Below are 57671 nucleotides of genomic sequence, written 5' to 3' on the forward strand. Positions count from 1 at the left end.
ATGGCTCTGGTTATCTGGATGGACCGGCAGCAACTGCCCTGTTTGATACACCCACCGGGCTGGCCCTGAATAGCAAGGGGGAGATATTCATCGCGGACAGCAAGAACGACGCCATACGCAGGCTGAGCAAAGATGGCCAGGTCAGCACCATTACCCGCACTCTTGATGACGAAGACCACCCCCTGATGCGCCGCCCCCTGAGCATTGTTGCCACTTATGATGACCATCTGTACGTTGGCGAAGGTGGCAAGGGTCGCATCATACAGATTTCCTCCACAGGTGAGATGCGCGGGGTAACAGGTGTGGGCATCAATTTTGAACCCGGTGACGACACCACGCCACGCCTGCTCCAGCCCACCGGCATAGGCTTGAATGACAAGGGCGCTTTGTTTGTCAGCGATTCAGCGCGCTTGCAGGTGCTGAGAATACGTGCCCACGGCACTATGGATGCCGGGATAGCCAGGAAACCAGCAGCACCAGCGACTTTGCAGACGATCAGGAATACCCGCCTCGACGATGACATCAAATCTTACCCATGGCCCATCAAACCACAGAAATCGCCGCATGAAGTGGTAGGCACCATGGGCGAAGTACGTGGCAATTATGAGGGTGAAAGTCGCGACCACTTCCATGGCGGCCTGGATGTACAGGCAAACATGGGCACAACCGTGTATGCCATCGCCAACGAAAAAGTGCGCGGCACCAGCAGCAGTTGGGGCTTCAATGGGCTTAGCGAAGGCTTCAAGATAGACAGCATGGCTTACATCCACATGAAGGTGGGGCGCACGGCAAAAAATGCAGTGCTGGATGAAGAAAAATTCCAGCTACAGACGCTGGCAGATGGCAAACCCTTTGCCGTACGCATCCGGCGCGGTACTCGCTTCAAGACGGGGGAAGCACTGGGTAGTATCAACCGCATGTTCCATGTCCATCTGGAACACAATCATGCAGGCTTGAAAATCAATCCACTGAAATTGAATTTGCCTGGCCTGCTTGATACTGTCGCCCCGCAGATAGAAGAAATCACCATCGTCGATGGCAATGGTAATGAAGTCAAAGGAAAGAAAAAAGGCCCCCTGCTGCTATCGAGCCAGGTAAAAGAGTACGGCATCGTCGTCGATGCCTATGACCAGGTGGATGGCAATGCCAAACGTCGCCGCCTGGGTCTGTATCAACTGGGCTACCAAGTCCTGTACGCCAATGGCAGCCCCATACCTGGCTATGAAAGCCCGCGCATCACCATGGAATTCAATGCCTTGCCACCTGACCGTGAAATGGTCAAGCTACTGTATGCAGCAGAGAGTGGCATCACCGTGCATGGCGCCAAGAAAACCCGCTTCCTGTACATGGCCAGCAACACAGTGAAGGATGGCGTTGCCAGAAAAGGTAACTGGGATGTCAGCAAGCTCACTCCTGGTGACTATATCTTGCGCATCCATGCCAGCGATTTCGCCGGGAATGTTGCCACGCAAGATCGCGACCTGGCTTTCAGGCTGGAATAAATGCGGGTTTCTAACTAGGGCGTGTTGACCTATCTTTTAGGCAAGCAAATGGGTTTGAAACCTTGTCTGGCTAGGCGTGCGGAGCGCTGCTTGGTGATCCAAGTGAGCGACGCACAACAACGCCAGGCGAGGTTTCGGACCCATTCCCTCCGGGTTCCCCCCATAGCGCGCGCTGGACTGTGTTGCACGTCTTGTCAGGGGCACCCGCCCTGACTGCGCCGCGCGCCTTGCCAGCCCGCGCTATGGGGGAATGCTTTGCCTAAAAGATAGGTCAACACGCCCCGGCCACACCCAGTATCACGCTCGACGCCTTGAACATGCCAGTTGCAATGCCACCCGCAGACAATTCCAGGTGATTACTGCTGTCATTGGTGATGATGGCTGCCAGGGTTGCACCACCCGGCATTTCCAGTACGACTTCAGTATTCACTGCACCAGGTTGTATGCGCGAGATGGTGCCGGTCAGACGATTGCGCGCAGAAAACTTGGCACCGCTGTCATCCGTCATCAAGATAACGGATGACGACTTGATCAAAGCAAAAGCCTCGACACCTGGCTGTAAGCCCAGTTCCTGCGTACTCTCATGCGTGATGATAGCGACTATCTTTTGTCCACCGGCGATTTCCAGCTCTATCTCGTCATTGATGGCACCCAATTTGATGTACGTGACCTTGCCAAGAAATTGATTGCGTGCACTGGTTTTCATATTCATTTTTCTGATCAGTAAAAAATCATCGGCAATCCCTTCGGCCTGCCGGTCTAATTGTGCGATGAAATCACGGTGTTCTTTTTCTATGATCTTGAAATTGCTCACCAGTTGTTCACCCCGTGCTGTCAGCCGCGTGCCGCCACCGCCCTTGCCACCGGTCAGGCGTTCCACCAGGGGTTCACCAGCCAGGTTATTCATGGTGTCGATGGCATCCCAGGCCGCTTTATAACTCATCTTCACTGCCTTGGCAGCCTGGGTGATGGAACCGCTTTCGGCAAGCTGGGCCAGCAGGGTAATGCGGCTCTGACCACCAAGGTTTTCACCATCCACCGTCATCCATACTGAACCTTGCAGACTGATTGCTTTGTTTTTATTCGTCATGACTTATTCCGGATTTCAGTTTGGACTGGAACTGCCGCCATCTCGCCGGGAATAATGCATCCGTCCTGCAAGTGAATGATTTCTTCACCCAGGACTTTGGCATCTTCGGCATCATGGGTAATCAGTATCATGGGCACTTGCAGTTGCCGCTGCAGGCTGTCAAGTTCCTGGCGCATGCTGACGCGCAGTGACTGGTCCAGCGCAGCAAAGGGTTCGTCCAGTAACAAGGCCCGTGGTTCGGAAATCAGGGCCCGCGCAAGAGCGGTCCTTTGCTTTTGTCCACCTGACAATTCATGTGGCAACTGACGGGCCAGCGACTGCAATTGAAAGGCTTGCAGCCAGTAATCAATTTTTTCGTTCTGGATAGCCGCTGGCGGATTGCGCCAGCCCTTGTTGAGGCCAAACGCAATATTCTGCGCCACATTCAAATGCGGGAACAAGGCATAGTCCTGGAACAGGTAGGCAAGCTGACGCAATTGCGGCGCCAAATTGATGCGCGTCGCAGATTCAAACAAGGTCGTGCCACCCATGCGTATGTGGCCACTGTCTGGCGTCATCAAACCGGCAATGGCTTTCAGCAGCAGGCTTTTACCCGCACCAGACGCCCCCAGGATGACCAGACGCTGGCTGTCTGAACGGAAGGCAATATCGAGTTCAAAACGGCGCTTGCCGGATTCCAGTGTTTTTTGAATGTGCAGGTCAAATTGCATCTGGCCTACCCCTGCATCTGATGGCGAATGCGGCCAGGTGCCAGGCGGCCTGCCAGCAGCAAGACCACGATACACACTGCAGAGGTCAGCAAGACCAGGGTATTGGCGACATCATCCTGCCCCGCCTGCACCGCTTCATACACCGCAATCGACAGGGTCTGGGTCTTGCCGGGTATGCTGCCGGCCACCATCAGGGTAGCGCCAAATTCACCCAGGGCGCGGGCAAAGGCCAGCAAGACACCGGCCAGAATGCCACGCCATGCCAACGGCAAGGTGACCCGGAAAAAAATCGCCATTTCAGAGATACCCAGCACCCGGGCCGCCTGTTCCAGTTGCCCATCCACCGCTTCAAATGCGGCCCGTGCCGGCTTGAACACCAGTGGGAAAGCGACAATGGCTGCGGCAATCACTGCCCCTTGCCAGGTGAAGATCAGGCTGAAGCCAAAATTGTCTTGCAGCCATGCGCCAAGCCAGCTACGTCGCCCCATTAGCACCAGCAGGTAATAACCCAGCACGGTAGGTGGCATGACCATGGGCAGGGTCAGCAAGGTATCCAGCAAGTCACGACCAGGAAAACGCTTACGCGCCAGCAAATAGCCGACTGCGATGCCGCCGATCAGGTTCAGCAACGTGGCCCAGCCAGCTACCTTCAGCGACAACAGTAATGCAGTCCATGCCGGATTCATCAAATAGCCTTATGGTTTCTGAAAACCGTATTTATTCAATATGGCCTGGCTTTGAGGCAAAAATATATAGGCAATGAAACGCCTGGCTTCGTCGGCATTGGTACTTGCCTTGAGTTTGGCGATGGGGTAGCTGATCAGCATGTTCAGCGGCACTTCCATTGCGACCCTGACCTTGTCTTTCATGATGGCTGCATCAGTCGCATACACAAAGCCGCTATCGACTTCACCACGGGCGACATAGTCAAGCGACTGGCGCACGTTCTGGGTATGGATGGTTTTGCTTTCCAGCGCAGGCCAGAGTTTGGCTGCTTCCAGCGCATGCTGGGTATAACGACCTACCGGCACACTGGCCGGGTTGCCGATGGCAATGCGTTTTACAGCAGGCTGATTCAGATCATCCAGGCGTTTGATATTCAAAGTACTGTCGACAGGTACGATCAGCACCAGCGCATTTTTGACAAAATCACGCCTGTCTGCATTCGCCACCAGACCCTGTTTTTCTGCTGCATCCATGGTTTCCTGGTCGGCTGAGGCAAACACATCCACCGGTGCGCCTTTGGCAATCTGCTGCAACAGCGCGCCGGAAGCACCAAAATTCAGCGCGACCTTGGCCTCAGGATACTGCGTCTGATAATTCTGGGCGATTTCCTTGAAGGCATTGGTCAGGCTGGCAGCGGCAGACACGGTCACTTCGCCTGCATGGGCAGCCACCGTAAGTGTACTTATGGCGATGGCCAGACCTATCTGGCGGCAAATTCTGGTGGATATATTCAACGCTGGCATAGTGAGGCTAAAAATCATAGGAAGAAGCGTAATATACACTTATATACAGCGCTTTTCCAGGGAAGATTGCCATGCAACAAATATGTACCTGCGAGAGGCGAAAAAAAACGCAAGGGCTTGAGCCCTCGCGTTTCTTATGCGGTTGACTGAACTGCGTTATCGGATGGCGATCAGCGCCCGCGTGTATCCTCTTCTGCCAGCAACGCTCTCTTAAGACTCTTGTCTACCGGATATTCACCCAGCCAGATTCTCAGCAAGGCGTTATAGAAAGCCAGATCAGGATAGGGCTCGCCCATCTTCTTATTATTAAGCAACACCAACGTGCCTACACCGGGCACCCATTCAATGGCCATGACGTCGCCTTTTTTCAATTCCGGCACGGAAGCAAACAGCTCACCAAAACGGATGAACTGCGAAGTCATTTTGGATTTTTCAGCCTTGTCATTATTCTGGTGTATGCCGGCCATGAAAGCTCGACCAAATTCTTCATTGCTCAGGTCACGCATCATGACCAGGGTCACGCGACGTGGTCCCTGTGCCGCCAGTACATCTGGCACCGTGGTCTTTTTTTCTTTCAGATACAAGGCAGCAACATACACCTTGAAAATTGCCTTGTAGCGTATGCCTGCACCATTCAGCTTTAATTCTGTGCCGCCCACCTGCATGGTATCTTCCAGCTTGACGCCAGCGACATCCATGGCCCAGACCGGTGCTACCAGACCAGCCATCAGTAGCAGTCCTGCCAGTTTTTTTGCGTAGGTATTCAACTTCATTTATCTCCCCTTTTTTATGTATTCAAATCACTGTTAGCTATTTGGCGTGCTGTGGGTTGCGTTCGCCTTCCATCTAGCTTACATGAGATTTGAAATTCGGGCTGTCGGCTTTTTGTAGCTGTATCCTGGCGGCAAGTAATAGCTCAAACTGCTCTATGGGGACTGGTTTGCAAAACAGGTAGCCCTGATAGGCCTGGCAACCTGATTGCAATAAGAATTCACGCTGCTGTTCGGTTTCCACACCTTCTGCAATGACGTTCAGATCCAGGCTGGCACCCAGGCTGATAATGGTACGTACGATATTCGCATTGTTGACATCATCCGGTAAATTGTGGATGAAGGTGCGGTCAATTTTAAGTTGCGTCAAAGGCAGGCGTTGCAGGTAAGAAAGGGACGAATAGCCGGTTCCAAAATCATCCATGGAAAAACCTATGCCCAGCGCCTTGATTGCATGCATTTTTTCAATCACGACAGAAACATCTTCCAGCACCACGCTCTCGGTCAGTTCCAGCTTCAACAGCACAGGATTGATACCAGTTTCCTGCAGTACGCGCTTCACATCATCCACAAAACCATGATGGCGGAACTGCCTGGCACTGACGTTCACCGCCAATTGCAAGGCACAGGTGTTGCTGTCGCCTGCCCATTTGGCGATTTGCAGGCATGCTGTCTCCAATACCCACAAACCTATAGGCAGGATCAGGCCGGACTCTTCTGCCAGGGGAATAAATTCCAGCGGTGACACCAGGCCACGGGTAGGATGCTGCCAGCGCAACAATACCTCTGCACCGATAGCGTCACCCAGGGCGCTGACCTGCAATTGATAATGCAGCAGCAATTGCCGATTACTGAGCGAATACCTGAGGTCGTTTTCCATGGCGGTACGCGACTCCAGCGCTGCCTGCATGCTGGGGTCAAAAAAGCGCAGGCTATTTTTACCCAGTGCCTTGGCCTGGTACATGGCCATATCGGCACGTCGCAACAATTCGTCGATGCCTATGGTGTCGACACCAAACATGGTAATGCCTATACTGCCAGAACTGTCGTAATCGATATGACCAAGATTGATGGTCTGGCTCAGCACAAGGCGGATTTTTTCAGCGACGTTTTCTGCCAGACCAGCGGCATGCTGCTGATCTTCATGCAAGCCTTCCAGCAATACCACAAATTCATCCCCACCGGTACGCGAGACAGTATCGTCGGCGCGCACGCAACCATGGATACGCTTGCCTATCTGGGTCAGCAACATGTCGCCCATATTGTGGCCCTGGGTATCGTTGAGGGTTTTGAAATTATCGAGATCTATCATCAGGATGGCACCGTAGCGCTTATGCCTGCGGCCCGCCGCCAGGGCACGATTCAGCCGGTCGAGCAAAAGACGGCGGTTCGGCAAACCTGTCAGCGGATCAAAGAATGCCAACTGGTGTATTTTTTCTTCCGACGCCTTGTGTTCGGTAATATCGCTGAATGAACCGACATAATTGCTGACTTTGCCATCCGGACCCAGCACCGCAGAAATCACCAGGCGTTCCGAATAAACCTCACCGTTTTTGCGACGACTCCAGATCTCGCCCTGCCAGCGATGCGAGTGCAAAATATCTTCCCACATCTGCTGGTAGAAGGATTCGTCATGCCGGCCAGACTGCATGAGGCGCAGGGATTGTCCTACCGCCTCGCTGGCCTGATAGCCGGTAATACGGGTGAAGGCGCGATTGACGCGCAGGATATTCAATGCGGGGTCGGTGATGAAAATACCTTCTTCGGTTTCAAATGCCATGGCGGCAATTTCCAGCTCATTTTCTGCCAGTTTCTTTTCCGTGATATCTCTGAGCAAGACCACATATTGCTGGATCTTGCCATCCTGGTCATGTACCGGGGTCAGCAATAATTCCAGCCAAAACTGTTTGCCAGCATCGCTGTCGCGAAGAATTTCGCGCAGGACGGAAGCGCTGGTGGCTTGGCCCAGGTCAAATAGCGGGCCATTGGCATCGACGAACAGTTCATCCAGTTTTTTTGCATACAGCGCTTCCTGGCGATAGGCACTTAACTGACAGGCGGCCTGGTTGACGTAATTGACTTGTCCATCCGGGCCGGTAATCATGACCCCTTGCGATGTGGCGCTCAAGGCTTCGTTGCGCAAGCGCAGCAGTGCTTCACTTTCACGCAATTCCTGAGCATTGAGATCACGCTGTCGACGTCGCAAAATCGACTGGTAACTGATGAGCCAGGCCATGACGCACAAGACAAAACCAAAAAATTCAAAGAATTTTGACAGCCTGCTGGCCCCTTGCCAGCCGCCATGGGGTGCCGCTGCCAGTTCCCAGCTACCACCTGGCAGGACGATGGTCTGGGTCACTGCATCGCCGCTGAACAAGCTGCCATCCCCCAAAAAAACCTCGCCCTTGCTGCCCAGAGCATCGCGCCCGCGTATAGCCAGGTTGATTTCTTTTTGTACCTTGCTGAGGCCAGCCAGTTCCATCAAAGGTTCATAATTGACAACCATCGCAACCGAGCCTAAAAATGCGTCGCGGTTTTCATGCATGTACACGGGAATACGTACCACCAGCCCGACACCTCCCTGTACCAGATTCAGTGGTCCGGCGACCTGTATGGTACGGTCTTCCATCATGCGCTGATAGACTGGCCATTGCTTGGGCAGATTGCGATAATCCACACCCACCATTTTTTCATTGCCGAGATAGGGGTACACGTAGTTGGCGATGGTACCTTTGACCAGCACCAGATTGCGTATGCTGGAATTGCCACTGGCGACCTCGGTTGCCAGTACCTTGAATTCCTGTTCGCTTAAACTGGGTTTGGTGGCAAAGGTGATCGCCAGTACCCGTGCGGCAGAGATGTTGGATGTCATGCCTGCACTCAGTTTGGCGCGCAGCACAGACAGTTTTTCTATGACTTCGACTTTTTGCTTTTGTATCCCCAGCTCGCGCTCATTGTGATCAATCACCCACAAACCGAGAAATACAATCAGCGCCGCCACCAAGGCAAAGAGCTTCGGATATTTATATGGCAATCCAGAATGAGGTGTGTCCATTGGGGCGGTAAAAATCCTGGAAACAAGTGTCAGTTTGTAGGCGCATATCGTCATCTCATAGTAGCAGAACGCAAGCTTATACGTTTGTAAAATGCCTGCCTTGGCAACAGCAGCGTCAAAGTAACTGACGGACAGCAACAAAAAAGCCTGCCGAAAGTGGTTTCGGCAGGCTTTCAGGTGTTAAGAACCTGCTTACGATCTTACTGCGCGTGCGTGATCAGGGCTCATGTGCTGCTCAAAATGCTCATGTACTTGAGTACATTCCGCTTTTTGCGCTGCTCTTCACCCCGCTGACGCTCGCTCGCTACAGATCCTAAACAGGTTCTACGGAAATATTTTATTCAAAAAATTTCTTCACTTTGTCCATCCAGGTCTTGCTTTGCGGATTGTGTTTGGCACCACCTTCCACCGTCAATTTTTCAAAATCGCGCAGCAATTCTTTTTGCTTTTCTGTCAATTTGACTGGTGTTTCTATCACCACGTGGCAGAACAGATCGCCAGCATAGCCGGAACGTACGCCTTTCACACCCTTGCTGCGCAGACGGAAAGTTTTTCCTGACTGCGTACCTTCGGGTACGGTGAACGATGCCTTGCCACTCAGGGTAGGAACTTCAATGTCGCCACCCAGTGCAGCCTTGACAAAGGAAATAGGAATTTCACAATGCAGGTCGTCACCTTCGCGCTGGAATACCGGATGTTGCTTGATGTGGATTTCCACATACAAGTCGCCCGGAGGACCACCGTTGACGCCAGGCTCGCCGTTGCCGGAAGAGCGAATGCGCATGCCGTCATCGATACCCGCTGGTATCTTTACTTCCAGCGTCTTGTTGCGCTTGATACGGCCAACACCAGAACAGGTGGTGCATGGTTCGGGGATCATCTTGCCGGTGCCATGACATTTCGGGCAAGCCTGCTGGATGCTGAATAAACCCTGTTGCATACGCACCTGGCCATGCCCACCGCAAGTGGTACAGGTAACCGGTGAGGTACCAGGTTTGGCACCAGAACCATGACAGGTATCGCACTCATCCCAGCTTGGTACGCGGATAGTGGTATCGAAACCGTTGGCGGCCTGTTCCAGCGAGATTTCCAGGTTATAGCGTAAATCGGCACCACGATACACTTGCGGGCCGGCATTGCGGCGGCCACCACCAAAAATATCGCCGAAAATATCACCAAAGGCATCGGCAAAGCCGCCTGCGCCACCGCCACCGCCGCCACCCATATTCGGGTCTACGCCAGCGTGACCATAACGGTCGTAGGCATCGCGTTTCTGACTGTCGGAAAGCATCTCGTAAGCCTCTTTGGCTTCCTTGAATTTTTCTTCCGCGACCTTGCTATCAGGATTACGGTCCGGATGGTACTTCATCGCCATTTTGCGATAAGCCTTTTTGATTTCGTCTTCGGTGGCGTTTTTGCCTAACCCAAGAATCTCATAAAAATCACGCTTCGCCATCTCTTGTTAACCTCAGTATTGTTCTTGAACTTAAGCCACTAATTTAAGCATCTAACTTAAGCATCAAACTTAAGCGCAAACGCCGGGCAGGCACCGCAAAGCGAGCCACCCGGCGAGTCATGACGGGCAAGCCCGTCACAGTGTGTATTACTTGCTGTCTTTGACTTCTTTGAAGTCAGCGTCAACTACATCATCATCTTTAGGTTTGGCATCTGCACCGGCAGCGCCCGCACCACCGGCGGCACCTGCAGCGGCCTGTTGTGCCTGCATGTCGGCATAAACTTTTTCACCCAGCTTTTGTGATGCGGTGGACAATGCGCCCAGCTTGGTATCAATCTCGGCCTTGTCACCGGATTTCAATACATCTTCCAGTTCCTTGATGGCGGCTTCGATCTTATCTTTTTCGCCAGCTTCCAGTTTTTCGCCATGCTCAGCCAGCGCTTTTTTGGTGGAATGCACCAAAGCGTCGCCCTGATTGCGGGACTCGGCCAATTCCTTGACCTTTTTGTCTTCTTCCGCGTTCAGTTCAGCGTCTTTCACCATTTTCTGGATTTCTTCTTCCGTCAAGCCAGAGTTGGCCTTGATGGTGATCTTGTTTTCCTTGCCGGTGGCTTTGTCTTTCGCGCCTACGTGCAATATACCGTTGGCGTCGATGTCGAAAGTCACTTCAATCTGTGGTGTACCACGGGACGATGGTGGAATACCTTCCAGATTGAATTCGCCCAGGCCTTTATTGCCAGCGGCGATTTCACGTTCACCCTGATACACCTTGATGGTCACTGCAGGCTGATTGTCGTCAGCAGTCGAGAACACCTGACTGAACTTGGTCGGGATGGTCGTGTTTTTCTGGATCATCTTGGTCATGACGCCGCCCAGGGTTTCAATACCCAGGGACAAAGGTGTCACGTCCAGCAACAACAGATCTTTACGGTCACCCGACAGGACAGAACCTTGAATCGCAGCACCGACGGCCACGGCTTCATCAGGGTTCACGTCTTTACGTGGTTCCTTGCCAAAGAATTCCTTGACGATGTCCTGGACTTTAGGCATGCGTGTCATACCGCCGACCAGGATGATATCGTCGATGTCAGTCGTTTTCACGCCTGCATCCTTGATCGCCATACGGCATGGATCAATGGTTTTCTGGATCAGTTCTTCCACCAGGGCTTCCAGCTTGGCACGTGTGATTTTCAGGTTCAAATGCACAGGTGCGCCGTTTGCCATGGCGATGTAAGGCTCGTTGATTTCTGTCTGTTGCGCACTCGACAATTCGATTTTTGCGCGTTCGGCAGAAGCCTTGATACGTTGCAGGGCGATAGGATCTTTGGACAGGTCCAGACCATTGATCTTTTTGAATTCATCAATGATGTAGTCGATCACGCGTTGATCGAAATCTTCACCACCGAGGAAAGTATCGCCGTTTGTGGACAATACTTCGAATTGCATTTCGCCATCGACGTCAGCGATTTCAATGATGGACACGTCGAAAGTACCGCCGCCCAAGTCATACACGGCAATCTTGCGATCGCCTTTTTCTTTTTTGTCCAGACCAAAGGCCAGCGCAGCTGCTGTTGGCTCATTGATGATGCGTTTGACATCCAGACCGGCGATACGGCCAGCATCTTTGGTGGCCTGACGTTGTGCATCGTTAAAGTAAGCAGGAACGGTAATGACCGCTTCTGTCACTTCTTCGCCGAGGTAATCCTCAGCGGTTTTTTTCATTTTGCGCAGAACTTCAGCGGAAATTTGTGGTGGTGCCAAACGTTTGTCGCGCACGGATACCCAGGCGTCGCCATTGTCTGCCTTGGAAATGGTGTAAGGCATCAGGCCGATGTCTTTTTGCACTTCTTTTTCTTCAAATTTGCGACCGATCAGACGCTTTACAGCAAACAGCGTGTTTTTCGGATTGGTCACAGCCTGGCGTTTCGCAGATGCACCAACCAGAATTTCGCCGTCTTCCTGATACGCAATAATGGAAGGCGTAGTACGCGCGCCTTCTGCATTTTCGATCACTTTTGGCTGACCGCCTTCCATAATAGCAACGCAAGAATTGGTTGTACCCAAATCAATACCAATCATTTTTCCCATGATAGTTCCCTCAGAATGTCGATTTTTTTGTCAATGTTGGTGAGTCAGTCTGCTTTTTTGCTCAATCTGACTCGTCTGTTTCGGATATAAGGTAAAAAACGCGCTTTTCAAGGCTTTTCTAGCTATTTCCGCGTGTTTTTTTACGCTTTTCTTACTTTCCTTGCGCTACTGTCACTAAAGCCGGACGCAACAAACGGTCGGCAATGGTATAGCCTTTTTGCAATACAGTCACAACTGTATTGGCATCCTGCTCAGCTGGCACCATGGAAATCGCTTGGTGCTTCATAGGATCGAGCTTTTCACCCTGGACAGGGCTGATCTCGGTCAGACGATTTTTATCAAAAGCAGCGCTTAATTGCTTCAATGTCATTTCCACGCCTTCTTTCAACGCTTCAATCGAAGGAGTATCAATCTTCAGGGCCATTTCCAGGCTATCCTTGACTGGCACCATGGCTTCGGCAAAGCCTTCAATCGCGAACTTGTGTGCTTTGGAAATATCTTCCTGAGCGCGGCGACGGATGTTTTCACCTTCTGCCTTGGCGCGCATGAAAGAATCCTGTAATTCCTGCACTTTTGCTTCAAGCTCGGCGATCTGCTTTGCAGATGTATCCTGAACAGTTACTGTTTCAGCTTCCGGTTGAACAATGGTTTCTTGTGGTGCTTCCGGCGGTGTACCGGTCACTTCAACTTTCTCCGTTTGCTGGTTTTCTTGCTCTTGCATTCTTACTCTCCCAATCAAAAACTAACATTACCCCCGCAAATGAGGGTATACACACACCATTTCAAGGGTTAATCGCGAACTATTTTTGTTTTTGCCAGTCCAGAGTGTGCAGACATGTACATCCATGTACAAAAAAACACATTTGGTAACAAAATCAGAACAATTCAATACTGAAATTTGCGGCGGTGCATCCTAAGATACCTAGTAGGAACTCACCAGAAAAGGAGGTTAAAGCCATGAAACTCTCACTTATATCACTGCTTTTGCTGGCCTACACCGTAGCAACCGTGACCTGGATCTGCCTGTCACAGGGTAGTGCACTGTCTTAATACTATTGAAACATCACTGGCTTCCGGCAGCGGAAGCCCGGGGGTTTTTGCGGCAATTCCCCCCTTATATCCCCTATATATCTTTTATATAAACCTGACTTACCAAGAAAATCAGCCTCTTCTCAAGTAAAATCGCCTGTTCAAGGCAATTCAGCGATTAATACAGGAGCGAGACATGATATTCGTCACAGGAGGCGCGGGTTTTATTGGTGCCAATTTTGTTCTGGATTGGCTGGCTCAGTCAGATGAGCCTGTTCTGAACTACGACAAACTGACTTATGCTGGCAATCTGAACAATCTTGCCAGCCTCAAAAATGATAAGCGGCATATCTTTGTGCAGGCTGATATCAATGACGGTGCCCAGTTGTGCGCGCTGTTTTTTGAATATCAGCCGCGCGCCATCCTGCATTTTGCAGCGGAAAGCCACGTGGATCGTTCCATCACCGGACCGGCAGCCTTTGTCACCACCAATATCAATGGCACGTTCGAGTTGCTGGAAGCCGCCCGCACCTATTGGCTGAGCCTGGAGGACGACGACAAGGCAGACTTCCGCTTCCTGCATGTGTCTACCGATGAGGTATATGGCACACTGGGGCCGGACGATGCCGCTTTCAGCGAAACCACCCCCTATGCACCCAACAGCCCGTATTCTGCCAGCAAAGCCGCCTCTGACCATCTGGTACGCGCCTATCACCATACCTATGGCTTGCCGGTACTGACGACCAATTGCTCGAACAATTATGGCCCTTACCATTTCCCAGAAAAACTGATTCCCCTGATGATCACCAATGCCCGTGCCGGCAAGGCTTTGCCGGTCTACGGTGATGGCCTGCAGGTGCGCGACTGGTTATATGTCACAGATCATTGCGCCGCCATCCGCCGCGTGCTGGAAGCCGGCAAACCGGGCGAAACCTATAATATTGGTGGCTGGAATGAGCAAACCAATCTCAGCGTCGTGCATACTCTGTGTGAATTGCTGGATGAATTACAACCCAAGGCCACAGGCAGCTACAAGGACCAGATCAAACATATCACCGACAGGCCGGGCCATGATCGCCGTTATGCGATAGATGCCAGGAAGCTGGAGCGCGAGCTGGGCTGGAAACCGCAAGAAAGCTTTGCCAGTGGCCTGAAAAAAACTGTCGCATGGTATTTGGCCAATGATGTCTGGACCAAACAGGTACAGTCAGGCGAATACCTGCAATGGGTGGCGCTGCAATACAATGAGGATGAGGAGGAAGAATGAGCCGTCCGACTACACGCAAGGGTATCATCCTGGCGGGTGGCTCTGGCACCCGTCTGTACCCGGTCACGCAAGCCATTTCCAAGCAATTGCTGCCGGTGTATGACAAACCCATGATTTACTACCCGCTGACCTCCCTGATGCTGGGCGGCATGCGCGATATCCTGATCATTTCCACGCCACAGGACACACCGCGTTTTTCCGAATTGCTGGGTGACGGTTCACAATGGGGCATCAATATCAGTTACGCGGTGCAAGCTGCACCGGACGGACTGGCACAGGCATTTGTGATTGGCCGCTCTTTTGTCGGCAATGCCACATCAGCCCTGATCCTGGGTGACAATATTTATTACGGTAATGACTTTGAAACCCAGTTGCGTCAGGCCGACGAACAGCAGCATGGCGCGACGGTATTTGCCTATCACGTGCATGATCCTGAGCGCTATGGTGTGGTCGAATTCGACAGCAAGCGCCAGGCCATCAGCATAGAAGAAAAACCCCAGCAACCGAAATCGAATTACGCGGTCACCGGCCTGTATTTTTATGACCAGCAAGTCTGTGATATCGCCGCCGACATCAAGCCATCCGCACGTGGTGAGCTGGAAATTACCGACGTCAACAATGTATACCTGAAACAGGGCAAGCTGAACGTGGAACTGATGGGCCGGGGCATGGCCTGGCTGGACACCGGCACCCACGAATCCCTGCTGGAAGCAGGCCAGTTTATTGCCACGATAGAAAAACGCCAGGGCCTGAAAGTCGCCTGTCCGGAAGAAATTGCTTACTATCGCAATTACATTACCGATGCCGACCTGGAAAAACTGGCACAGCCTTTGAAAAAAAATGAGTATGGCCAATACTTATTGCAACTTTTAAACAAGAAAGCGTATTGACAGATGAAAGTGTTAGCTACCGGGCTCCCTGATGTATTGATACTGGAACCTGCCGTATTTGGTGATGACCGCGGCTTTTTTTACGAGAGCTTCAATGCCAGGAAATTTGCCGAACTGACCGGAGTGAATGCCAACTTCGTGCAAGACAATCATTCCAAATCCGCCAACAATGTCTTGCGCGGCCTGCATTACCAGATACGCCAGAGCCAGGGCAAACTGGTGCGCGTGACTGCCGGTGAAGTATTCGATGTGGTGGTGGATTTGCGCAAATCGTCCAGCACCTTTGGCCAATCCACCAGCGTGATTCTGTCAGCCGCCAACAAGCGTCAGTTGTGGGTGCCTGAAGGTTTTGCCCATGGTTTCCTGGTCATGAGTGAAAGTGCCGAATTCCTGTACAAAACCACTGATTACTGGGCACCGGAACATGAACGCTGCCTGCGCTGGGATGACCCGGCCCTCGGCATAGACTGGCCCCTGAACGGCACACCGCTGCAGTCCGGTAAAGACCAGTTGGGTAAACTGCTGGCAGAAGCCGAGGTCTTTGAATGAGGATTTTACTGACAGGTAGCAACGGTCAGCTAGGCAATGCGCTGCATGCTCCACTGGGCGAATTGAGCCAGTTGGGCCAGTGGAGCCAACAGGGTAGTGTGTATGCGCCATTGCGCAATGAACTGGACCTGAGCAATCCTGACCAGTTGTGCCAGTGCATACGGGAATTCAAACCTGACCTGATCATCAATCCTGCCGCCTATACCGCCGTTGACCTGGCTGAAACAGAAGAAAAACTGGCCCATGCCGTCAATGCCGAAGCACCGGCTATCATGGCGGAAGAAGCACGCAAACTAGGGGCGGGCCTGGTCCATTATTCAACCGATTATGTGTTTGACGGCGAAAAGCTTGACCAGCATGGCCAGGTAATCGCCTATCTGGAAACCGATGCGACCAATCCGCAAAATGTCTATGGCAAGACCAAGCTGGCCGGCGAACAAGCCATACAATCCAGCGGTTGCCGGCATTTGATCTTGCGCACCAGTTGGGTGTATTCGCTGCACGGCAAGAACTTTTTGCTGACCATATTGAGGCTGGCCAGGGAAAGAGACCAGTTGCGCATCGTCAATGATCAATGGGGCACCCCCAATTCTGCGGCATGGCTGGCAGAAACCAGTTGCAGCCTGCTTGCCGATTTGCAGCAGGCAAACACCCCAGCCGACTGGTGGGCTGAGCATGCTGGCCTGTATCACTTCAGTGCTGCGGGTAAAGCCAACTGGTTTGAATTTGCTACTGCCATCGTCGCCCAGGCCGACCGCCAAAACAAGCTGAATAAAGCGCCCCCGGCGCTAACGGGCATCAGCAGCAGAGAGTACCCGACACCGGCACGCAGGCCACATAATTCACTGCTGGGCACGCAAAAGTTGCAAGACCAATTCGCCCTGAATTTGCCCCACTGGCAAGACTGCCTGCAGGAATGCATGCAGGGCCTGGATCAGACTGCAACACAGACTGCAATACAAACCGCATGACAACAGACCGCAGGACTACAGGCAGCAGAACAACAGCCAGCGGACTCACATTACTGATTCATGTCACTTAAAAGAAACACCATATGGAATTTGCTGGGTAACGGCCTGCCGCTCATTGCAGCGGCAGCCTTTACCCCGTACACCTTGCGGCAATTGGGCAATGAAGCATTTGGTGTGCTGACCCTGATCTGGGCGCTGATAGGCTACTTCAGCCTGTTTGATTTCGGCACTGGCCGCGCGCTTACCTATGAAATCAGCAAGCTGCGCTCTGCCGGGCAGTTCCAGTCTATTCCCTCCGTCTTGAAGGCAGGGCTGCTACTGACTGCAGCCACCGGTGCGCTAGGTACACTGATCATGATCATCCTGGCACCGCACCTGGCACAGAGTTGGTTGAAAATCAGCCTGCCCCTGCAACATGATGCACAAATCGCCTTTGAAATTGCCGCACTGGGTGTGATACCCAGTGCCATCACCAGCGGCCTGCGTGGCGCGATGGAAGGCCTGGAACGATTTCGTGCCTCCAACCTGAACAAGATATTTCTCGGGTTTTGCATGTTCACCCTGCCCGCCGTGGCGATCGTATTGCACGGTCCGCGCCTGTGGCCGATTGCCTTCTACCTGGCCATGGCGCGCCTGCTGGTTGTCATCGGTGGGGCGCTGCAATTGCATAAATACCTGTTTGCCAAAAACAGTGCCGTACCTGACAGCCAGGTCAGCACAGACAATTCTTTGTCCAAACGACTGCGCAGCCTGCTGTCGTTCGGTTTCTGGGTCACTGTGTCCAGCATCATCAGCCCCTTGATGGTGTTCGGTGACCGCTTCTTTGTCAGCGCCATGGTGGGTGCCGACAAACTATCGGTGTATGCGATTCCACAAGAAGCGCTGATGCGCATGTTGCTGGTACCGATCGCCATCTGTGGTGCACTGCTGCCACTATTTGCGACACTGGCCGATATGCCGGCACTGAAGAACAGTTATCGCGAAAACTACCGGCGCATGACATTCATCATGCTGGGCCTGTGCATTGCCGTCGCCCTGCTTGCCTATCCGGGTTTCAGTCTGTGGTTGTCACCAGAATTCGCCAGCAAGGCTTTGCCGATCACCCTGATCCTGGCAGCAGGCACTTTTTTCAACGGTATCGCACTGGTGCCTCATACCCTGCTGCACGCACAAGGACAAACAAAAATAACTGCGCAATTTCATTTTATTGAATTGATCTTGTATATTGCTGTCTTGTATTTTCTCGCAACATTTTTTGGCCTGGTCGGTGCCGCGTTCGCATGGACTTTCCGGGTGATACTGGATTGGATGCTGTTGCATGTGACAGCACAACGGCACCTGAAAAACCAAACCGCTCATTGAGCCATTCGTCTTGTTTGCATGAAATGACATACACATCATCTGATTCATCCAGACCACGCATTGCTGCCGTCGTGGTTGGCTTTTTTCCAGAGCCCCCTATTCTCCAGGCCTTGCTCGCCAGGCTGCAGGAGCAGGTGGATTTGCTTTACCTGGTGGACAATGGTGGTTGCGACAAGATAGCCTGGCAAGCGACACCCAAGTGTCAATACCTGCCGCTCGACAAAAATTATGGCCTGGGTTATGCACTAAACAAGGGCTTCGAAGCTGCGATACAAGATGGTGCACACTATGTGGCGACCTTTGATCAGGACAGCGCACCACCAGACCATCTGATTGCCAGCTTGCTGGCACAGCATGAACTGCTGCACGCACAAGGCGTGAAATGCGCAGCCATCGGCCCCACTTTCTTTGACCGGCGTGAAGTCGACAAAGTGTATTTTCCGTTTTATAAGGAAGGTAGCAAGGGTATCCAGGCAATTGTTCCCGCTGAGGGTAAAGATCAGGCTACACCCTATGTCGAAGTCGATGTCCTGATCACGTCCGGCATGCTGATATGCGCCGCAGCATGGCTTGATACATTACGATACGACGACGGCATGTTTGTCGATTACACCGATACCGAGTGGTGCTTCCGGGCAAGAAGCAAGGGCTATCAACTGTTTGGCAGCATGGCAGTGCAAATGGGCCACGCCCTGTCGGATGCACCGCCTGTGCGCCTGTGGAATTTAAATTTCTTTCATTATTCTCCGCTGCGACGCTACTACTATTTCAGAAACACCTTACTGTTCTGCAAAAAGCCTTATGTATCCTCTGCATGGAAAAAAAGATTATTGGCAGGGATGAGCATCCGCTTTTTTGCCAGCCTGGTCTATGAAAACAGACGCCTGTCCCAGTTGAAGATGATGTGCAAGGGAATATGGTCTGGCCTGCAAAATAAAAGCGGCGCCTATCCGACGTAAGCCGGTGTCCGATGTGAGCAGTTCTGGAGCCTTGTTTCTAAGCTGTCTGTCGGCGATGGTGTCATTGCCATCCAGAGCCCGGTCAGTTTGATATACTCCTCAGCAAATAAACTGTGACCAATGATCATGTCTGGTCCAGGCAAACAAGCGGACCAGAAAGCGCCGATGCATAAGAAAAACAGGTGGATGGACCAATCCGCCACCTATAAATGATGATTTCTATGAGAAAATCGACACCATAAGCCGATTCAGGATACCCCCCGCCACCAGCAGGGATGTAAAAACCAGCTTGTTGTTGCACTACCAGTAGCTGCAAAACCACCAAAACCCGCAAGACCAGAACAGATAAAGCCAGCTCATCCGCATAATTTATGATACATGTCGCTATTGTCAGTCACGGCCATGAAAACCTGCTTATTGCAAGCGGGATGGGTGGCTTGCGCGATGCTGGTGCAAACATGCATGTGTGGATCAAGGATAACCGGCCATCGGCCCAGTTAAAGGCGTATTGCCTGCAACATGGCGTGTCTTACATTGATGATCACCCTGGCCTGGGTTTTGGTGAAAATAATAATTTCCTGTTTGATCTCATCAGTAATAGCGTCGGCTTTGGCGACGGCGACAGCTTTATCGTCATGAACCCGGATATCACCATCAGTCCGGACACCATCATGACGCTGGTATCCAATATGCAGCGGGATGCCTTCCCCATCGCCACCATCAATCTTTTCCGCGATGAGCAGCATCAATACGTCGATGCCAATATCCGCCGTTTTCCCAATGTCATTTCCCTGCTGCGCATGGTGGCAGTGCGTTCGCTGTCAGAACCGTATGACAAGAAAACCATGTCGGAAACCTGCCATGTAGACTGGGCATCCGGGGCTTTCCTGGCTTTTGATGCCCGCCATTACCAGGCTCTGCAGGGTTTTGATACCCGTTACTTCATGTATTTTGAAGATGTGGACATCTGTTACCGCTCGCATCAATTGCTGGGGCTGGGCATACGCTTTTATCCGCAACTGAATGCCACCCATACCGCCGCCCATAAAAACCGTAACCTGGTATCCCGCCATGCCAGCTGGTTTTTCCGCAGTTTCCTGAAATTTTTGTCGCGTCGTTATTTTGTCTATGACCGGCGCGCCAACATATCGGCATCCAAATAAAGCATGAAGCAAGTTATTTTGTTGACAGGTGCCAGCGGCTTTGTCGGCCAGGCAATTGCACAAGCCTGCCTGCAACAGGAAGTCGAACTGATCTGCCCGACCCGCCAGGCCTTGCAATGGCAGGCAGCACACCTGTCCAATCCCATCATCACCAGCCTGACTGCCAATACCGACTGGTCCACCAGCCTGGCAGGTGTTGATATCGTCATCCATTGCGCGGCCCGTGTACACGTCATGCAGGAAACCGCCACTGACCCTTTACAGTTATTTCGCCAGTTGAATGTGGATGCCAGCCTGAACCTGGCACGCCAGGCCGCAGCGGCGGGGGCCAGGCAATTCATTTACCTGAGCTCAGTCAAGGTGAATGGCGAAGCGACCGAACTTGGTCATCCGTTTACCGCGGACGATCAAGCCGCACCGCAAGATGCGTATGGCATATCCAAGCATGAAGCCGAGCAGGCTTTGCTGGGCCTGGGCCGGCAAACTGGCATGGCCATCACCATCATCCGCCCGCCGCTGGTGTATGGCCCCGGCGTGAAAGCCAATTTTTTAAGCATGCTGCGTATGCTCAGGCGTGGCTTGCCTCTGCCGCTGGGCAGCATCCGCAACCAGCGCAGTTTTGTGTATCTGGGTAACCTGGTCAGCCTGGTCCTGCATTGCCGCCTGCATGAGCAAGCCCGCAACCAGGTGTTTTTGGCTAGCGACGGCAGAGACTTATCGACGACAGAATTGCTGAGCCTGTGTGCGCAAGCCTTGCAGGTAAAGTCCCGGTTGTTTGCTTTTCCGGCCAGCCTGCTGACCCTGGCGGCAAGTATGCTGGGGAAACGGAATGCGGCCGACCGCCTGTGCCAGTCCTTGCAGGTGGATATCAGCAAGACCAGAAACTTGCTGGGCTGGTCGCCCCCGTATACCGTAGAACAAGGCTTGCAGGCGACTGCTGCTGCCATTCCTATTTAATCGCCATTCATTATGTTAAAGCGCCTGTTCGATCTCTTCGTAGCCCTGATTGCCAGCCTGTTTCTGCTGCTACCCCTGGTAGTGGTGGCGGTCTGCGTCAAACTGACTTCACGCGGCCCCATCGTCTACTGGTCAGACCGGGTCGGGCGCAATAATGCCATCTTCAAGATGCCCAAGTTTCGCAGCATGCGCATAGACACACCTGCGGTTGCCACCCATTTACTGAGCAACCCGGATCAGTATCTGACACCCATCGGTTCTTTCCTGCGTAAATCCAGCCTGGATGAATTACCCCAATTGTGGAGCATACTGTGTGGTGACATGAGCTTTGTCGGCCCCCGCCCTGCCCTGTACAATCAGCATGACCTGATCGCCCTGCGCACCGAAAAGCAAGTGCACACCATCCCGCCGGGGCTGACGGGCTGGGCGCAGATCAATGGCAGGGATGAATTGCCGATACCTGTTAAAGTGGATCTGGATGCCTATTACCTGCAACATCAGTCCTTCATGCTGGACCTGCGCATCCTGTTTTTGACGTTTTACAAGGTGGTGCGCCGTGATGGCGTTACTCATTAAGTTGCCCACTAAGTTAGCCACTAAGTTAGCCACTAAGTTAGCCACTAAGTGACCTATTAAGTGCTTATTCCACTGCCCATGCAGTCATTCTTTCAATCATTCATCAGGCGGGCATAACGATCATGATGCAGTCTCTACTGAACCTGCCACGCATACATAAGCAATTGCTGGCTGCCGTAGCAGATGCCATCTGCCTGCCCATGACTTTTGTGCTGGCAGTCTGGTTGCGCTATGACAGCTTCAACGCTGCGCTGTTTAATCATTACTTCTGGCTTATTGTTTCCGTACCCTTCATCGTCATACCGGTATTCATACGTATCGGTCTGTACCGTGCCGTCATCCGCTTTATTGACCAGAAAATCATCAGCGTCGTGGTATTTGGTGTCACCCTGTCTGTGCTGCTGCTGGTCTTTGTCAGCGTCATGCTGCACATTATGCCGCTGTCACGGGCCGTATTTGGTTTCTTCTGGGCCGGTTCCATCCTGTATGTCGGTGCCAGCCGCTTTCTGGCCAGGGCCTGGTTATTGCAGGCCGACATGACAGAAAATGCCACCCGCATCGCCATCTATGGTGCAGGTAAGGCTGGTGCACAACTGGCTACTGCCCTGCGTGCCGGTGGTGAATATGTGTGCGTAGCTTTTATTGATGACAGCAAACCAGTACAAGGTTCGACCATAGGCGGGGTCAAGGTATTTGCACCAGACCAGTTGCCAGCCCTGACCGAACGCCATGAAATCCGCGAGATTTTGCTGGCCATGCCCAGCATCAGCAAAACCAGGCAAAAGCAGGTACTGGACCAGCTGGAACCCCTGAAGCTGAAGATCAAGGTCACCCCATCGATACAAAGCCTGGTCAACGGTGAATTGCGCGTGCAAGACATACGCGAAGTCGAAATTGAAGATCTGCTGGGCCGCGACCAGGTTGAACCAGATACCCGCCTGCTAAGCATCTGTATTAGTGACAAGTGCGTCATGGTGACCGGGGCTGGTGGTTCCATCGGCTCTGAACTATGTCGCCAGATATTACGCCAGCGCCCGGCCAAACTGGTTCTGCTGGAAATGTCGGAATACGCCCTGTATGCGATTGAACAGGAATTGACTGGCCTGCGCCAGCAACTGAAGCTGGATGTGGAAATTTTACCTTTCCTCGGCTCCATACTCGACAGCGCCAAGCTGGACCGCATCTTCACCACTTGTGAAGTCGAAACCCTGTACCACGCCGCTGCCTACAAGCATGTGCCGCTGGTGGAACACAATCCGGCCGAAGGCATACGCAATAATGTGTTTGGCACCCTGTCAGTTGCACAAGCCGCGATGGCGGCCAAGGTCAGAAATTTTGTCTTGATCTCGACTGACAAGGCAGTGCGCCCGACCAACGTCATGGGTGCCACCAAGCGTCTGGCCGAACTGATCTTGCAAGCCTGCTCACGCCGCCAGCAACATACTCGTTTTTGCATGGTGCGTTTTGGGAATGTATTGGGTTCTTCCGGTTCTGTGGTGCCGCTGTTCCGCAAGCAGATCATGGCAGGCGGCCCCATCACCCTGACCCATCCAGAGATCACCCGTTATTTCATGACCATACCCGAAGCCGCCCAACTGGTCTTGCAGGCCGGTGCCATGGGTGAAGGTGGCGATGTGTTTGTGCTGGACATGGGTGAACCCGTGCGCATCATCGACCTCGCGCGCCGCATGGTGCATTTGAGTGGCCTGGAAGTGAAAAGCGAAACCACACCCGACGGCACGATAGAAATCCAGCATGTGGGCTTGCGTCCCGGTGAAAAACTGTATGAAGAATTGCTGATAGGTGACAATGTGGAAGGCACCTCACACCCGCTGATCATGCGTGCGCAAGAGAATGAGTTGCCATGGGATCAACTGAATGCCATGTTGCAAGAATTGCAGGCCGCCTGCAGCGCCTTTGATTATGCGCAAATCCGCGCTTTATTGCTGCAAATAGTGGCAGAATACGAACCACAATGCGGTATTGAAGACCTGATCTGGCAAGCCCAGCAAGCTGGCTCTGAAGATCAGGCCAAAGAAGCCAACACAGGCCTGCTCCACTGAACCTTTTTAATATAGAAAAATAATCATGTCCCTACTCTCCCCCAGCATATTCAAAGCCTACGACATACGCGGCATCATCGATAAAACCCTGGATGCCGAAGTTGCCCACCTGATAGGCCAGGCCTTTGGCAGTGCCGCCATCGCCAAAGGTGAAAAAGCCGTGGTCATCGGTCGCGATGGCCGTTTGTCTGGCCCTGACCTGATTACTGCACTGGCCAAGGGCTTGCAATCCACTGGCGTCGATGTGATTGACCTGGGCGTGGTGGCCACCCCCATGGTGTATTTCGGCACCAATGTGCTGGGTGCCCCGTCCGGCATCATGGTCACCGGCAGCCACAATCCGCCTGACTACAATGGTTTCAAAATGGTACTGGCCGGCGAAGCGATTTATGGCGATGCCATCCAGGCACTGTACCAGACCATACTCAACAAGGATTTCAAACAGGGCAGCGGCAACTACCGCACGCATGACATCAAAGCGGCTTACCTTGAACGCATCATCGGTGACGTCAAAGTTGCCCGCCCATTGAAAATTGCCGTCGATTGCGGCAATGGCGTAGCAGGTGCATTTGCCGGCGAACTGTATCGCGGCATGGGTTGTGAAGTCATCGAACTGTTTTGCGAAGTCGATGGCACCTTCCCTAATCACCATCCTGACCCTGCCCATCCGGAAAACCTGCAAGACCTGATACGCTGCCTGCAAACCACCGATGCAGAAGTCGGCCTGGCTTTTGATGGCGACGGTGACCGCCTTGGTGTCGTCACCAAAGATGGCCAGATCATCTACCCTGACCGCCAGCTCATGCTGTTTGCCGAAGACGTATTGACACGCAACCCTGGCGCGCAGATTTTGTATGACGTCAAATGTACCCGTCATATCGCACCGTGGGTGAAGGCACGCGGTGGTGTACCACTGATGTGGAAAACCGGCCATTCCCTGGTCAAGGCCAAGCTGCGCGAAACCGGCTCACCACTCGGTGGTGAAATGAGCGGCCACATCTTCTTCAAAGACCGCTGGTATGGTTTTGATGACGGCCTGTACGCCGGTGCACGTTTGCTGGAACTGGTCAGCCGCGTGGCCGACATGACAGCCACGCTGAACAACTTGCCGCAATCCACCTCGACACCTGAACTGCAATTGCAACTGGCCGAAGGTGAAAACTTCAAGATCATCGCCGCCATGCAAGCCAATCCGCATTTCCCTGGTTCTGACGAAATCATCACCATCGATGGCTTGCGCGTTGAATACCCGGACGGCTTCGGCCTGGCCCGTTCATCCAACACCACCCCCGTCATCGTCATGCGCTTCGAAGCTGAAACACCTGAAGCAATGGCCCGCATACAGGCGGCCATGAAACAGGCTGTACTGGCAGTCAAGCCAGATGCGAAATTGCCGTATTAACTCTATTTAAACCTGCAAGCTCACCACAGAGGCACGGAGACACAGAGAAAAACAAGAGAAAATCTTTTAAGGTGAGAGTGTTTAGCAAAACTCTTAACGCCTTTAGTTTTTCTCTGTGCCCCCTCTGTGTCTCCGTGCCTCTGTGGTGAGCATTTTGGTCTTCACCGCATTTATCTATCATCGTGAAAATTCTGCTTGTTCGTGTCTCGTCCCTGGGTGATGTGTTGCACAATATGCCCATCGTGGATGACTTGCGTCGCCAGTTTCCGCAGGCGCGTATAGACTGGGTGGTGGAAGAAGCCTATGTGCAATTGGTAAGACTGAATCCCGGTGTCGACCAGGTGTTTCCCTTTGCCCTGCGCCGCTGGCGCAAGAGCCTGGGCCAGGCGACAACGCGGCAAGAGATCATGCACTTCTTTCGCCAGTTACGACAAGAACGCTATGACCTGGTACTCGATACCCAGGGCTTGCTGAAGACCGGCATCATCATGGGCCTGGCCAAGACCGTCAAAGGCGGCAAGAAAGTCGGTCTGGCAAATGGCACCGAAGGTTCAGGCTATGAAGGCATTTCCAGAATCTTCCATGACATCAGCGTACCGGTAGACAAGCACACCCATGCCGTCTTGCGCGGCCGCCTGGTCGCAGCCGCGGCTGGTGGCTACACTGTCAATACGTCCGCCAGCTTTGGCTTGCAGGCACCGGACGTACCCGCTGACCAGCGTGCATGGCTACCAGCTACGCCGTATGCGGTATTCTTTCATGGTACTGCCGGTGCTGCAAAAAAATGGCCACGTGATCACTGGCAAGCCATTGCCAGCAGCTTGCAAGAATATGATTTTCCGATACTGCTGCCTTGGGGTAGCCCGGCAGAAAAAGCCGAGGCCGAGGCCATGGCAGCTATCATGCCAAATGCCACCATCCTGCCTGCGCTAACCATGCAGGCCGCTACCTTGCTGGCGCAAAAGGCGCGTCTTGCGATAGGCGTGGATACAGGACTGACACATATCGCTGCAGCTTATGAAACACCGACCATAGAAATTTATTCTGCTTCGCCGCGCTGGAAGACTGAGGGGAATTGGTCGGACAGGATTATTAATCTTGGGGATAGTGGGCGGGCTGCGACTATTGACGAGGTTCGGGATGCGATTAGCGTACTAATGAAAGCAACTGGAACTTAAGCATTGTCGCCTGACATAAATTAAATTATCCTTCAGTGAATAACCCAGATTTAGTAAGCAAATACACATGAATGCCATCAACGTAATCGCCCCTTACAAATACCTCGATATGTGGGTATTTGATGATGAACGCGTAGGCCTGTTGCAAGAACCTTTCGTCAGCGGTGCCGACACCATGATAGATAGAGTCGTTGCCACAATTCCTGATTCGGAATCAGGTTTCATCATGCTGTTTTCAGAAAACCCATTTCCTGGACACCAGATTAAACTCTCCTGGCGCAGGCCAGACAGCAATGGCAATTGGTACTTTTCAGAAGAGCTGGATATGGAAGGCTGGCTATGTCCTGCCTTGTTCAAATATTTTGAGCAGCCTCCCAAAGAAATTTATGTGCAGGTCAAAGCGAAAAACAATCCGCTTAGAAAGTCCACTTAAGCAAACTCAAATTGACAAGCTAATGCCTGGCAAATTTACCCTGATGCCGCAACAGAATTGGACGTATGAACGGGCTGATCGAAAACATATAATCAGGGTTTTCAATATCAGCTTCAGGCTTGTCAACACTGGACCAGTACCAGACAAGATAAATATGGATGTCTATGTCACGCTCTAGCAAATCCAGAAAATGTTTCCAGGTAATTTGCAGAAAACTCTTGCCTTCATCTATAGCATCCCAAAATGACTGCAACAGCATGGCCATGAGCGTGAATTTTTCATCATGACTTAATTCGCCGCTATCGTAGGCGGCAAGATATTCATCTATCCTGTTTGCATCAGCAACTTCATATGCCCAATCCTGCATACCACGTATATTGGGTAGATTAAAACGTATTGCCAGAGCGTCGATAGCTGCTTTGGTGGAAAAGCGGCAAAGATGGTCAAGGTTTGCATACATGCTTGCTTTAAACATCTTTATCGGAAAATACACTTAATTTGAACGCAGGGGCAAGAGCCGCAATGAAATGGATGACGGCCGGTTTCTTTTGTTATTCATGCCTGGCTTGAATTTGCAAGAGTTCACAAGCTTGATGCTCTCCTCGTTCAATTTCGGGTCAAGTGCCCATTCAAGACTGGTTTTTTCTATAGTACCATCCATGTTCAGACGTACACCAACCACGATACCACGTCCGGGTTCGTCGTCCTTTGCAAGGCTGACAAATTCAGATTTATTGCAGGTATCAGCCAGCACTTCTGGTTTTTTTTCAAGTGAATCTTCAATATGCCAGACGTAATTTGCTCTGGTATAAGTTTTTCCCGTACCGGGATTTTCATAGATTTTGCAGCCTATGATGGTCATCAAAACAGCTTCATCTAAAATCCGCCAGCCACTGCTACGGGATATTTCAGCCATCATCACACGCCCGGCCGAATTCGTACCAAAATCAACCACCGTTTTACCCTCTAAGCCGTAAAGCGTTACGCCTCGTGAATATTCAGGTTTTTTGCAGCGATCAAGCAGAGAAGTTTTTTCTGGGCCAGCGTCCTGAGCTTGGCCAGATTTCTCATTGTTTGCGTCCACCTTTGACTCAGTCTGCGACTGAGCGTTTGCCATTTCGCAACGCAAATTGAACAGAGTCAATAAGACAAAACAGGAAGCAGAGATTTTATTTTTGAGCATTTTTCTTATCAAACATCAATTGAGGACGAAGCAAGACGAGGCGAACAAACGCCTCTCGAAAATGAACTTGATATCAGATTTCCAGTTTCCCAAACGACTTCACCAAATCATCCAGCGATTTCAACTGCGCCAGGAATGGTTCCAGCTTATCCAGTGGCAAGGCACTGGGGCCATCGCATTTGGCATGCGCCGGATCGGGATGTGCTTCCAGGAACAGGCCGGCAAGACCGGTCGCCATGCCTGCACGGGCCAGTTCAACGATTTGTTCGCGACGGCCACCTGAAGCTGCCGCGCCAGCTTCACGCTGTTGCAGGGCGTGGGTGACGTCGAAGATGACGGGCAGGTTGTTGGTGACTTTTTTCATGACGGCAAAGCCCAGCATGTCGACCACCAGGTTATCGTAACCAAAGCAGGTGCCGCGGTCGCAGAGTATCAGTTGATCGTTGCCTGCTTCCCTGAATTTTTCGACGATGTTCTGTACCTGCGAAGGACTGAGAAATTGCGGCTTCTTGATGTTGATGACGCGGCCGGTTTTGGCCAGAGCGACGACGAGGTCGGTCTGGCGCGCCAGGAAAGCCGGCAGTTGCAAGACATCGACCACTTCTGCCACTTGGGTGGCTTGCCATGGTTCGTGCACGTCGGTGATCAGGGGTACGCCGAATTCTGCCTTGATGGCTTCGAATATCTTCAAGCCTTCTTCCAGGCCAGGGCCACGGTAAGAATGAATGGATGAACGATTGGCCTTGTCAAAGCTGGCCTTGAAAACATAGGGGATGCCCAGCTTGCTGGTGACGCGCACGTATTCTTCGGCGACGCGCAAGGCCATGTCTTTGGATTCGAGAACATTCATGCCGCCGAACAGGACGAAGGGGTTGTGGTTGCTGGCCTGAATTTTTGGGGTAATGGCTACGGTAGTCAAGATGATTCCAGTTCTGTAAAAATCAGTCGGGTGTTGTATATTTTTTGGTATCAGCGATGCAGCAGCACTATGATACCCAGCGCAAATAGTCTTGCCATTGAGGGTCAAATTCGCTGCTGATATTAAACTGTAATGAAGCAAATTTCTGTGCCAGTGTATGTGCCTTGGCCACGGCAGTTTCGACATCGCTGACGTGCCAGTTCATGCTGCGCACATTGCCGTGCAAGGTGATCTGGCTGCTGATGCCTTCGTGGGTTTGTGTAAGCAGGGTTTCAAGCTGGTCTTCAAACTCGCGGGCAATTTCCAGGTCGTCTTTATTGTCGAGCGCAACTTCGACTTGCAAGCGCCACAGCATATCTGCCCTGCCGACCAGGGCCATGGCGGATTCATTGCGTTGTACCAGCAGTTTGTCGTCAGGGTCGGTATTGCTGACGAGCTCAAAACCTGTCCATTCATTTTCACCGATGGGGAACAGGGCAGTATGCCTGAGTTCATCGCACCAGAAGCTGTCCAGCACTGGCGGGAAGGTGGACAGACTGACGGTGGTTTGCTCAGGCTTGTCTTCCATGAATTCGACCGGACCTATCTTGATGGCGAAATCATATTCACCAATAGCATGATCAAGCAGGATGAAGGACATGTGTTTGGCATGATCCAGCATGTCTTGCGGTATGGGCTTGCCAAACCAGAGTTGCAAACCTATCCGGCCAGCATCGGCATAATGCCCGACCAGGATATCCGCAGGGCTGAGGGAGAAATTATCCATGGACATGGTCAGGTCTCCCAGTTCGGCACGCGCCCTGAAGGCAATCACGTCGGCAAACAGGTTTAGTGCGGGGGCGGACCTGGTCAGTGCCATGACATCCTGAAAATGCTCGGTCGCGCCGTGGGCAGTGATGATCAAGTCATATTGTCCAGCTTCACCTTCAGCCTTGCCCTGCAATTCTGCTGCCAGGTTGGGGAAATGCGGCTGCAACAGGGCATTGATTGCCTCCATGGCATCACGCGCTTCCAGTTGTTTCAATTGTGGCTGGGCTTTTTCCAGTGCTTGCCAGAATAGGTCAGTGCTCATCTGTTTCATTCCGATTAATGATTTGATTACCATTTTGGGCATAGGATATCATTTTATATGCGCAGTTTTGCCTGCCATGCAGGGAGTGAGGCAGTCAGGCTAATACCATAAGCCAAGTGTAAGCTGACAAAATTATCAATAAATTACGCCACTCCTCGATGAGTCAAGGTCAAGAATAGATAGTCAATGATTTTTTTACAGGTACTCACACTATCAAAATAGCAAAATAAACTGCTTTAATCCGTATTAACACCAAGCAACACATGCACTTCTGAACCCCGTTTTCAGGTATATTCCCTCCTCTTCGCCAACACTCCCCAAGCTTGATGTCTGCTCATCGTAAAAATCTTGATGGTTTTGCCATTTCGCTCATGCTTTTGCTTTGCCTGTGCTGGGGCCTGCAGCAGGTGGCCGTGAAGCTGGCGGCACCGGTGATCAGTGCGGCCATGCAACTGGGATTGCGGTCAGGTATGGCTGCGGTGCTGGTGCTGTTACTGATTTTGCTTAAGAAGATTCCTTTTTCCTTGCGTGACCAGCATGTATTGCCTGGTATTGCTGCCGGGGTCTTGTTTGCGCTTGAGTTTTTATGCATTTCGTTGGGGCTGACCTATACAACGGCCTCGCATATGTCTGTATTTCTGTACACCGCCCCTATTTTTACGGTGCTGGGCTTGCATTGGTTGATCCCTGCCGAGCGTTTGCAGCCTGCGCAATGGCTAGGCATTTTATCGGCATTTGGTGGTGTGGCGATTGCGTTTTCTGGTGCCTTATTTGCGGCATCCAGCAGTAGCCAGCGCGAGGCCAGTGATATGTTGATAGGTGACAGTTTCGGGGTGGTGGCAGCGATATTGTGGTCAGCCACGACCATCACCATACGCAAATCCAGCCTGTCTGAGGCAGAACCAAGCACGACGCTGTTTTATCAGTTGGCAGTCGGTGCTCTGATCTTGCTGGCCTTTGTGTTGCTGCGCGGTGAAAGCCTGCCCAGTCAATGGGATGCAACCAGCCTGGTCAGCCTGCTGTTCCAGACGGTGATTATTGCCTTTGCCAGTTATCTGACCTGGTTCTGGCTGATGCGGCGTTATCTGGCATCGCGTCTTTCTGTATTTTCTTTCCTGACACCCTTGTTTGGCGTGGCTGCCGGTGTCATCCTTATGCACGATCCCATTAGCCCACGCTTTGCGCTGGGTGCAATACTGGTTTGTGGTGGTATTGTATTGGTGAATTTCCGTCGGACATAACCCATGCGTCTTCTTTATTCCCTGGTCTGGGGTTTGTCTTTGCCCTTTGCCCTGTTTCGCCTCTGGTGGCGTGGTCGCCAGGAACCTGGCTATCGTCAGCATATTGCCGAGCGCCTGGGCTTTTATCCGCTCAGTACAAGCATGCCCACCATTTGGGTGCATGCCGTCTCTGCCGGTGAAACCCGCGCGGCCGAACCCCTGATCCGTGCCTTGCTGGCGCGCTGTCCTCATCACCGCATTTTACTGACACACATGACAGCCACAGGGCGTGAAACCGGCGGCAAGTTGTTCGCCGATGTTGGCCCGCGCCTGGATCAGGCATTTTTACCCTATGACATCAACTGGATGATACGGCGTTTCCTGCGGCATTTTTCACCGCAATTATGTGTGCTGATAGAAACCGAAGTCTGGCCTAACCTGATTGCCCAATGTGAATTGCAATCCATACCGGTCACACTGGTGAATGCCCGTCTGTCTGAAAAATCACTGAAGAAGGCACAGCGGCTGGCCACGCTGATATTGCCAGCAGCCCGCGCCATCAGTTGTGTGGCAGCACAATCGAATCCTGATGCCCAGCGCCTGCAAGAACTGGGCATAGAGCGCCCTGGTGTCACCGGCAACATGAAGTTTGATGTGACACCACCACCTTTGATGGCAGAGCGTGGCGCTGCCCTGCGCCGTAGCTTTGGCGAACGCCAGGTGATCCTGTGTGCCAGCACCCGCGACGGCGAAGAAGAATTGATACTGCAAGCCTTTGTCGAACAGATTCCGCTGTTGCAGACCAATCCCCTGCTGATCATTACGCCACGTCACCCACAAAGATTTGACCAGGTCGCCAGCATGCTGGAAGCGCGCGGCATCAACTATGTACGCCGCTCTACATTGAACCACGAAGAAATTGCCCCCATCACCACAGATGTGCAGGTTTTACTGGGTGACAGCATGGGCGAAATGTATATGTATTACGCTGCCTGCGATATCGCCTTTGTCGGCGGCAGCCTGGTGGCGCTGGGCGGGCACAATCTGATTGAGGCCTGCGCCATGGGCAAACCCGTATTGACGGGCACCCACACTTTCAATTTTTCTGAAATCACTGATCAGGCGATTGCCTGCGGTGCGGCTTTCAGGGTGGATGGTGCACTGAGTTTATTCCGGCAAGCGCATGCCCTGCTGGCTGATCAGCAGCAGCGGCAACGCATGGGAGAAGCCGCGTACGCATTCTTCCTGCAACATCAAGGTGCCACGGCGCGTACCATGCACCTGCTGGAACCGTATTTATAAATCAGGTCTTCACTCTGGTGTAGGCGGTGTAATTGATGTCAAAATCTGCACTGCCGCCTCAAATTCAAATGCCTTTAACGCACGTTCCAGTGCATCAGCCTGTGCACCTGCCAGCGTACGCAGGCTGTTGCGATGGTTCTGGAAGTAATCCAAAGCCTCGCTGTCTGAATCCTTCAGATAATTGCTGAGTGTCGCCAGCAAGGCTTGTGTATCGGCTTCATTTTCCACCGCGCTGCCGGACACTTTGTCGATCACGTCGTCCGCCGCCACCGGCCCGGACAAGGCCAGTTGCAAATCGCTGATCAATTTTGCGCTGGCATCAGTAAATCTTTGCAGCAGGTTGCTATCTTCGCTGGATTTTTCTATCGCCAGCTCCAGCTCCGTTGCCACAGCGGCCAGCTCTACCGCACCGATATTGCCGGCGGCACCGCGCATGGTATGGGCTTCGCGTTCGGCAGAAATGCGGTCACCTTTTTCCAAGTGGGCGCGAATTTTCTCTGGTGTCGCAGCGGCCGTGTCTATGAACAATTGCAGCAAGCGCTGGTATAAGTCCATATTCTGGCCACAGCGGCGCAAGGCTGATTTCACATCCACACCGGGGATTTCAAGCTCGACCGTATTCTCTACCGGCCTGACGGGGACTTCATTGATACTCACCGGGACCGAACTGGTCCTTGGCATGCGTTGCCCGCTCCAGCGCGCCAGGGTATCAAAGAAACTGTCCGGGTTGATCGGTTTGGCGATATGGTCATTCATGCCGGTATCCAGGCAGCGCTGTTTTTCTTCGTTCATGGCATGGGCTGTCATGGCGATGATAGGCAAATCCAGCCATTCAGGATAAGAGCGAATCACGGTCGTGGCAGCATAGCCATCCATTTCCGGCATTTGCAAATCCATCAGTACGATATCAAATTCGGCCTTGTTGAGCTTATCAATGGCGATGCGCCCATTGTCTGCCACTTCAACGATGATGCCGGCTTCGTGCATGAGTTCGGCTGCAATTTGCTGGTTGATCTGGTTATCTTCCACCAGTAATACGCGCAGGCCGTCAAACCGGTTTTCGCGCCCTGGCATGGCAGCAAGCTGGGTCGGGTCATTCGAATACCGGCGGCTCAGGCATTGCAGGCTCTCTATCAGGCCCGGCATGCCGATCGGTTTGGACAGATAGGCAACCGGGGCATGGACAGTATTGAGCATGCCGGCTTCATCAAAACCCATATTGGTGAGCATGATGATATCGGGTGCCTGCCCGACATTTGCGGCATGGATAGCCTCGGCAGTTTCGGCGCCATTCATGTCTGGCATCTGGGCATCGAGCAACACCAGTTCATAGGCCTGGCCTGTGGTTCTGGCGTCTTCCAGCATCTGCAATGCCTGTTTGCCGCTGCTCGCTGCATCTGGCGTCAAGCCCAGTTGCTGACAGAGTTTGACCAGATGCTGGCGCGCCTCATTATGGTCATCCACGACCAGTACATGCAGGCCAGCCAAAGCCAGCACGACAGCAGTACGAACATCATGGGGTGGTGATTTGGCATGTTCAAACCAGCAGGTAAAATGGAAACTGCTGCCCACGCCGACCTGGCTTTCTACCCAGATATCGCCTCCCATCAATTCCACCAGGTGTCGCGAAATGGTCAGCCCCAGCCCGGTACCACCATATTTGCGGGTGGTGGAACTGTCGGCCTGGGTAAATGCCTTGAACAGGTTTTGTTGCTGTTCATCCGTCATGCCAACGCCGGTGTCACGCACGGTGAATTGCAACTGCACCTGGTCGGCAGATGACTTGATCTGCTTGACCATGATCACCACCACGCCATGGTCAGTAAACTTGATGGCATTGTTGACCAGGTTGGTGACGACCTGGCCCAGGCGCAAAGGGTCGCCCTGCAGATTCGCCGGCACTGATACGTCGATATCAAATACCAGTTCTATGTCTTTTTCTGCCACCTTATGGCTGACGATGGTGGCAACGTCATTGATCACATCGGTCAATACAAATTCTGCCGATTCGATATCCAGCTTGCCGGCCTCGATCTTGGAAAAATCCAGGATGTCATTCACCACCCCTAACAGGGAGGTGCCGGCATTGTGGATTTTATCGATATAGTCGCGCTGCTTGACGCTGAGTGCAGTTTTCTTGGCCAGGTGAGAAAGCCCGATAATTGCATTCATGGGCGTGCGTATTTCATGGCTCATATTCGCCAGGAAATAGGATTTGGCAATGGTTGCCTGTTCGGCCTGTTCCTTGGCTTCACGCAATTCATTTTTTTGCAGATAGGTTTCGGTTTCATCAATCCAGAAACCATTCCATATCCATTCGCCATTCATGTATTTGGGGTCCACCGTTTGCGCCCGCAACCAGCGTATCTGGCCGTTCACCAAAATACGCTGGTGGAAATTGCCTGCCGTCCGGGTATCGACGGCGATTTTGGCTTGCTCTTCTGAGGCCTCGCGGTCTTCTTCCACCGTGGTTTGCCAGCGTGCAGTCTTATCTGCGATGATGGCTTTGGCGGTGACGCCCAGCACATTTTCCACGTTCTCGCTGACGTAGGCATATTCCCTTTGGCCATCTGGCAACTCGCGGAACTGGAACACCGACAAGGGCAAGGCAAACGTGAGGTCATTCAGGCGCTTGCGTTCGTCATCAGCTTCAGCAGTTCTTTGCCGGACCAGATCTTCCAGCAAAGCCTGCTGGCGCGAGAAACGTCTGACGCGCATGCGGTACACCAGATAAATCAGTGCCAGCAACAGGACAGTGGCTGCCAGACGGAAGCGCCATTCCATCCAGAAGGGCGGGGTGATGGTAATGAGCAGGCTGGCCCCGCCTTCATTCCAGTCACCATCCTTGGTAGCTGCCCTGGTCCTGAAAATATACTCGCCAGGTTCCAGATTGGTATAGTTGGCTGAGCGGTGACTGGCTTCTGCCATCACCCAGTCTTCATCAAAGCCATCCAGTTTATAGGCATAGCGGTAATGCATGGGGTCGGCAAAATTCAGGGCCGCGAATTCTATCGAAATGACGTTTTGCCGGTAACTGAGCGTGATTGCCCTGGCATCCGAAATATTACCCTTCAGGGTAACGCCTTCCGGCAACTTGCCGCCGCGCACCGATTGATTGAAAATCAGGAAGTCGGTAATGGTGGTGGTGGGTGAAACAGTCTTGTCACGTATCGATTCCGGATAAAACCAGGCCAGCCCCTGGAAGCCACCAAAATACAGGGCACCATCAGCATCGCGGAAACTGGCACCTACGGTGTAGGTGCCGTCAATCAGGCCATCATCTGCCGAATATTTTTTCAGCGTACGGCGGTCAGCTCCCAGCTTGTACAAACCACCGTCGGTGCTGACCCACAGATTACCGGCTTTGTCTTCGGCAAACCCGGCCGTGGCATCATTGCCCAACATGCCGCTGTAACGGAAGAAACTGACGGTGCCATCGCCGGCGACAACCATGCGATTGAGGCCGCTGGCGGTTCCCACCCAGAGACTGCCGCTGCTGTCTTCAAATACCGCATACACACGACTATGGCTGAGAGTGCTGCCATCACCCGGATTATGCCGGTAGTGGGTGAAATGCCCGGTCTGCATGTCGAGTTTATCAAGCCCTCCGAAAGTGCCTGCCCACAGTTGCCCATGACGATCAAACAGCAGCGATACCACCCGCCCATGACTGAGGCTGTCGGGGTCTTTGGGATCATGCATGTACCGGTGGAACTTGCCAGTCTTTGCATCCAACCGGTTTAGTCCGTCGTCACTGGCCACCCACAAATTACCGGCACGGTCATAAGTGAAGGAATGCACGATATTCGAACTGAGGCTGTCGGGATTGCGCGGATCATTCTGGAAATGCCGGGCACGCTCGCTGACCGGATCAAACAGATTCAGGCCATCTTGCGTACCCACCCACAATTTCGCATCCGGTGTCAGTTGCAGCGCCCTGATCTTGCTATTGGTGATGCTGTATGGCTGCGCCGCCTGGTGCTGATACACCTTGATCTGGCCTGTGGCCTTGTCCAGTCGGTTCAAACCACTGCCAGTGCCTATCCAGATATGCCCATTGTCGCCAGTGATGGCAGAGACGGTATTGTTGCTCAGGGTTTTGGGTTCGCCAGGCAGATGCAACATGCGCTCAAAACCGCCACTGAACAGATTGGTACGACTGGCCCCACCCAGCCAGGTACCTACCCACAGGGTGCCTGAACGGTCTTGCAACAAACGGGTAACGCGGTTGTCTGCCAAACTATGGCGGTCACTGGCGTGATGGCGGTAAGATGAAAATCTGCCGGATGCCTGATCCCAACGTTTAAGGCCGTCATCAGTGCCGACCCAGACCACACCATCCTTGTCTTCCAGTATGGACGACACCGGGCCAGGCTCCAAACCTTCATGTTCGCTGAAGCGGTGTTTCGCAGCCCTGTCCCTGCCCCATATTTCCAAGCCCGCCAGCGACGCTATCCAGATGTTGTCCTGGCGATCCACCAGGATACTCTGCACGGCATTGCGACGCGGATCAGCACGCTTGTCGTTATCGAAGCGAAAATTCTGGAAGCTAGACTTGTCCTTCGCCATCAGGCTGACGCCTGCATTGCTGCCTATCCACAAATTGCCATCGGCATCGTAGGCCAGGGTATTGACCTGATCACTGGCGATACTGGTATCGTCCTTGTCATCATGGCGCATGCTGAGAGAACGTCCGGTATCAGGATCAAAATGCGTCAGCCCGTCACCCGTTGCCAGCCACAAGCCTGCCGCCCCGTCACCTACGATGGCCTGAATCTGACTGCCGGCAGAACTGCGAATATCGATGGCATCACGCCGGTACCTGACCATGCTTTCGGTTGCAGGGTCGTAACGGTGCAGGCCACCGCTGCGCGTGCCTACCCACATGCGGCCTTTATTGTCTTCATACAGGGCCCACACCCAGTTATCTGCCAGACTATTGGGCCGGCCCGGTTCATGTCGGAAAAAGATAACCTTGGTACCGTCATAGCGATGCAAGCCGCCCTGGGTACCGAACCACATATAACCTTGCCGGTCTTGCAACATGGATTGTATGGATTCGTGCTGAAAACCCTGCTCACGCCCCACCTGGTCAAAACGCAGGCTTTGTATGCTGGCCGCATGGGTATCAGAAAAGCAGCAGGTCGCGATGATCGCGAGAAAGAAAACGCAGTGGGACAATAATTGACGGTAGGTAAACAGGGTAGCCAATTGCGGTAGCCTCATTGTGCGCTCTCTTGTACTTAAACCATCTGCCAATGGTTACTGCCTGGAATATTGTAAACGAGAAGTATATGTTATTCAGCAGCATGAAAAACACCTGATTGCCTCATAAATAATATTTTTGCTTGAACAGGTCAAGCTTAAAACGAAATCTGCTTGGCAGGCCTTGATATCCTTGTTGCATAAAAGAAAATTCGTCTATTTATCTGGCGGCCAAGGCAGACAATCAATCAACTTCTGGCAACTTCAAGATAAGGCAAACTTTGCTCTGTCTTGCCATGGGCCATATGCGTAAATCAGGCTTTTGCCGTCGTAGAACCTGTTTACGATCTGTAGCGAGCGTGCGTCAGCGGGGTGAAGAGCAGCGCAAAAAGCGGAATGTACTTTAGTACATGAGCATTTTGAGCAGCGCATGAGCCCCGATCACGCTCGCGCAGTAAGATCGCAAACAGGTTCTTACTAAAAATTCACGAAAAAGGAACGAGCTTATTACACGTCAAGGAAATAAAAAACCGCAGGGGTTTATAATAAGCGCTTCAGTTTGGGAAGATGGGCTGTTTTTGAGTTGTTTGTGAGCTGCTTGTTGCAGTGGCCAAATATTCACCATCCCCAAAATCAAAGATTACATTCCATCAAATGGATGAATTGGACACGTATCCATCTTGCTGTTTTTTATGGGTCACATCATACCGCCCGGCAGCAAACACATAAGCTAACGCTTTTTCAGCATCATTTCTGCAACAGGTAACAAAGAAAGCCCTCATTTCATATGAACGCAAACGAAAAAATATTAGGATTGACTGACATGTCTCCTCAGGAAATCTCTCTTGATGTCTTGCTGGAAAAATATGCCAAAGGTGATGAAGTCACCATCCATGATGTGCAGGCACGTGTTGCAAAAGCACTGGCCAGTGTAGAGCAAGCTGACTTTCAGGCTTATTACGAAGAAAAATTTTTGTGGGCGCAAAAGAATGGCTTTGTGCCAGCTGGCCGTATCAATTCCGCCGCTGGCATGGACTTGCACGCCACCCTCATCAACTGTTTCGTGCAACCGGTAGGTGATTCGGTATCCAGCGCCACCGACGGCAAGCCAGGTATCTATACCGCACTGGCCGACGCAGCAGAAACCATGCGTCGCGGTGGTGGTGTCGGCTACGATTTTTCCACCATACGTCCGAAAGATGCAGTGGTACGCGGCACGCGTTCACGTGCATCCGGCCCGGTATCGTTCATGCAGGTATTCAATGCATCTTGCTCGACCGTCGAATCTGCCGGTGCCCGGCGCGGTGCGCAGATGGGTGTCTTGCGTGGTGACCATCCGGACATCCTGGAATTCATCCGCTCGAAAGACAAGGGTGACTTGACCAACTTCAATATCTCCATCGGCGTGACCGATGAATTTATGGAGGCCGTCGCCAAAGATACTGATTTTTGCCTGGTACACAAGGCAGAACCTGGCGATGACAAGAAAGAAGCTGGTGCCTATCAACGTGAAGACGGTCTGTGGGTATACCAAACTGTAAGGGCGCGCGACCTGTGGGACGCGGTCATGAAATCCACCTACGACCATGCTGAACCCGGCATCCTGTTTTTGTCACGCATGAATGCAGAAAACAATCTGTACTATTGCGAAAAAATCGAAGCCACCAATCCATGTGCAGAACAGCCTTTGCCTGACTATGGCTGCTGCTGCCTGGGTTCGATCAACCTGACCCGTTTCATCAAAGGCGCATTCACTGATGCGGCAGAGTTTGACTTTGCTGCCTTCGAAGCTGTCGTTACAGTCGCCACCCGCATGCTCGACAATGTACTGGATGCCACTGCCTGGCCGTTGCCACAGCAAAAGGCCGAAGCCATGTCCAAGCGCCGCGTTGGCCTGGGTTTCCTTGGCCTGGGTAGCAGCCTGGTCATGCTGGGTCAGCGTTATGATTCTGATGCTGGTCGTGCCTTTGCGCAAAAAGTATCAGAAGTCATGCGCGATGCAGCCTATCTGGCATCGGCAGAACTGGCCAAGGAAAAAGGCCAGTTCCCGCTGTTTGATGGCAGCAAATATCTGGCTGGCCCATTCGCCAAGCGCCTGCCAAAAAATGTACGCGCGGCGATTTCCAAGCATGGCTTGCGCAATTCGCATCTGCTGTCGATTGCCCCTACCGGCACCATTACCCTGGCCTTTGCTGACAATGCATCCAACGGTATTGAACCTGCCTTTTCCTGGGTATATAACCGCAAGAAACGCATGGCAGCAGGCGACAGCAAGATTTATGAGGTGGCTGATCATGCCTGGCGTTTGTTTCGCCATATGGGCAATGATGTGTCCGATGACAGCAAACTGCCGAGCCAGTTTGTCACCGCGCTGAATATGTCTGCCAGCGACCATATGAAGATGTTGCAGGTGGTGCAGCCGTATATCGATTCTGCCATTTCCAAAACCGTCAATGTGCCGGCAGACTACCCTTACGAAGACTTCCAGAACCTGTACATGGATGCCTGGCGCGCTGGCCTGAAGGGCCTGGCAACGTACCGTCCGAACAGCATACTCGGCAGTGTACTGTCTGTGTCAACAGAAACGGCACCGGAAGTCAGACAGACACCAGATGATGACCTGCTGCGCAAGCAATTCGATGGCCGCCCATTTGGAGACCTCGAATCGGTCACATCCAAAGTGCAGTACATGACGTATGAAGGCAAGAAAACGGTTTACCTGACCGTCAGCTTCATTCACATCCAGGGCACGGTTGGTGGTGAACACGTGACGATAGAACGCCCGTTTGAATTCTTCATGCCTGCCGGCCAAAAGAACGATGGCCAGCAATGGATATCGGCCAGCATGCGTTTGCTTTCAATGGCAGCACGCTCCGGCGGCTCCATCGCCAAGGCACTGGCTGACATGCGGGAAGTGGTGTGGGACAAGGGCACGGTACGCTGCGGCATGATCACCAAGGACGACGGCTCACAAGCACCACTGTTCCATGAATCCGAAGTCGCCGCTATTGGTTATTCACTGCAACGCATCCTGATGAAACGCGGTTTCCTCGACGCCGCAGGCAACCAGATTCCCATCACCGTACTGGCAGAAAAGTTCAAACAAAGAACCCACCACTACGGCATGGACGACCTGGCCTATGAAGGCGAAACTGCCCCCATCAGCTACATCCCCACCGGCAAAAAATGTCCGGATTGTGGTGCGCACGCCTTGCAAAAAATAGACGGCTGCAGCCGTTGTGTTTCTTGTGGCTATGTGGGGGCTTGTGGCTGATCAGGTATTGTCAACATAGGGTATCAGCTGTCTGGTCACCAAACTATCGTGCTGCACGGGCAAAGTTCAACTCTTCAGTAACAACGATGAAGCAGCACTAGTGGCGAGACTCCACATGCCCTCCTTCATTCGCCTGATGCGTACTGGGCTTATCTCGTTGCTACCGCTTCTACCGTCGTGGTTTGCCAGCCGCCACCCAGCGCCTTGAATGTCGCGACCGCCGCACGGGCAGATTCGGTTTGTGCTTGTGCTCGCATATCGGCGACACGCAGCAAATTTTCGTCGGCTTGCAGGACGTCAATAAGACTGACGACCCCTTTCTGGTAAGCCGCAAACGAAGCCGCTCTCGCCCGACTGAGTGAATCCACACCCTGAGCGAGTGTGCTGGCCTGATCCTCGCGTTTTACCAGGGCCGAGAACGCGTTTTCCACGTCTTCGGTAGCACGCAACGCGGCGAGCTTATATGCAGCTAGTGCCTCTGCTTCCTGCCCCTTGGCCAATTCAATCTGCGCATTGATGCGGCCAAAATCGAACAGGCGCCAGCGAAGACCCAGTACGCCGGCGGCCTGACTTGCGCCGCTGGTAAACAAGTTACCAGCAGACACTGATGTTGCGCTGCCTATCAGCCCACTCAAAGAGAGCTTTGGATAATACTCGGCAATCGCCATGCCGATGCGTGCGTTTGACGCAGCCAGGCGTCGCTCCGCCACGATCAGATCTGGCCGTCGCCTTAGCAAATCCCCCGGTGAACCAGTTGATGCAATCTGCGGGGCGACCGGAATCACGCCAGCATTCGCCAGTTCCGTCCGATAGGTACCAGGCGGCTTGCCCAGCATGACGTCCAGCGCATTCATGGCCGTGTCCAACCCTGCTTCGAGGACCGGTACCGATGCCCGTACCTGGGCCAGCGCACCCTCGACCTGTCGTACTTGAAGTTCAGCCACCAGTCCCTTGCCATACAGCAGATTGATAATGGCGAGCAGGTCTTGTTGTGTCTGCACTTGCCTGCGAGCGATGTCAAGGCGGGCCTGCAGTCCACGGATGCTGATGTAGATGTCAGCGGTCTGCGCCGCCACCGCCAGTCGTGTTGCCGTTGCGCCTGCCTCGGAAGCCTGATACTCGGCAGTTGCTGCTTCCCGGCCACGCCGCACGCCACCAAATAGGTCCAGTTCCCAGCCGACATTGAGATTGGCCTCATCGGCGTTGCCGTAGCGATTGAAATTGGGCTTTGAATTCAAGACTTGTCCCAACGGTGTTTCAACCGACTGATAGGCGCGCGCACCCTGGGCATTGATGGAGCCGGAAGGTAGCAGCGCGGCATTTGCAGCGCCCAGTCCCGCTTGCGCCTGAGCGACGCGGGCAGACGCTTGCGCGAGATCCAGATTTTGTTCCAGCGCAAGCGTCACAAAGCGGGCCAGTTGTGGATCACCAAAGCCTCCCCACCACAGGTTGAAGTCCGCTTTGGCATGGGCAGGCCGTTGCTCCACTGCAGTTTGACCCAAGTAACGATCTGGCATAGTTGAAGCAGGTCGAAGGTAATCCGGTCCGACAGCACAACCCGCCGCGAGGCTGGCGACGACGAACATCAAGAGAGGGCGTTTGATAGACATGGGCATCTTCCGTGAAGTAAAAAAGGGCTCAAAAAAGTGAAAAATGGCTTAATTTTTAGTGACTATATCACTAAATAGTCACTCGTTGTGCAAATCGAATTTAAGAGGTAAGCTACCTGACATGAGCAAAACAACCACCAAAACCACCCATCCTGGCTCAGCCCGGGGCCCGGTCGATCACGAAGTGCGGGATCAAATCATCGTCGCGGCGACCGGACACTTTCGCCTGTATGGCTACGAAAAGACCACCGTTTCTGACCTGGCCAAGGCCATCGGCTTTTCCAAAGCCTATATCTACAAGTTTTTCGAGTCCAAGCAGGCCATTGGCGAACTGATTTGCGCCAATTGCCTGCACGAAATTGAAACGGATGTCAGAACAGCGGTTGACGGAGTCAATCATCCACCAGAGAAATTCCGGCGCATGTTCAAGGCCATCGTCGAGTCCAGCCTTCGCCTGTTTTTTGAAGATCGCAAGCTGTATGACATTGCAGCCTCAGCCGCCACCGAACATTGGGAAGCGGTACACACCTATGAGGAACGCATCAAGGTCATGCTGCAGGACATACTGCGCCAGGGCCGTGAGACTGAGGAGTTTGAACGCAAGACGCCATTCGATGAGACGGCGATGGCGATCTACCTGGTCATTCGCCCTTATCTTAATCCCCTGCTCTTGCAGCACAGCCTGAATTCCACCGATGACGCGCCGGCCCAACTATCCAGCCTGGTGCTACGCAGCCTGTCACCATAAATACCCATTATCGATGTGACTGTTGACATATTTAGTCACTAGTCATAAAATGGAAATCCTAATCAGTTCCATATGGGATTCCTATGTTCCGTCGCCTCGCTTTCTCTGTTGTCGTATCTGCATTGCCACTTGCGCTGGTCGCCTGTGGCGGAAAACCACAATCCGATCCCCGTACCGAAGCGCCGTTGGTACGTACGGCGACCATAGAGGGCGCGGTCGCTGCATCACGCAGGTTCACCGGAACCGTAGCCGCCCGGGTACAAAGCGATCTTGGCTTCCGGGTCTCTGGCAAAGTGCTGGAGCGCCTGGTGGATACAGGGCAAGCTGTCAAGCGCGGGCAAGTACTCGTGCGCATCGACCCTGTTGACCTGAAGCTGGCAGCCCATGCCCAGCAAGAAACCGTTGTCGCTGCCCGGGCACGTGCACAGCAAACCGCCGATGATGAGACTCGCTACCGTGACCTGCGCGGAACCGGTGCGATATCGACTTCAGCCTACGACCAGATCAAGGCTGCGGCAGATGCCGCCAAAGCCCAGCTCAACGCGACCGAAGCCCAGGCAGAAGTTGCCCGTAACGCCAGCCGCTATGCAGAGCTGGTTGCGGATGCCGATGGCGTCATCATGGAAACGCTGGTTGAACCTGGCCAAGTCGTCAACGCCGGCCAGGTAGTGATACGGGTAGCCCATGCCGGACACCGCGAAGCCGTCATCCAGTCACCAGAAACCTTACGCCCCGCCCTGGGTTCAGTTGGCCAGGCCACGCTCTTCGGCAAAGAGGGCATTACTGTTCCAACCAAGCTCAGACAGCTCTCGGATGCGGCAGACCGGCTGACGCGCACCTTTGAAGCACGGTATGTGCTGGATGGAGATCTGTCCAATGCCCCATTGGGGGCTACTGTCACCGTCCAGATTCCAGAACTGCGTGCTGCGGCGCAGGATGGCTTACGTGTACCTATCGGTTCCCTGTTTGATGCTGGCAAAGGGCCAGGTGTCTGGGTGGTCGAAGGCGAGCCGGCAAAGGTATCCTGGCGCGCAGTCAAGATCCAGCGCCTCGAGGATGATGGCGCATATATCGCCGGACAACTCAAACAAGGTGAGCGGATTGTCACACTCGGCACGCACTTGCTGCACGAAGGTGAGCAAGTGCGGGTAGCCGGCCAAGCCGCCGCTGCAACTTCGGGAGTGTCTCCATGAGCGAAGCTCGTTTCAACCTGTCGGCGCTGGCCGTGCGTGAGCGCTCCGTCACCTTGTTTCTGATCTGTCTGATTTCATTGGCCGGGCTCATCTCATTTTTTAAACTTGGACGTGCTGAAGACCCTGCGTTCACGGTTAAAGTGATGACCATCATTACTGCCTGGCCAGGTGCCTCTGCACAAGAAATGCAGGATCAGGTCGCCGAAAAAATCGAAAAGCGCATGCAGGAGTTGCGCTGGTATGACCGGACCGAGACCTACACCCGGCCGGGCCTGGCCTTCACCACCCTGACCTTGCTCGATAGCACACCACCTTCGGAGGTACAGGCGGAGTTTTACCAGGCCAGAAAGAAAGTCAGTGATGAAGTAAATAATCTTCCGCCTGGCGTGATCGGGCCGATGGTCAATGACGAATACGCGGACGTGACTTTCGCCCTGTTTGCACTCAAGGCCAAGGGCGAACCCCAGCGTCTGCTGGTACGCGACGCAGAGTCACTGCGCCAGCGCTTGCTGCACGTGCCTGGTGTGAAGAAAGTCAATATCGTTGGCGAGCAGTCCGAACGCATTTATGTCGAGTTCTCGCATGACCGCCTGGCAACCTTGGGTGTCAGTCCACAGGAAGTGTTCGCCGCGCTGAATAGTCAGAGCGTCCTGACGCCGGCTGGCTCTGTAGAAACCAAGGGACCACAGGTATTCATTCGCCTGGATGGTGCTGCCGATGAATTGCAAAAGATCCGCGATACACCGGTCGTGGCGCAAGGTCACACACTGAAATTGTCAGACATCGCCACGATCAAGCGTGGTTATGAAGACCCGTCAAGCTTCATGATACGCAACGGCGGTGAACCCGCTCTGCTGCTCGGCATCGTCATGCGCGACGGTTGGAACGGACTGGACCTGGGTAAGGCGCTGGATAAAGAGGTCGGTGCAATCAACGCCGATATGCCGCAAGGCATGGGTCTGACCAAGGTGACGGATCAGGCTGTCAATATCAGTTCGGCGGTCGACGAGTTCATGGTCAAATTTTTCGCGGCGCTGCTGGTGGTCATGCTGGTATGTTTCGTGAGCATGGGCTGGCGTGTGGGCGTCGTCGTTGCCGCGGCTGTGCCACTGACACTGGCGACCGTCTTCGTGGTCATGGCCGCCACCGGCAAGAACTTCGACCGCATCACTCTGGGTTCCCTGATCCTGGGGCTGGGCTTGCTGGTGGACGACGCCATCATCGCCATCGAAATGATGGTGGTGAAGATGGAAGAGGGTTACAGCCGCATTGCCGCCTCTGCCTATGCCTGGAGCCATACTGCGGCACCCATGCTGTCAGGCACGCTGGTCACAGCCGTCGGCTTCATGCCCAATGGTTTCGCCCGTTCCACGGCGGGTGAATACACCAGCAATATGTTTTGGATTGTCGGCATCGCACTGATCGCGTCCTGGGTTGTCGCCGTGGTTTTTACGCCTTACCTTGGTGTCAAGCTGCTGCCCGATCTTAAACAGGTCGAAGGCGGCCACGAGGCCCTTTACAATACACCGCGCTATAACCGCTTCCGCCAGGTGCTGACCCGCGTTATCACACGCAAGTGGCTGGTCGCCGGCATGGTAGTAAGTCTTTTCATCCTGGCTGTGCTAGGCATGGCGGTGGTCAAGAAACAATTCTTCCCTATCTCTGACCGCCCGGAAGTACTGGTTGAGGTGCAGATGCCGTATGGCACGTCGATAGTACAAACCAGCGCTGCCGCAGTGAAAGTGGAAGCATGGCTGGCCAAACAGAAGGAGGCGAAGATCGTCACGACCTATGTCGGCCAGGGCGCACCGCGCTTTTACCTGGCAATGGGGCCAGAACTGCCTGACCCATCATTCGCGAAGATCGTGGTCCGCACAGACAACCAGGACGAGCGCGACGCCTTGAAAATGCGGTTGCGCAAGGCGATCGCCGATGGCCTCGCCTCTGAAGCGAGGGTACGGGTAACCCAGCTCGTGTTTGGGCCTTACTCGCCGTTCCCGGTCGCCTACCGGGTCACTGGACCAGACCCGGATAAGTTACGCAAAATAGCGGCTGATGTGCAACAGGTCATGCATGCCAGTCCGATGATGCGTACGGTTAACAGCGACTGGGGTACGCGTACACCCACGCTGCACTTCACCTTGCAGCAGGATCTATTGCAAGCCGTGGGCCTGAGCTCCAGCGCCGTGGCGCAACAGCTGCAGTTTTTGTTGAGCGGTGTGCCTCTCACCACGGTGCGGGAAGATATTCGCACAGTGCAAGTCATGGCGCGGTCAGCGGGTGACATCCGGCTTGATCCTGCCAGGATCGCAGACTTCACGCTGAGCGGCACCAGCGGACAACGCATACCGCTGTCGCAAGTGGGCAGGGTGGACGTGCGCACCGAGGAACCGATCATACGCCGACGTGACCGTGTGCCGACAATCACCGTACGGGGCGATATCGCCGACGGCTTGCAGCCACCAGATGTGTCCAACGCCATTACCCAGCAGCTCCAGGCTATCATGGACAAGCTGCCAGACGGCTACCATATCGAACAGGCTGGCTCCATTGAAGAATCAGGCAAAGCGACGACAGCCATGTTGCCCCTGTTCCCGATCATGCTGGCGATAACCCTGCTCATGATCATCTTCCAGGTGCGCTCGATCTCCGCAATGGTCATGGTCTTCCTGACCAGTCCGCTTGGGCTGATCGGTGTGGTACCAACCCTGATTTTGTTCCAGCAGCCGTTCGGCATCAATGCGCTGGTCGGCCTGATTGCGCTGTCGGGCATCCTGATGCGCAATACCCTGATCCTGATCGGGCAGATACACCATAACGAACAGGCTGGGTTGGACCCATTCCATGCAGTTGTCGAGGCAACCGTGCAGCGTGCCCGACCGGTGGTATTGACCGCATTAGCGGCGATACTGGCCTTCATCCCACTGACCCATTCTGTATTCTGGGGCACCCTGGCTTACACGCTGATCGGTGGCACATTTGCAGGAACGATACTGACACTGGTGTTCTTGCCGGCGATGTATTCAATCTGGTTCAAGATCAGGCCAGCGCTATCGAAAAGCTGATCTGCCGTCCATCCTGATTCACCTATACAAAAAAGCCGTTCACACACCATCCAATAACAAATTCTGCTATATACAAACTGATATAGCAGAATGGCGAAATGTGATTGGTTCACCGAAGTATTTGCGGATAAGATGCGGCCATGCCTATGCGGGGTAGGGCTTTGTGCGCTCCTTGCATGGGAGACCCTGGATTGTCGCTGCACGGATATAGAACAACAGCTTCCTTCATGGGCGTAACATGCACAACGACACGCATAAGGATGTCCATGAGTTCTTCAAGCACCATCAGCCGCCGTTCCTTCATTGCTTTGGCCATCGCCACCATCGGCACAACACGCTTATATGCGAAGGCGCTTCCGGCCAGCCCTGCACGTGTAGGGGCAATGTCCATCGCGGGGCAATGGCGCATCGCGCTGGATAGGGATGATGCCGGAACAACTGCCAGGTGGTTTGCCAAAAATCTGGCGTCCGGTTCCCCCATACAATTGCCGGGCATACTGCAAACCCAGGGGTATGGTGATGAGATCACGGCAAAGACAGCCTTCGTCGCTGCGCTGCCTCGTGATATGCGCTGGTACTTGCTGCCACAGTACAAGGCTTACACCAAACCTGGCAATGTACAAGTACCTTATCTTTCACAACCGGTGCGCCATTTTCTGGGTGTCGCCTGGTATCAGCGCAGCATTGATATTCCGCCAGAATGGCAAGACAAACGTATCACGCTGACACTGGAAAGAGCACGCTGGCAGACGGATGTCTATGTAGACGACAAGCTGATGGGTAGTAATCGCTCGCTGGTGGTGCCGCACGAGTTTGACCTTGGTGTGTTGAGTACCGGCACGCATCGCCTGTCGATACGTATCGATAACCGTATGCTGCAACCGGCCTATCGCGCAGATGGACATGCGGTATCGGATGCAGAGGGATCGACCTGGAACGGCATGGTCGGTCGCATCGAATTGTCCGCCACCTCGCCGGTATGGATAGAGGATGCCCAGGTGTTCCCCAATGTTGCTGGCAAGTCGGCGCAAATTCGTGTCGAGGTGGGTAATCTGACAGGTAAGGATGGCAGCGGCATGCTGTCGGCTGGTGGCATAACGACACCGATACGCTGGGCAGCCAATGGCGGCAAAGCATCGTTCGAGGTGGTGCTGCCCAATTCCACACCCTGGTCAGAATTCACACCGGTACTGCAACGCCTGCGCCTGACGCTCACGGGGCAGGATGCCGATGATAGCCGTGAACTGACTTTCGGTATGCGCGAGATCAGGACTGACGGCAACCAGATTCTGCTGAATGGCGAACAGTTTCATCTGCGTGCTACGCATGATGGCGGCGGTTTCCCGCTGACTGGTTATCCCGCCATGGATGTGGAGACCTGGAAGAATATCATTGGCATCTGCAAGGAATGGGGGCTGAACGGCATGCGCTTTCATTCCTGGTGCCCGCCCGAGGCTGCCTTCGTTGCGGCGGATGAACTGGGGTTTTATTTTCAGGCGGAATGCGGCATGTGGAATGCCTTCGATGCCGGACACCAGATGCTTGATCTGCTCAACGATGAAACGGCACGCTTGCTAAAAGCCTATGGCAATCACCCTTCCCTGCTGATGCTGGGTGCAAGCAATGAACCAGCCGGGGCCTATCATATTGAACTGCCCGTCTGGGATAAAAAATGGCGGGAAGCCGACCCGCGACGGCTGTATTGCGATGGCACTGGCCGCTGGTCAGCACCACCAGCCGGGCCGGGCACAGCTTTCGCTGCCGATTTTTTAACCCCTGGTGGCGGTGCCCGCGGGCCTATGGGCTGGTTTGGTAGCGACTACGAAGAAGCACTCAACAAGTTAAGGCTGGGTGTGAAGGTGCCTTGCATAGCACACGAAACCGGCCAGTTTTGCGCTTACCCGGACTTTAGTGTGATCGCCAAATTCTCTGGCAAGCAGGCCAGTTATGCGGCTTTCCCCAAAGGCGTGAACAAGGGTAGCCAGGCGTATATGCACCCCGGCAACTACATCATCATGCGTGACTCTGCCGAAGCGCATGGACTGCTGGCGAGAAACAAGGAATTCGCCCACGCTTCTGGCCGCTTCCAGGTCGCCTGTTATAAGGAAGAGATCGAGGCCAACTTGCGCACGCCATCGTATTCCGGCTATCAACTGCTGGATCTGCACGATTATCTTGGACAAGGTGGCGCACTGATCGGCTTGCTGGATGCCTTCTGGGAACAGAAAGGCTATGTGACTGCGGCAGAATTCCGTCAATACAGTGGTGCCACGGTGCCCCTGGTCAGGCTGAAGAAACGCCTGTTCACGACAGACAATACATTGAACACGACTGCCGAACTGGTGCACTTTGGTCCACAGGCACTATCTGGCGTCAAACCGGTGTGGCGCATCATTGATAGTACCGGCAAAGCGGTACTGTCTGGCGCACTGCCAGTGCGCGATGTCCCACGCGGCAAAAATATTGCGCTTGGTATCATCAATGCCGAACTGGCAGCGTTACCGGCACCTGCGTCATACCGGCTGGAAGTGGAACTTTCGGGGACATCATTTCGCAATCAATGGTCGTTCTGGCTGTATCCCACTAATCCCACTGATCCCGCTGCGGTTCCTGCCGAGGCCAATGGCGTGCTGGTGACCACTTCATGGGACAAAGCCAAGGCTGCCTTGTCTGCTGGCGGCAAGGTGCTGTTTCTATCCGGCAGCCCAGAACCGGCCTCGCCCGAGCTGGCACTGAGCCGTACACCGATTTTCTGGAACCGGCTGATGAACCCCAAACGCACCTGGATGCTGGGGCTGTGGTGCGATGCCCATCATGCGGCATTGAAACAATACCCGACGGAAGCACACTGCGATTGGCAGTGGGTAGAATTGCTGACCCACACCACTGCGATGAATATCGACAAGCTGCCGCAGGCCTTGTCACCCGTCGTACTTCCTATTGATGACTGGAACCGCAATTTGCGCCTGGCCATGCTGTTTGAATGCGCGGTGGGCAAGGGTAAATTGATGATCACGTCTTTCGACCTGTCAGAAAAAGGCCTGGCACGACAATCAGGTGCAGCATCCTTGCGTAAATCTTTACTCGACCATATGGGATCGGCAGCTTTCCAGCCTGCCGTGCAGATCGGCATGGCCGAAATGGAAGCCTGGATGCCACTTCGCTATGTCGCGCCGCCGATGATGATCAGCCCACCGGCTACTGGCGATGTGGCAGATCCTGGTTAAACTGTGGTTAAGCTGAGGCTGCCATATGCCTGCACTACGGTAATAATCTGTGCAAAAAAAACCATTTAACTGAAGCTATCTCCATGAAAAATCTTCGCCTTGCTATTGTCACCGCATATGTTCTTACCACCAGTTTGTGTTACGCCAATGTACCCGGCGGTGGTAACGGCAGTGGCCCTGATGTGTCACTGAAGGACAATGGTGACAGCTTTATTCTTGACAACGGCATCGTCGCAATCAATATCAACAAGACTGATGCCACCATCAACAGCTTTACCTATCAGGGCATGAATCTGTTTGGTGGCGGTGACAAGGGTGGCAAGTTTTACTGGAGCTGGAACGCACCAGCCTATGAAGGGCCACATGGTACGGCCACCCTGATGGTGGACCCACGTTCCAACAATGGCGACTATGCAGAAGTGAAGATACATAGCCCCTGGTCGGGGAAATCGTCCAATGCAGCGATGGATGTTGATGTGTATTACAGCCTGAAACGCGGTGCGCAAGGCTATTACGTGACCGCCATGCTGGATCACCCGGCATCCTACCCCGGCACTGATGTTGGCGAATGGCGTTCGAATGCGTATGTCAGCCCGGTGTTTGACTGGCTGAGTGTGGATCATTTGCGCCAGAAGAAGATGCCAACCATGGCTGACATGGCTGCCGCCGAACGCGTGCCAGGTGCCCCCAAAGAAGTGACAAGGCTGACGACCGGCATCTACGCCGGGGAGTTTGAATGCAAATATTCTTATAGCGCAGACCTGGGTAACCTCGATGTCTGGGGCTGGAGCAGTACCAGCAAACGCATCGGCATCTGGATGACTGTGCCCAGCCACGAGTATTACAACGGTGGCCCCATGAAGCGGGAACTGACTGTGCATATGAACCACACCCTGCTGAACATGCTCAATGGCACGCACTACGGCATGGGCAACCAGTTGACCATGGCTGCTGGTAGCACCTTCAAAAAGACCTACGGCCCCTATTTTATCTACGCCAACAGTTACCAGGGCAACCCTGCTGATCCGCTGCCAAAAGTTGTCGACGCCCTGTGGCAAGACGCAAAAGCACAGGCAGCGGCTGAACAGTCCGCCTGGCCATATAGCTGGTTCAAAAATCCCGACTATGCACAGGAATCTGAACGCGGCACCGTCAAAGGCATCTTACAAGTAAGTGATAGTGGCAACCCGGCTGCATCCTCTGCAGGAGCGTGGATAGGCCTGGCACCAGACGACCAGGGTACTGACTTCCAGCTACAGGGCCGAACCTATCAGTTCTGGGTCAAGGCCGATGCCAACGGCCAATTCAGCATTCCGCATGTTGTGCCTGGTACCTATCATTTATGGGCATTTGGTGCTGGCAATATCAGCACCTACAAGAAAGCCAATGTCGAAGTGCGCGCTGGCAGCACACAAGACCTGGGCACGGTAGTGTGGAAACCGTCGCGGGTTGCCCCTACGGTGTGGGAAATAGGCGTGCCAGACCGCGACTCACAGGAATTCCGCAACGGTGCCTTCAATTATTCCCTATGGGCGACGTATATCAAACCCGACTTCTTCACCGGACTGACCTATACCGTCGGCAAAAGCGACTGGCACAAGGACTGGAATTACGCGCAGTTTGGCAATGCCCCATGGACCATCAATTTCACATTGACCGAAGCCCCCGGCAAGGATGCACCAGCGTCGCTGTATATAGGACTGGCATCTTCAGAAACCACGCTGGTGGTCAGGGTCAATGGAACACAGATAGGCAGCTACCAGGCCCCCGTGCCTAGCCACCCTGCAGTCCGCCTGGGCAGCCACGGTGCATTCGCAGAAACCCGTATGGCGATTCCCCCTGACCTGCTAAAGCCAGGTGCAAATTCGATTGTGATAACGCAAAAAACAGGAAGAGGAAACACCGGCATCACGCAATACGATTACCTGAGGCTGGAGGCTGCGGGGACCAGGTTGGCGCCGCAGTAAATCATTTTTCTTCTTGTTTTTTTTTCTTGCTTTTTTCTTATAAGCTCGCAATGGTGGCGGAAGAATCGCCACCAATTATTGTCAAATTCTGTGGTTGGCTGATCAATTACACTTGATCATCCCGCCGCCGTTCACTGGCTGGCAAGGTGACCCAGAAAACGGTGCGGATACCGGGTTCGGATTCGAAACCGATTTCGCCACCCATTTTTTCTATCAGGTTTTTGGTGATGTTCAAGCCCAGGCCGGCACCACCCAGGTTTTTTTCGCCATGCTCTTCAGCCTGTGCAAATTTTCCAAAAATACGTGAACGAAACATTTCGGGAATGCCGGCACCGTGGTCTTCGACTTCTACTCGGTAATGTTCTTCTACTCTTGTAATCCGGATGCTGATTTTTTCATTCACTGGCGAATATTTGGCAGCATTCGACAAGAGGTTGGCAAATATCTGCATGATGCGGTCGGGGTCGCCCATGGCCCAGGCGAATTTGGGATGCTGCTCCAGCACCAGATAACTTTGGTGCGATTGGGCATAGCTGGCATTTGCCTCGATGGCCTGCATGGCCAGGGCAGCCAGGTCTACGCGCTGAATTTCAAACTTCATGTAACCAGAGGCCATTTTTTCGATATCCAGAATATCGTTGACCAGGCTCACCAGGCGTTTGCTATTGTTGTGGGCGATGCGCACCAGTTGCAGGGCCTTGGGTGACAGTTCCGTGATGGTGCCGGATTCCAGCAAGCCCAAGGCACCGCGAATCGACGTAATCGGGGTCCGCAGTTCATGGCTGACAGTAGAGACAAAGGCAGCTTTGATCGTGTCAACCTGTTTGCGCTCAGAGATATCACGGGCGATGGTGGATGCACCGACTATCTGTTGCTCACCATCGCGCACGGGCGACATCACTACCGATAGCTGGACCTGGCTACCGTCCTTGCGACGCCCGGTGGATTCAAAGTGGCTGACTGGTTCACCCCTGACTATGCTGCCGATGCGGTTCTCGGCAAGCTCAGCCTGCTCATCTGCGTATAGCGTAGTGGTTGGCAAGCCTATGGCTTCACTGGCGGTATAGCCAAACAGTTTTTCGGCACCGGCATTCCAACTGGTAATCACACCGGCCAGGGTTGCACCGACGATGGCATCTTCCGAACTGTCGATGATGGCTGATAATTGCGACAGGCTTGCGGCGGCCTCCATTTTCCGGCTGAACTGGCGGACAATCACGCTGCCAAAAATCATCATCATAATCACCAGCACACCATTACCAATGACTAGCACGATGGCACTGGAACGCCAGCCTTCCAGTATCTCGTCCTTGGATAAGGCGGCGACAGCAATCAGGGGAAACTGGTCAAGATGGCTGTAACCAACCACGCGTTCAACCTTGTCGAGGCGGGAAGTAACGGCAAAGGTACCGGATTTTGCGACCGAGATTTGCTGGCGGAAAATGGGATTGCTGCTGTAATTTTTACCTATGGCCGTCAGCATCATGGGACGGCGCAAGACCAGGGTGCCATCTTCAGTCAGCATGGCGATGGAACCCTTTTTACCCAGGTTGATGCTATTGAAGTATTTCAGGAAGAACTCTACGTTGATATGGGCAAGTACGATGCCGGCAAAATCACCGTTGGCATGATTGAAACGGCGCGACATCATGAATACCCAACTACCGTCATTCAGCACCTGTGCTGATTTACCGATGTACCATACGATATTGGCATGGTCACGGTGATAGATAAAATTGGCGTTTTCCAGTTCGCTGATCTGGGTAAATTCTGCTGCGGTGGATACCAGTACCCTGCCTTTTGCATCGGTGACGGACAGTTGTTTTAACTGGGGCAGGCTTTCGCGCTGGCGGCTCAAGGACAAAGCCAGTTTCTCGGCATGGCCAGCCAGCACTTCATCCTGCTCCAGCCGGTCCACCAAAGAAATGATTGTGGCATTCACGGCCTTTAAGGTGTCGCCAGAATGCTGAGACATGGCATGTGCCAGATTGCCTGCTGCCACTTCACCCGCACGCAGAGCCATGTCGTGCGTCTTCCACATTTGCCAGACATTGTTACCGATAAGTACTCCACAAACCAGCACGACAAACAGAGACATGGCTAACTTGATGGATAGTCGCTTGAGCGGGAAAATTTTCTTCATACGGTATCAAGAAGGCAACAAAAGAAGGCGACCTGTTTGCAATAGGCTGCCATTGTAAGGCGCAAGCCTGAAAATCGGCGTAAAGCGATCACTTTTTCCTACCCTTGCGCGATACGTCCGGTGGCAAAAACGCTAACTTGCACATGAACCCGCACAAAAAGCCTGCTTTCACGCATAATGCAATAAACAACATGCATAGTGCCAAGAACCAAATGTCCGTCATGAAATTAACTGATATAAAACTTGCCGTCGTCGGATTGGGCTATGTGGGCCTGCCGCTTGCGGTCGAATTTGGTAAAAAACGCCCGGTACTGGGCTTTGATATCAATACCAAACGCGTGCAGCAATTGCAGGCAGGTTATGACCATACACTGGAAACGGAAGAAGCCGAGCTAAAAGCCGCCAGCCATTTAAGTTTCACGACCGATGCTGCGCTGCTGGCAGAATGCAATTGCTTCATTATTACCGTGCCGACACCAATCAATATCCACAAACAGCCAGATCTGTCTCCGCTGTTGATGGCAAGTGAGTTGGTGGGTAAGGCATTGACTGCCGGTGCCCTGGTGATATTTGAATCGACGGTTTACCCCGGCTGTACCGAAGAAGATTGTGTGCCTGTGCTGGAGCGTTTTTCTGGCATGACATTCAACCAGGAATTTTACTGTGGCTACAGCCCGGAACGCATCAACCCAGGCGACAAGGAACATCGGGTCACAACGATCAGGAAAGTGGTTTCTGGTTCTACACCAGAAATCGCGGATCTGGTGGATGCCCTGTATTCTGAAATCATCATCGCCGGTACCCACAGGGCACCATCAATCAAGGTGGCGGAAGCGGCAAAAGTCATAGAAAACACCCAGCGCGACTTGAATATTGCGCTGATCAATGAACTGGCGCTGATCTTCAACAAGATGGGTATCGATACCGAAGCGGTGTTGCAGGCTGCTGGCAGCAAATGGAATTTCTTGCCGTTTCGCCCCGGCCTGGTCGGTGGCCACTGCATAGGCGTTGATCCGTATTACCTGACCCATAAGGCTGAAAGCATAGGCTATCACCCTGAAATCATCCTCGCCGGGCGACGTTTGAATGATGGCATGGGGGCTTATGTGGCTTCGCAATTTGTGAAGGGCATGACCAAGCGCAGGATACAGGTGGATGGTGCCAATATTCTGGTGATGGGCCTGGCATTCAAAGAAAACTGCCCTGACCTGCGCAATACCCGCGTGATTGATATCGTTACCGAATTAAGGGATTACCATTGCGAAGTAGATGTGTATGACCCCTGGATCAGTGCTGAAGATGCACAAAGAGAATATCAACTGACGCCGGTAACGCAGCCCAAGGCACATGCCTATGACGGTATCATCGTCGCGGTGGCACATCAGCAATTCCGTGAACTGGGCGTGGAAGCAATACGCCAGTTTGGCAAACCCGGACATGTGCTGTATGACCTGAAATATCTGTTCCCGGTTGACGCAACAGATTTACGTCTTTAAGCCAGCATAATAAGTACTATGAGCACTATACAGACACTGCAGACACTGGAAGCACAACTCCTGAAGCAACCCAAACACTGGCTGATTACCGGCGTTGCCGGCTTCATCGGCAGCAATTTGCTGGAGCATTTGCTGAAGCTGAATCAACAGGTGACGGGGCTGGATAATTTTGCCACCGGCTTCCAGAGAAACCTGGATGAAGTACGCAGCCTGGTCAGCACAGAACAATGGAATAATTTCCACTTCATCCAGGGGGATATACGTCAACTACCAGACTGCCAGCAAGCCTGTGCCGGCGTCGATTATGTATTGCATCAGGCTGCGCTGGGTTCTGTCCCGCGCAGTATCAATGATCCCATCACCACTAACGCTACCAATATTGATGGTTTTCTCAATATGCTGGTAGCGGCCAGGGATGCACAGGTAGCCAGCTTTACCTATGCGGCCAGCAGCTCCACCTATGGTGACCACCCTGACCTGCCCAAGCTCGAACATAAAATCGGTAACCCGTTGTCACCCTATGCCGTCACCAAACTGGTGAATGAGTTGTATGCGGATGTGTTTTACAAGACCTATCAGTTCAAGGCCACGGGTCTGCGTTATTTCAATGTGTTTGGCAAGCGGCAAAACCCGAACGGGGCCTATGCCGCCGTCATACCCAAATGGGTTGCCGCCATGATGAATGGGGAAGCTATTTTCATTAACGGCGATGGTGAAACCAGCCGTGATTTTTGCTACATACGCAATGCCATCGAAGCCAACTTGCTGGCTGCACTGGCAAATGATGAAGCTCGAGGCGAAGTCTACAATGTTGCCCTGGGTGACCGGACCACGCTGAACCAGTTGTTTGACGCCATCAAACAAACCCTGAATAAGAATGGCATCACTTATGAGCAGGCAGCGCATTACCGCGATTTTCGTGCTGGGGATGTCAGGCATAGCCAGGCCAATGTGGACAAGGCCAGGACTTTGTTAGGCTACCGGGCGCTGTATAAAATTGCGGATGGAATCAAGGAAGCGATTCCCTGGTATGTTGCCGCCCAGCGCGCCGGTTTTCTGGATTTGGAATAAACACTGTCAACAAATGCATTTCCGGTTTGAAATGGCT

General features: G+C 53.2%; 40 protein-coding genes (1 of these 40 cut by a window edge). 24 read left to right on the forward strand and 16 right to left on the reverse strand.

The features are described from left to right. Positions 1–1502: the 3' portion of a gluconolaconase gene (locus ACO0LM_RS14035; RefSeq protein WP_423037907.1), read on the forward strand. It extends 661 nt beyond the left edge of the window; the window shows 1502 of its 2163 coding nt (coding positions 662–2163); the start codon falls outside the window, past its left edge; its stop codon occupies positions 1500–1502. A 271-nt stretch (positions 1503–1773) separates the two neighbouring features. Here ACO0LM_RS14035 and ACO0LM_RS14040 read toward each other — a convergent pair whose 3' ends face one another. From ACO0LM_RS14040 to grpE, 9 genes are all read right to left on the reverse strand, one after another. Further along, positions 1774–2592 (reverse strand): TOBE domain-containing protein, encoded by an 819-nt coding sequence (locus ACO0LM_RS14040; RefSeq protein WP_423037908.1) that lies wholly within the window; start codon positions 2590–2592, stop codon positions 1774–1776. Further along, positions 2589–3302: a sulfate/molybdate ABC transporter ATP-binding protein gene (locus tag ACO0LM_RS14045; protein ID WP_423037909.1), complete on the reverse strand. Its 714-nt coding sequence runs from the start codon at positions 3300–3302 to the stop codon at positions 2589–2591. Before ACO0LM_RS14045 ends, ACO0LM_RS14040 begins: the two co-directional genes overlap by 4 nt. Positions 3303–3307: 5 nt before the next feature. After that, entirely contained in the window at positions 3308–3988 is a 681-nt protein-coding gene (modB, locus tag ACO0LM_RS14050; protein ID WP_423037910.1) for a molybdate ABC transporter permease subunit, read from the reverse strand. A 9-nt stretch (positions 3989–3997) separates the two neighbouring features. Beyond that, the gene (modA, locus tag ACO0LM_RS14055) at positions 3998–4771 is read right to left on the reverse strand and encodes a molybdate ABC transporter substrate-binding protein (RefSeq protein ID WP_423037911.1); all 774 of its coding nucleotides are present in this window, start codon (positions 4769–4771) and stop codon (positions 3998–4000) included. 170 nt (positions 4772–4941) lie between these two features. Further along, positions 4942–5544, reverse strand: coding sequence for a chalcone isomerase family protein (locus ACO0LM_RS14060; protein ID WP_423037912.1), 603 nt, complete (start codon positions 5542–5544; stop codon positions 4942–4944). Positions 5545–5617: 73 nt separating this feature from the next. Beyond that, the gene (locus tag ACO0LM_RS14065; RefSeq protein WP_423037913.1) at positions 5618–8596 is read right to left on the reverse strand and encodes an EAL domain-containing protein; all 2979 of its coding nucleotides are present in this window, start codon (positions 8594–8596) and stop codon (positions 5618–5620) included. A gap of 337 nt (positions 8597–8933) precedes the next feature. After that, positions 8934–10052: a molecular chaperone DnaJ gene (gene dnaJ / locus ACO0LM_RS14070; RefSeq protein ID WP_422986507.1), complete on the reverse strand. Its 1119-nt coding sequence runs from the start codon at positions 10050–10052 to the stop codon at positions 8934–8936. A gap of 147 nt (positions 10053–10199) precedes the next feature. After that, positions 10200–12140 carry a molecular chaperone DnaK gene (gene dnaK, locus ACO0LM_RS14075; RefSeq protein ID WP_423037914.1) on the reverse strand — a complete coding sequence of 647 codons (1941 nt, stop codon included), beginning with the start codon at positions 12138–12140 and terminating at the stop codon, positions 10200–10202. Positions 12141–12291: 151 nt separating this feature from the next. Beyond that, complete coding sequence (gene grpE, locus ACO0LM_RS14080) at positions 12292–12861, reverse strand: nucleotide exchange factor GrpE (protein ID WP_423037915.1); 570 nt, start codon at positions 12859–12861, stop codon at positions 12292–12294. 504 nt (positions 12862–13365) lie between these two features. Here grpE and rfbB point away from each other — a divergent pair. The 13 genes from rfbB (at position 13366) to ACO0LM_RS14145 (ending at position 26939) form a co-directional block, all read left to right on the forward strand. After that, positions 13366–14436: a dTDP-glucose 4,6-dehydratase gene (rfbB, locus tag ACO0LM_RS14085; RefSeq protein ID WP_423037916.1), complete on the forward strand. Its 1071-nt coding sequence runs from the start codon at positions 13366–13368 to the stop codon at positions 14434–14436. Then, on the forward strand, positions 14433–15326 hold the full coding sequence (rfbA, locus tag ACO0LM_RS14090; protein WP_423037917.1) for a glucose-1-phosphate thymidylyltransferase RfbA: 894 nt from the start codon (positions 14433–14435) through the stop codon (positions 15324–15326). The genes rfbB and rfbA overlap by 4 nt, the downstream gene beginning before the upstream one ends. A gap of 3 nt (positions 15327–15329) precedes the next feature. Beyond that, entirely contained in the window at positions 15330–15875 is a 546-nt protein-coding gene (gene rfbC, locus ACO0LM_RS14095) for a dTDP-4-dehydrorhamnose 3,5-epimerase (RefSeq protein ID WP_423037918.1), read from the forward strand. Continuing rightward, positions 15872–16846 (forward strand): dTDP-4-dehydrorhamnose reductase, encoded by a 975-nt coding sequence (rfbD, locus tag ACO0LM_RS14100; RefSeq protein WP_423037919.1) that lies wholly within the window; start codon positions 15872–15874, stop codon positions 16844–16846. Before rfbC ends, rfbD begins: the two co-directional genes overlap by 4 nt. Before the next feature lie 60 nt (positions 16847–16906). Then, entirely contained in the window at positions 16907–18208 is a 1302-nt protein-coding gene (locus tag ACO0LM_RS14105) for a flippase (RefSeq protein WP_423037920.1), read from the forward strand. A 23-nt stretch (positions 18209–18231) separates the two neighbouring features. Next, complete coding sequence (locus tag ACO0LM_RS14110) at positions 18232–19167, forward strand: glycosyltransferase family 2 protein (RefSeq protein WP_423037921.1); 936 nt, start codon at positions 18232–18234, stop codon at positions 19165–19167. Between the two features lie 371 nt (positions 19168–19538). After that, a complete protein-coding gene (locus ACO0LM_RS14115) occupies positions 19539–20330 on the forward strand; it encodes a hypothetical protein (protein ID WP_423037922.1) in 792 nt (263 codons plus the stop codon). A gap of 3 nt (positions 20331–20333) precedes the next feature. Then, positions 20334–21287 carry an NAD-dependent epimerase/dehydratase family protein gene (locus ACO0LM_RS14120; RefSeq protein WP_423037923.1) on the forward strand — a complete coding sequence of 318 codons (954 nt, stop codon included), beginning with the start codon at positions 20334–20336 and terminating at the stop codon, positions 21285–21287. Between the two features lie 12 nt (positions 21288–21299). Continuing rightward, positions 21300–21863 carry a sugar transferase gene (locus tag ACO0LM_RS14125; protein ID WP_423037924.1) on the forward strand — a complete coding sequence of 188 codons (564 nt, stop codon included), beginning with the start codon at positions 21300–21302 and terminating at the stop codon, positions 21861–21863. Between the two features lie 125 nt (positions 21864–21988). Next, positions 21989–23926: a polysaccharide biosynthesis protein gene (locus ACO0LM_RS14130; protein WP_423037971.1), complete on the forward strand. Its 1938-nt coding sequence runs from the start codon at positions 21989–21991 to the stop codon at positions 23924–23926. 25 nt (positions 23927–23951) lie between these two features. Beyond that, the gene (locus ACO0LM_RS14135; protein WP_423037925.1) at positions 23952–25328 is read left to right on the forward strand and encodes a phosphomannomutase/phosphoglucomutase; all 1377 of its coding nucleotides are present in this window, start codon (positions 23952–23954) and stop codon (positions 25326–25328) included. Between the two features lie 182 nt (positions 25329–25510). Then, the gene (waaC, locus tag ACO0LM_RS14140; protein ID WP_423037926.1) at positions 25511–26506 is read left to right on the forward strand and encodes a lipopolysaccharide heptosyltransferase I; all 996 of its coding nucleotides are present in this window, start codon (positions 25511–25513) and stop codon (positions 26504–26506) included. A 67-nt stretch (positions 26507–26573) separates the two neighbouring features. Continuing rightward, positions 26574–26939, forward strand: coding sequence for a DUF6717 family protein (locus ACO0LM_RS14145; protein ID WP_423037927.1), 366 nt, complete (start codon positions 26574–26576; stop codon positions 26937–26939). Between the two features lie 19 nt (positions 26940–26958). Here the strand turns inward: ACO0LM_RS14145 and ACO0LM_RS14150 are convergent, their stop codons facing one another. The 4 genes from ACO0LM_RS14150 to ACO0LM_RS14165 all read right to left on the reverse strand — a co-directional run bounded on the left by ACO0LM_RS14150 (position 26959) and on the right by ACO0LM_RS14165 (position 30113). After that, positions 26959–27399 carry a hypothetical protein gene (locus ACO0LM_RS14150; RefSeq protein ID WP_423037928.1) on the reverse strand — a complete coding sequence of 147 codons (441 nt, stop codon included), beginning with the start codon at positions 27397–27399 and terminating at the stop codon, positions 26959–26961. 33 nt (positions 27400–27432) lie between these two features. Continuing rightward, entirely contained in the window at positions 27433–28122 is a 690-nt protein-coding gene (locus ACO0LM_RS14155) for an energy transducer TonB (protein ID WP_423037929.1), read from the reverse strand. Positions 28123–28195: 73 nt separating this feature from the next. Next, complete coding sequence (gene kdsA / locus ACO0LM_RS14160; RefSeq protein WP_423037930.1) at positions 28196–29041, reverse strand: 3-deoxy-8-phosphooctulonate synthase; 846 nt, start codon at positions 29039–29041, stop codon at positions 28196–28198. Positions 29042–29108: 67 nt separating this feature from the next. Then, entirely contained in the window at positions 29109–30113 is a 1005-nt protein-coding gene (locus ACO0LM_RS14165) for a hypothetical protein (protein WP_423037931.1), read from the reverse strand. Positions 30114–30439: 326 nt separating this feature from the next. Here ACO0LM_RS14165 and ACO0LM_RS14170 point away from each other — a divergent pair, with 326 nt between their 5' ends. Next, positions 30440–31354 (forward strand): DMT family transporter, encoded by a 915-nt coding sequence (locus ACO0LM_RS14170; protein WP_423037932.1) that lies wholly within the window; start codon positions 30440–30442, stop codon positions 31352–31354. 3 nt (positions 31355–31357) lie between these two features. Beyond that, positions 31358–32635 (forward strand): lipid IV(A) 3-deoxy-D-manno-octulosonic acid transferase, encoded by a 1278-nt coding sequence (gene waaA, locus ACO0LM_RS14175; protein ID WP_423037933.1) that lies wholly within the window; start codon positions 31358–31360, stop codon positions 32633–32635. 9 nt (positions 32636–32644) lie between these two features. Here the strand turns inward: waaA and ACO0LM_RS14180 are convergent, their stop codons facing one another. Further along, positions 32645–37861, reverse strand: a complete 5217-nt coding sequence (locus ACO0LM_RS14180; RefSeq protein WP_423037934.1) for a two-component regulator propeller domain-containing protein — start codon at positions 37859–37861, stop codon at positions 32645–32647. Between the two features lie 766 nt (positions 37862–38627). Between ACO0LM_RS14180 and ACO0LM_RS14185 the strand changes: the two genes are divergently transcribed. Continuing rightward, complete coding sequence (locus ACO0LM_RS14185; protein ID WP_423037935.1) at positions 38628–41114, forward strand: adenosylcobalamin-dependent ribonucleoside-diphosphate reductase; 2487 nt, start codon at positions 38628–38630, stop codon at positions 41112–41114. Between the two features lie 149 nt (positions 41115–41263). Here the strand turns inward: ACO0LM_RS14185 and ACO0LM_RS14190 are convergent, their stop codons facing one another. Beyond that, a complete protein-coding gene (locus ACO0LM_RS14190) occupies positions 41264–42724 on the reverse strand; it encodes an efflux transporter outer membrane subunit (RefSeq protein ID WP_423037936.1) in 1461 nt (486 codons plus the stop codon). 121 nt (positions 42725–42845) lie between these two features. Between ACO0LM_RS14190 and ACO0LM_RS14195 the strand changes: the two genes are divergently transcribed. The 5 genes from ACO0LM_RS14195 to ACO0LM_RS14215 all read left to right on the forward strand — a co-directional run bounded on the left by ACO0LM_RS14195 (position 42846) and on the right by ACO0LM_RS14215 (position 52924). Continuing rightward, positions 42846–43472, forward strand: a complete 627-nt coding sequence (locus ACO0LM_RS14195) for a TetR/AcrR family transcriptional regulator (protein WP_423037937.1) — start codon at positions 42846–42848, stop codon at positions 43470–43472. 83 nt (positions 43473–43555) lie between these two features. Next, entirely contained in the window at positions 43556–44665 is a 1110-nt protein-coding gene (locus ACO0LM_RS14200; protein WP_423037938.1) for an efflux RND transporter periplasmic adaptor subunit, read from the forward strand. Beyond that, positions 44662–47730: an efflux RND transporter permease subunit gene (locus ACO0LM_RS14205; protein WP_423037939.1), complete on the forward strand. Its 3069-nt coding sequence runs from the start codon at positions 44662–44664 to the stop codon at positions 47728–47730. The genes ACO0LM_RS14200 and ACO0LM_RS14205 overlap by 4 nt, the downstream gene beginning before the upstream one ends. 266 nt (positions 47731–47996) lie before the next feature. After that, entirely contained in the window at positions 47997–50957 is a 2961-nt protein-coding gene (locus tag ACO0LM_RS14210; RefSeq protein WP_423037940.1) for a sugar-binding domain-containing protein, read from the forward strand. Positions 50958–51040: 83 nt separating this feature from the next. After that, entirely contained in the window at positions 51041–52924 is a 1884-nt protein-coding gene (locus tag ACO0LM_RS14215; protein WP_423037941.1) for a polysaccharide lyase family protein, read from the forward strand. Positions 52925–53030: 106 nt separating this feature from the next. On the opposite strand, the gene ACO0LM_RS14220 is transcribed toward ACO0LM_RS14215, so the two are convergent. Next, entirely contained in the window at positions 53031–55067 is a 2037-nt protein-coding gene (locus ACO0LM_RS14220; protein ID WP_423037942.1) for an ATP-binding protein, read from the reverse strand. Between the two features lie 221 nt (positions 55068–55288). Here ACO0LM_RS14220 and tviB point away from each other — a divergent pair, with 221 nt between their 5' ends. Further along, positions 55289–56563 (forward strand): Vi polysaccharide biosynthesis UDP-N-acetylglucosamine C-6 dehydrogenase TviB, encoded by a 1275-nt coding sequence (gene tviB / locus ACO0LM_RS14225; RefSeq protein WP_422986437.1) that lies wholly within the window; start codon positions 55289–55291, stop codon positions 56561–56563. 18 nt (positions 56564–56581) lie between these two features. Further along, positions 56582–57634, forward strand: coding sequence for an NAD-dependent epimerase/dehydratase family protein (locus ACO0LM_RS14230; RefSeq protein ID WP_423037943.1), 1053 nt, complete (start codon positions 56582–56584; stop codon positions 57632–57634). Positions 57635–57671 lie beyond the last annotated feature (37 nt).

Origin of the sequence: Undibacterium sp. Di26W, from assembly GCF_049340265.1 — a bacterium.
GTDB lineage: Bacteria > Pseudomonadota > Gammaproteobacteria > Burkholderiales > Burkholderiaceae_D > Undibacterium.

Coding starts and splice junctions, on each gene's coding strand:
- ACO0LM_RS14045 (WP_423037909.1), bottom strand. CDS start 3,302: ATGCAATTTGACCTGCACATTCAAAAAACACTGGAATCCGGCAAGCGC.
- ACO0LM_RS14155 (WP_423037929.1), bottom strand. CDS start 28,122: ATGCTCAAAAATAAAATCTCTGCTTCCTGTTTTGTCTTATTGACTCTG.
- ACO0LM_RS14125 (WP_423037924.1), top strand. CDS start 21,300: ATGTTAAAGCGCCTGTTCGATCTCTTCGTAGCCCTGATTGCCAGCCTG.
- grpE (WP_423037915.1), bottom strand. CDS start 12,861: ATGCAAGAGCAAGAAAACCAGCAAACGGAGAAAGTTGAAGTGACCGGT.
- ACO0LM_RS14165 (WP_423037931.1), bottom strand. CDS start 30,113: ATGAGCACTGACCTATTCTGGCAAGCACTGGAAAAAGCCCAGCCACAA.
- ACO0LM_RS14060 (WP_423037912.1), bottom strand. CDS start 5,544: ATGAAGTTGAATACCTACGCAAAAAAACTGGCAGGACTGCTACTGATG.
- ACO0LM_RS14205 (WP_423037939.1), top strand. CDS start 44,662: ATGAGCGAAGCTCGTTTCAACCTGTCGGCGCTGGCCGTGCGTGAGCGC.
- ACO0LM_RS14190 (WP_423037936.1), bottom strand. CDS start 42,724: ATGTCTATCAAACGCCCTCTCTTGATGTTCGTCGTCGCCAGCCTCGCG.
- ACO0LM_RS14180 (WP_423037934.1), bottom strand. CDS start 37,861: ATGAGGCTACCGCAATTGGCTACCCTGTTTACCTACCGTCAATTATTG.
- rfbB (WP_423037916.1), top strand. CDS start 13,366: ATGATATTCGTCACAGGAGGCGCGGGTTTTATTGGTGCCAATTTTGTT.
- ACO0LM_RS14115 (WP_423037922.1), top strand. CDS start 19,539: ATGATACATGTCGCTATTGTCAGTCACGGCCATGAAAACCTGCTTATT.
- rfbC (WP_423037918.1), top strand. CDS start 15,330: ATGAAAGTGTTAGCTACCGGGCTCCCTGATGTATTGATACTGGAACCT.
- ACO0LM_RS14230 (WP_423037943.1), top strand. CDS start 56,582: ATGAGCACTATACAGACACTGCAGACACTGGAAGCACAACTCCTGAAG.
- ACO0LM_RS14170 (WP_423037932.1), top strand. CDS start 30,440: ATGTCTGCTCATCGTAAAAATCTTGATGGTTTTGCCATTTCGCTCATG.
- dnaK (WP_423037914.1), bottom strand. CDS start 12,140: ATGGGAAAAATGATTGGTATTGATTTGGGTACAACCAATTCTTGCGTT.
- rfbA (WP_423037917.1), top strand. CDS start 14,433: ATGAGCCGTCCGACTACACGCAAGGGTATCATCCTGGCGGGTGGCTCT.
- waaA (WP_423037933.1), top strand. CDS start 31,358: ATGCGTCTTCTTTATTCCCTGGTCTGGGGTTTGTCTTTGCCCTTTGCC.
- ACO0LM_RS14065 (WP_423037913.1), bottom strand. CDS start 8,596: ATGGACACACCTCATTCTGGATTGCCATATAAATATCCGAAGCTCTTT.
- ACO0LM_RS14200 (WP_423037938.1), top strand. CDS start 43,556: ATGTTCCGTCGCCTCGCTTTCTCTGTTGTCGTATCTGCATTGCCACTT.
- modB (WP_423037910.1), bottom strand. CDS start 3,988: ATGAATCCGGCATGGACTGCATTACTGTTGTCGCTGAAGGTAGCTGGC.
- ACO0LM_RS14110 (WP_423037921.1), top strand. CDS start 18,232: ATGACATACACATCATCTGATTCATCCAGACCACGCATTGCTGCCGTC.
- ACO0LM_RS14120 (WP_423037923.1), top strand. CDS start 20,334: ATGAAGCAAGTTATTTTGTTGACAGGTGCCAGCGGCTTTGTCGGCCAG.
- ACO0LM_RS14220 (WP_423037942.1), bottom strand. CDS start 55,067: ATGAAGAAAATTTTCCCGCTCAAGCGACTATCCATCAAGTTAGCCATG.
- ACO0LM_RS14185 (WP_423037935.1), top strand. CDS start 38,628: ATGAACGCAAACGAAAAAATATTAGGATTGACTGACATGTCTCCTCAG.
- ACO0LM_RS14040 (WP_423037908.1), bottom strand. CDS start 2,592: ATGACGAATAAAAACAAAGCAATCAGTCTGCAAGGTTCAGTATGGATG.
- ACO0LM_RS14130 (WP_423037971.1), top strand. CDS start 21,989: ATGCAGTCTCTACTGAACCTGCCACGCATACATAAGCAATTGCTGGCT.
- ACO0LM_RS14135 (WP_423037925.1), top strand. CDS start 23,952: ATGTCCCTACTCTCCCCCAGCATATTCAAAGCCTACGACATACGCGGC.
- ACO0LM_RS14145 (WP_423037927.1), top strand. CDS start 26,574: ATGAATGCCATCAACGTAATCGCCCCTTACAAATACCTCGATATGTGG.
- ACO0LM_RS14105 (WP_423037920.1), top strand. CDS start 16,907: ATGTCACTTAAAAGAAACACCATATGGAATTTGCTGGGTAACGGCCTG.
- ACO0LM_RS14195 (WP_423037937.1), top strand. CDS start 42,846: ATGAGCAAAACAACCACCAAAACCACCCATCCTGGCTCAGCCCGGGGC.
- ACO0LM_RS14215 (WP_423037941.1), top strand. CDS start 51,041: ATGAAAAATCTTCGCCTTGCTATTGTCACCGCATATGTTCTTACCACC.
- ACO0LM_RS14150 (WP_423037928.1), bottom strand. CDS start 27,399: ATGTATGCAAACCTTGACCATCTTTGCCGCTTTTCCACCAAAGCAGCT.
- rfbD (WP_423037919.1), top strand. CDS start 15,872: ATGAGGATTTTACTGACAGGTAGCAACGGTCAGCTAGGCAATGCGCTG.
- ACO0LM_RS14210 (WP_423037940.1), top strand. CDS start 47,997: ATGAGTTCTTCAAGCACCATCAGCCGCCGTTCCTTCATTGCTTTGGCC.
- dnaJ (WP_422986507.1), bottom strand. CDS start 10,052: ATGGCGAAGCGTGATTTTTATGAGATTCTTGGGTTAGGCAAAAACGCC.
- modA (WP_423037911.1), bottom strand. CDS start 4,771: ATGCCAGCGTTGAATATATCCACCAGAATTTGCCGCCAGATAGGTCTG.
- tviB (WP_422986437.1), top strand. CDS start 55,289: ATGAAATTAACTGATATAAAACTTGCCGTCGTCGGATTGGGCTATGTG.